Here is a 55,821-nt window from a genome sequence, read left to right on the forward strand (position 1 = left end):
AAAATCACAATTGCAAAAAGCCCAAGAAGCAAAAAATAACATTGATAATCAAAAACCTGAACAATTAAAAAAAGTTATTCAGGAATTAGCTAATGCTTTAACAGATGCTAATAATCAGTTGAATGAGCATACAAAAAATATTAGTAGTGAAAAACAACAAATTAATGACGGTATTAAACAAGCGGAATTAATCAAACAACAATTAGCTAACAACAGCGACTCTACAGAGTTAAAAACAAAAATTGACGCGGCTATTAATGCAACTAAAACCATTCTGGATAATCCAAAATCATCTGTTGATGAATTAAAAAATGCCAATCAAACCCTAAAAATGGCTAACATAACAAATAGTGCTGCAAAGAAAGCTTTAGAACAAACTAAAGAAACCGCTCTTGATGAATTAAAAAAAGAAATCACTGCAGCCGACACAGCACTAGATGATTTGAATAATAAACAAAACCCCACTGTTCTAAGGAAAGTACTGCGGAACGCTTTAGATGTCTTGGCTAATTCAGGTGTAATACCAGTAAGTGATGTAAAGCAAAAAACTAAGGAATTAAAATCTGCTATCGAAAATTTTAAATCCGAATCATCTAATTCGACAAACAATGATGACCAAACTTTATTAGATGAGTTAGAGGATTTGATTAAACGCGGGCATGCGTTATCTGATACCCTCAAACAAGTTGGATTAAATGACGATGAACTAAAACTGCGATTGCAAGAAGCAAAAAATAACATTGTTAACCAAAAACCTGAACAATTAAAAAAAGTTATTCAAGATTTGCGCGATGTTATTAGTGATACTTCCAATCGGATAAATGAATTTTTTTCGTCTGATAAAAATATTAGTAGTGAAAAACAACAAATTAATGACGGTATTAGACAAGCGGAATTAATCAAACAACAATTAGCTAACAACAGCGACTTTACAGAATTGAGAACAAAGATTGATCAAGATATTGCAACAGCTCAGACTACTTTGAACAACTCAAACTCTACGCTTGATGATTTGAAAAAAGCTAATCAAATATTAGAAGCAGCAAACAAAGCTAATATCGCTAAAAAAACTAATTTAGAAAACTCTAAACAAGCTGCTATTAACGCCCTTCAAACACAAATCACATTCGCTGATGAATCTATCAATAAACCATCGAATAAAAATAAGGATATTACATCTTTAACACAATCTATTATTGAAGCTTTAAAAACAATACTTAATAAGGATGATTTTGGACTTCAAGCAGTTAATGCCATGACAGATAAATTGCAAGCAGCAATACAAACATTTGAAGCACAAGAGGTTGTCGACCCAACTGCTAAATACAAAGAGTTATTAGGTGAAAAAATTAATAAATTAATATCTGATGCTGATGCTGTAGCTGCTGCAAATACTGCTAACAGAATTACAGATGATGAATTAGTTCAACAAATAGCTGCTGCTAAAAAAATGAAAGATAATCTCGAACATCAAACTGCAGACGAAATTGAAGCTCAAATTAACGCCTTATTAAATTCATTAAACGATGCTAATAAAAACTTAAATAAAATTCTAGATAAGAAGGAATTGTTAGCATCTGAATTGCAAAAAACAGAAGCATTATTGAAATCATTAAAACCAAACAGTGATTATGATCAAATCAAAGCAACAATCCAGGCTTCACTGACAACAGCTAAAACCATTTTTGATCAAGCCAACCCTACGCCTGAAAAATTACAAATAGCGCTGGATAACTTAAAAACAGCCAACACTGCAAATGCTGAAACTAAAAAAACTTTAGACCAAGAGCATTTGGATAAAGCACAAAAACATCAACAAATATATAATGCTGCAATCGACATTTTAACTGACCCTCAAATTCTTGATACTCCAGAACGGCAAGTACTGTTGGGTTTAAAAACAAGTGAATTAGATACTTACCTAAAACCCAATCAAGTCAACAAGGAAGTTTTACAAACTAGAGCACAAACGATTAGTGATGCAATTAAAAAAACAAAAATAGCATCTGCAAAACAATTAGGAAACAATTTAATTAGTGAATTAGGTAGTGATAGTAAGTATAACGACATTAAAGAAAAATTAACAGATGCTATTAATGAGTTAAATACTCTAGCGAATGATGCTGATGAACCAACTGTTTCAGCTGCCATTGAGAAATTTAATGCAGCAGTTAAACAGGCGGAAGATAGCAAAAAAGAGTTAGATCAACAAACAGATAACTCAGCATTAATAAATAACTTTAATAAACTCAAAGAAACTTCAAAAAATTATGCTCAAAATGACATCGCTGATGATAAGTATTCAGATATTAAAGACATTTTAAATGCTGCAATCACTAAAAATGATGCTGTAGTTAATCCGACTAATGGATCATCTCCAACTTCTATGGAAATCCAAAATGCTGAAAAAGATCTTGAAAGAGTTTTAGAGCAAACTAAATTAAAAAAACAAATTCGAGATTTACAATCAAGAAACAATGAGGTGTCTCCACCAAGAGAATATTTAGAATTTAATAAAACTAAACATGAGATTTTAGAAGATTATAAGAAATTCTTAGATGAAGCAAAAACTGTGTTTTTAGAAAAAACAGCTCAACTTTCAAATAAATATCAAACTGAAGTTATTCCCGGTGATACAGAAAATATTCCATACCCTAAATCTTATAAAGAGATGAATGATCCTACAAATAACGAAGAGACAAACAATAAAAAATATTTGAAATATATTAATGATGAGTTAGCATGGGTTGAAGAACAAAAAACAACCAACACTACAACGAATAAAGAATTAGTTCAAAAGATTAATCTTTTATTCAAAGAACGATACAGAACTTCGTTGCAAATGAATTTGGAGGATAAAATCGAGAACACTCGTCAACATCTACGAATGTTTGCATCAAGTTTACATAAAGATAGATATAAAAAAATATTAGAGCAATTAAAAGCTCATTTACGTCAAATTCCAGATGAAGAAACAAAAAAGCCTTTAATTTTCAAGGCTAACAGTACATTAGTGGAGCTAGAAGCCATTAATTTAAATTTATTGGAAATTTTAAATGCTGTACCGGGTGAAATCGCAAAAGCAGATCTAACCATTCAAATAAAAGATGATTTAAAGGACTTAATACCTTCAATTAGTGCTTTTTATGATCAATCTAAAGACGGCACCATTGATGTTACGCAAAACCCTTGAGTATCCTTTTTGCAAACAAATAAAATTAGTGAATTAGAACAAAAGGCAAACAAACTAAAAGAAGAAGTGCAAACGATTCCGAGCACAAATTTTATAGCTATTCGTGAAAAAGTTGATCAATTTGATAAAATAAAAGCACCATATATCAAAGCTTATTATGATGCTATGGATTATCAAGTTCAAAAACATATTCAAGACATCAAAACAAACAAAATAGGTGATATTAATATTGATGATTTATCAACTTTCTTTGATGCAATTCCTAAAACAGAAGAAGCAAATAAAAAATTAGCACCTCTAATTCAGACTATCAAACAAAACGTTGACACCATGAAAAAAGGTTTTAAGGATATTGAATTAATTCCTGAAGCAGTTGGACCGAATTTGCTACATGCTCAAAGTCAATCACGTTTAAATTTTGAAGCTTTATTAAATAGCAAGGATGTTAGTTTTTCGGTTCCTTCAGATAAAATACACAATACTATAAAAGAAGTACAAAAAGAATTAGAAAAGTATTTTAATGGTATATATAACACTTTTCATAAAAATGATGAAGAAATTGGTGAACATAATGCTAATGCATCATTAACTAAGTTTGTTGCAGCAATCCAAAAAGATAGAACTGTCGACACAACTCATCCTGATTTACAAAAGATATTTTCAGAAATATCAGAAAAAACTACTATGGATATCCCTCTAAATCAGCCTTTAAAAAATCAACTATCAATAATTGCTTCTGTAGTTGAACAAGATAAAATCTTCAAAGATCATTTTAATAATTATGCTAGAGAATATTTTATTAAACAAATGAATAATGATCAAATTAAAACCGAGTTGCAAAAAACCTTTGTTAAAAATAACATATCTTATTTATTAGGTACATATGATAGTGGTGCTGAAAATGGTGAGACATCTTGAGCTTATAATACAGAAGAAGAAACGCAATTTTCAAATTTTTTATACCAAGGGACCGAAGGTGAATATGGTCAATATGGCCAAGGGTTTGCAAAAACATCAATTAATTATCTTAATGATTTATCAATGATTCTAAATAATGTTAAAAAAATTCAGGAGCAATCAACAGCTGATGCAACAAGTGCTAAATATGCCTATGCTTTATTCATTTATTTACAAAATAAAGCTGATGCTTCTCAAAGTTATGACAAAATATTTTTGGTTCAAAAAAGACGATTGCCATTCAGTGTAAATGATAGGGAAAATGTCCCTGATTATTATATTTCAAATTTACTTGGTAATACTAACACAAGCTCGTATATCAATAATTACGGATTTTTCGAAATGTTAAATTACATGTTATTGGGGTTATCTTTAAAATACGAGGCAACTTATCAGACTAAACATCCTAAGGAACAATTAGACACTTCGTATCTAGATCAATCTAACAATTTAAAAGCTCAAGATTCATTAACTCCAATCCAACTAACACACAAGGTACTTGATATTTTTGGGGTTGATGTTTGAAGATATTGAGCTGGTTTCAAAGATTTCGATTCAGAAAAATTATATTTTAAACAACCACTAGAATGGTATAACAATAATGATATAGTCTACGAAGTGAATGTTGGGAAAATTTCAACGAAACAAGACAAGGAATTTCCCACACAAGGCGTTCAGATTTACAATTATAAAACTCAATCAAATCAAACAATAATGCCAGGCACTAAAGTTAATTCAAGTGTCTGAATGGAAAATAGTATAAAAGAGATCCTGAATGCTTATGAAAAACTATATTTAGCATACATGGATTTACTATCTAATGATCCAAATGGACGATACGCTCTTGTTAATAAAAAAATTCTAGGTTTTTCTTCTACAAAAGTTAGTGACCACAAAGAAATTGATTTAAGTAAATTAAGTGCTTACGATCAAGATCCGAAAATTGAATCAAACAACGGCGATGAATTTATTTATTTAAAATAAAACACAACAGACAACAAAAAAGGACTTTTGTCCTTTTTTTTGTTACTCTAAAATAACAGGGTTTGTTGCTCGACACTATTCACATCTTGTATATCAGAGAAGCTAACTCCGACCAATCTGATGTTTTGATCATTCCATATTTTATTAAAAAGTTTATTAAAATAATGTAATATAATTTCTCATTCATTTGTATAGTATGGGATTTGTACTTGGTGGCTGCGTTGCTGAAAATTTACATCCTTAATGTTAATGGAAATTTTTTTAATAACCATTCCCGATTTAACCACATCATCATATAAATTAGTTAATAGATTTATAGCGCTCTTTTTAATGAATGATTCTAAATCTGTTGGAGCAAAAGTCATACTTTTGGACATTGAGCGCTCGGAGGTTATAATGTTTTTCATTCTAATATTTGTTTTGCCTGACAAATTAGCTGTTAGAGTAAAAAAAGTGCTGCCCAAAATTAAATGAACCTTATTTTCGTTGTTTGGATCTAATAAATCAGCACAAGTCCGTATATTGTATTGATAGAGAAATTGTGATGTTTTTTTACCAATATAAGGAACTTGAGCTACATCTAAAGTATTTATAGTTTTTTGGATTTCTGTGGGGTGAATTAACACACTAATACCATTTGGTTTATTAATATCAGTGGCTATTTTAGCTAGTAAATAATTTATTGAACAACCAATTGACACTTGTAAACCTAATTCCTTATAAATCTTTTTTTGAATATCTAAAGCTAAAAATGTCGGGTTATTATGGTATTTTGATATTAAATCAGTAGCATCTATAAATAATTCATCAATTGAAGCAATATGAACTTTGTTTGTATAAGAATAGGCGATTTGATAAAAGCGTTTCGATAAAGCATCGTATAATTCAAAATCAGGTTTTAAAACTAACAAATCAGGATAAAGTTTTAAAGCTTCACTTAAACGCATAGCAGCATGAATACGGTATTTGCGTGCAGGATAATTAGCTGTCGAGATAATTTGATGGTTAGTTTTAATATTACAAACGACCGTTGGATGATCGGGATTTTTTTGCAAATGTAACAGTGATGCTTGGACAAAAAAAGCATCAATATCAATATGTAAAATAATTGACTTAGGCATAAGTAAAATAAATCATATATTCTTGGTTTTGCTTTTTGACGTCAAAAACATCCACAGGAACATGTGTTTTATATGTAAAACCGTGCTGAGCAGCTAATGTCTTTATCTTCTCGATAATTTTGTTGTGTAATACTCTATCTTTAAGTACACCTTTGCATGCGTGCATAATTTCTGGAGTAGCTTCGAATTGGGGTTTAATTAATCAAATTAAATCAAGACCAGCATGTCGTAAGTGTTTAATAGCTTCAAAAGCAAAGGATAAAGAAATGAATGATAAATCAGCTACGATTGTATCAACCTCGTGTCCGATAGGTAATTTATTTAAATCTTTAATATTTGTGTTTTCGAAGGCGATTACGCGTGAATCGTTTTTTATTTTTAAATCCAAAATATTTTTAGCTACATCGACACAATACACCTTAGTTGCTTGTGATTGTAAACAAACATCACTAAAACCACCCGTGGAAGATCCTAAATCCAAAATAATTTTATGAGCAAAATCATAATTAATAATTTGTTGAATTTTCAATAATTTATATGCTCCTTTAGAAACATAGGTTTTTTCAGCTCGACAAACAACAAGATCATTATCTTGTACTTGATAAGCAGGTTTAAGAATATTTTTGTTATTGACAAAAATAAACCCACGCTTAATTAAGTCTAGGGCTTGTGATCTTGTTTTACTGAAATGATTTGCTACTAAATATAAATCTAAACGCATATAGTTAATATTATATAAAATTTAGCTATTTATCTTATACTGAGATATCTCTTTGTAGTGTCTGTAATTCACTGAAAGCCACTTTGTAGTCTTGATAAGTGCTTTTCTCATTAATAGATGATTTAATTTTGAGCAGCCTATCTAGATTTTTTTGTTGATTTACAGATTTATCGTTTTGTACTTGTTTTTCTAATTCTGTAAGTAATTGTTCATAATCTGTTTTAATTTGATGGAAATCTAGCTTTTGCACCATAGGTACTGCGATACCTACAGTTACACCGATCCCTAAAATGACAGAAAAACCATACAAAAGAAATTTGTGTGGTCTAAATGTAAAATATTTTTTTAATAAAATATCAAAATGAAAAGTGTCTAAGTAATCAGTTTCGCTTTTTTCTAACAAGAAAATTTTTAATCGTCTAGTAATTTCGTCTATTATGACTTTTCTTCGTTGGAAGAAACGAAAAGGAAAAAGACAAATGAAGAAGTATTTCCATTGTAACCTTCTAAATCATTTGTCTTTGTGATTTTCTTTGAAAAATCGAGATATATATTGAGAATTATTCGTCATCATGCGCAGTCTTTAAATGTCTATCCTTATCATAATTAGGTGGTAGAGCAAAGTTTGTAATTAGCACTTTTGAATGCTCTTGATCCTTATTTCGAATTATGATAGTGTCAACACCAAATACATCGTGTAACAACTGTTCATCAATACAATTCAACACATCAGTATACCGGATCATTTTGCCGTCTTTAATAATCATAACTTTATCAGCGTATTTAATTCCAGTATTTATATCATGAATAACTAGTACAATGGTTTTATTAAGTTTATGGTGCAATTTATGTAACAACTCAATGATTTCCAATTGACTTCTAATGTCTAAGTGATTGGTTGGTTCGTCTAAAACAATCGTATCAGTATCTTGAGCCAAAGATAAAGCAATTAACGCTTTTTGTCTTTGACCTCCTGATAAATCGTCTAGTTCCTTGTGACGAAATTCAAAAATCCCAACATTTTTAAGAGCGGTTTCAATTATTTTTTGCTCTCGTTTTGGATTAGCGTTAACGCCGACAGCGTTAGATCATGGATAACGCCCCATTTTAACAAAATCGTAAATAGTAGTGTTTTCAGGGAAAACACTTAATTGAGGAACGTAAGCTAATTCAAGAGCTAATTTTTTAGAGTTATAAGCCTTAAACTCCTTATTCTTAATATTTCAAACAAGAGATTCTATTACATCCTTACGATCTTTTTTAAAAACATTAATTAGACGTTCGCATTGTAATTTAAATCATTGAAATACTAGAAATTCACGACGGATTAACTTGTTATTAAAAAGAATCTGTCCAGTACGTGGGACAAGGATTCTACACAACCCTTTGATAAGTGTTGATTTTCCAGATCCATTAGGTCCTAAAACCACCACAAAATCATTTTTCATAATTTGAGCTGTTAGATTTTTTACAATCATTTTTGATCCATACCCTAAGGAAACATTTCTTAAATCAAAGAGAACTTCGTTACGATTAACACTTTCTTTTTTCATTTTTTCTTGAAATGTTCGAACTTCTTCTAAATCTATAGTGTTAGTTTCGGGGTCGTATTGATCATTTTTAAGATTTAATTTGGTAGCTTTTTTAGACATAAAGAGTCCTTTCAAAAGAAAATAATTTATATTAACACATAAATTTTATATTATATGATTTGATTTTTCTTTAATATAGCACCTGCTATATCTTTATATTTTAAAAAATATATAACATTATTTTTATAAAAAAATCTTTTTTTATCAAATATATCACAAAAATCAATTCTTTGCTTTATTTTAGCATCTTTTTTTATCTCATACAGCATTAAAAAAATGTTCTTATAGTTAAAAAAATGTAAAATAAAATTGCAAATTACTTTATCTATTGAAAATGAGGTAAAAATATGAACTTATCACTAAGAGAAATTCAAAAGCTTATGATTACAGTGGCAGCAGATGTTGCTCGTCGTCGTCTAGCTCGTGGATTAAAATTAAATTATTCAGAAGCAGTAGCTTTAATTACGGATCACGTGGTGGAAGGTGCTCGTGATGGCGCACTTGTATCTGATTTGATGCAATCCGCTCGTGAAATATTACGAATAGAACAAGTTATGGAAGGTGTTGACTCAATGGTATCAATCATTCAAGTCGAAGTAACTTTCCCAGATGGAACTAAACTTGTGTCAATTCACGACCCAATTTATAAATAATAAATACTTAAATATAGAAAGAAAAAAGGAGATATAAATTATGTCTGGAGGATCTAACCAATACACACCTGGTAAATTAGTACCTGGTGCTGTTAAATTCGCAGAAGGCGACATCATCGTTAATGAAGGTCGTCAAGCTTACAAAATTATTGTTCAAAATACAGGTGATAGACCTATTCAAGTGGGTTCTCACTTCCACTTGTATGAAACAAACACTGCATTAATTTTCTATGATGAAAACGGAAATGAAGACAAAGAACGTAAAAGCGTTTATGGACGCCGTTTTGATATCTCTTCTGGAACTGCAATTCGTTTTGAACCAGGAGAAAAAAAAGAAGCATCAATCGTTGATTTCCAAGGTACACGTGAAGTGTATGGAGTTAATGGGTTAATTAATGGAAAATTAGATAAATAAGAGATTAGGAGAGTCTATTATGTTTAAAATTTCAAGAAAAAACTATTCTGATCTATTCGGAATTACAACTGGAGATAGTGTCCGTTTAGGTGATACTAACTTATTCATCCAAGTTGAAAAAGACTACACTACTTACGGAGAAGAATCTGTATTTGGTGGTGGTAAAACATTACGTGAAGGTATGGGGATGAACGCACAATTTACTCGTGACCACTCATACGTAAACGAAAAAACTGGTAAAAAAGTTGAAGTTATGGACTTAGTTATTACTAACGCTTTAATTGTTGACTATACTGGTATTTATAAAGCCGACATCGGTATTCGTGATGGTCTGATTGCTTCTATTGGTAAATCAGGAAACCCACACCTAACTTCTGATGTTGACATGGTTGTAGGTATCGCAACTGAAGCTTGTTCTGGAGAAGGTAAAATCTTCACTGCAGGTGGATTAGATACACACGTTCACTTCTTAGAACCTGAAATTGCTGAGGTAGCACTTGATGGTGGTATCACAACAATTATCGCTGGTGGTACAGGTATGAATGATGGTTCAAAAGCTACTACAGTTACACCTGGTAAATGATGAATTAAAACTCAATTACAAGGTGCTGATGGAATGCCAGTTAACGTTGGTTTCCTAGGTAAAGGACAAGGTTTAAATGAACCTATTCTAGAACAAATTGCAGCTGGTGCTTGTGGTCTTAAGATTCACGAAGACTGAGGTGCGACTGGCCATGCTATTGACTCTTCGTTAACAGTAGCAGATAAAACAGATATTGCTGTTTCAATCCATACAGATACACTTAACGAAAGCGGTTTCGTTGAACACACAATTGCTGCTATGAAAGGCCGTGTAATTCACGCTTACCATACAGAAGGTGCTGGTGGGGGACATGCTCCTGATATTTTAGAAACTGTTAAATACTCATTCTGTTTACCAGCTTCAACAAACCCTACACTTCCTTATACTGTAAATACAATTGCAGAACACTTAGATATGTTAATGGTATGCCACCACTTAAACCCTAAAGTTCCTGAAGACGTTGCATTTGCTGATTCACGTATTCGTGCACAAACTATTGCTGCAGAAGACTTATTACATGATATGGGTGCTATTTCTATTACATCTTCTGATACACTTGCAATGGGACGTATTGGAGAGGTTGCAACTAGAACGTTCCAAATCGCTGATAAAATGAAGGCTCAATTTGGAGCATTAAAAGGAGATAGTGAATTCTCTGATAATAACCGTGTAAAACGTTATATTTCTAAATATACAATTAACCCAGCAATTGCTCATGGTGTTTCTGACTATGTAGGATCAATCGAAGTTGGTAAACTAGCTGATATTGTTGCATGAGAACCTAAATTCTTTGGTGCAAAACCTTACTTTGTAACAAAAATGGGTAACATTGTTCGTTGTTTAGCTGGTGATCCAAACGCTTCTATTCCAACATGTGAACCTGTAATTATGCGTAACCAATTCGCATCTATTGGTACAGCTTTAAATAGATGTTCAGTTTCATTCGTTTCTAAATTATCTTTAGACAAAACACCATCTATTAAAGAAGAATATGGACTAACAAAAGATTGCTTACCAGTTCGTAACTGCCGTAATATTTCAAAAGCTTCAATGAAATGAAATGATGTAACTCCTAATTTAGATGTAGATGCACAAACTTTTGAAGCGACTGTTGATTTGGCAGACTTAGAAAATTGACTAGAAAAACCAGCAGCTGAAATTGCTAAAACTTTACGTCAAACTGAAAACGGTAAATATGTTTTAGATGCCGAACCTGAAACAGTTCTTCCATTAGCTCAAAGATACTTCTTATACTAATTTAATTCGTTTAATAAACATGCATAATTGAAAAATAGTTATATAATAAAGTTATGTAACTATTTTTTTAAAGAAATGAGGGTATCTATGACAACATTTAAGAAAGTTATTAACAATGTTCATACATTAATAAACACAATCGGATATGACATTGAAAACATTTATTTAACCAATGACGATGCATTAAAACGCGTAATCATTGCTAAGTCAGAATTAAATAATGAATATGGTATTAAATTAGAGGAAGGAAAAAAGCTAGTTGATGGAGATATTCTTTTAATGGACGAAGAGGCAAAAAAAATGATCGTCGTTCGTTTAGAAGAAGCGGATGTTTTAGAAATATCGCCAGCAACAGTTGGTCAAATGGCGTTTTTAGCTCATAATATTGGTAATCGTCATACACCAGCTCAATTTACAGAAACTTCAATGATCATTCCATATGATTATTTAATTGAAGAATTCCTACAAACTAGCAACGCAAAATATGAAAGAAAAAAAATTAAACTTAAAGAAGCCTTCAGACACTCAGACGCTGCACGTTAATGAGCCGTTGTTGCTTTTGGATTTGATGCAAATTACGAATGCGAACTTTCCAATCGGATCGTTTTCACATTCCTTTGGGATTGAAACATATATTCGTGATGAAATTGTGCACGACTCCAAAACTTTAGAAAAAGCTTTATTGCTTTATATGAACGAACAACTTTTATACGGTGATTTATTAGCTATTCGTGAAGTTTATAATTTGTTAAAAGCAGATAAAATTCAAGAGATTTGAGACATTGATCGAATCATTAGTTTTCAAGGTTTAGCACGAGAAACAAGAGATGGCCAACGTCGTATTGGTGTACAAATGGTGAAGATTTATAATGAACTTTATAACGATCCACTACTACTTGAATATCATCAAAAAATTAAAGCAAAAGAATGCTTTGGTAACCCAGCTATTTCATTTGCTTTACTAGCACATTATTTAAATATTGATTTAAGAACGGCATTGTACACGCACTTGTACTCTACAACAGCTGCTTTAACACAAAACTGTGTGCGAGCTATCCCGTTAGGTCAAGTACCCGGCCAAATTTTAGTGAATAAACTAAAACACACGTATTTTGACGACATTATTCATAAAGCTATGGGTTTAGATTTTGAAACCGATTTTTGTAAAAATATTCCAGGATTAGAAATCGCCCAAATGGAACACGAAGATGTCCCAGTTCGTTTGTTCATGTCATAATTATCAAATATTGTAAAGGAAAAAATATTATGAAAAAACCATTAGTTATTGGTGTAGGTGGTCCGGTTGGCGCTGGAAAAACTATGCTTATCGAAAGATTAACACGTAAATTAAAAGATAGCGGATATTCAATGGCTGCAATTACCAATGATATCTATACAAAAGAAGATGCTCGTATTCTATTAAATACTTCAGTTTTAGATGCAGACCGTATTATGGGTGTCGAAACAGGTGGATGTCCACATACAGCTATTCGTGAAGATGCTTCAATGAACTTTGCAGCAATTGAAGAAATGATGGAACGTCATGCAGACCTACAATTAATTTTCTTAGAATCAGGTGGCGATAATTTATCAGCTACTTTCTCTCCGGATTTAGTTGACTTCTCAATTTATATTATCGACGTTGCTCAGGGAGAAAAAATTCCTCGGAAAGGTGGCCAAGGGATGATTAAATCAGACTTATTCATTATTAATAAAGTCGATTTAGCGCCTTATGTTGGGGCTGATTTAAAAGTAATGGAATCTGATACTTTAAAATCTCGTGGCGAAAAAGACTTCTTCATGACTAACTTAAAAACTGATGAAGGTTTAAACGAAGTAGCTAAATGAGTCGAAAGTCGTCTGAAATTATTTTTAGAAGAACAAGTTGAGTAAAAGATGATTTTATCTAAAGAAAAAATCAAAGAATATTCAGCGTATATGTATATTCTAGTTAGTGCAGATGAACGATACCCAGGAAATTATGCCCATACCGTTCACTTTACTAATTTCTTTCGGACATCTAAACCGCTATATGTGGATGAAGATGATCCGACAAACCCATGCTTCCAATTAATTGCCATGGGTGGAGGATATATCGCTGGAGAAGTATATCGTAGTGATTTTGAGGTAGCTAAAGATGCGAGGTGTATTATTACCACTCAATCATCAACAAAAGCCTACCGAACAGTTAACGGAAAAGCTTCCCAACAATACACAAACATTCATTTGGAAGAGAATGCGATTTTAGAATATTTATCAGATAACGTAATTGTTTATGAAAACGGTAAATTTGAACAATTTAATAACTTCCACATGGACAAAACAGCTACTTTAATTTATACTGAATGTTTTGGACCAGGATGATCACCGTATGGTATCCCGTATTTATATGAAAAAATGTATCTAAATACAAAAATTTATTATGATGGTAAATTGATTTTATATGACAATTTAAAATTCGAACCGTTCCAAAATGATGAATCAGCCTTTGGTATTATGAGTGGATATTTATATTGTGGGACGATGTTAGTCATAAACTTAAATGTAACTGAAGAGGATGTGTTAGCAGTGCGTCAAGCAATTAAAGAAGCATATCCTGATATGGACTATGAATTTGGTGTATCAGGTCTTGATATCCCTGGTTTAGGGGTACGTACGCTAGCTAATACGCACTATGATGTGGAAAAGATTAACGCTGTTGCACATGCTTATTTCCGAAAAAAACTATGAAACAAGAGACCGCTTAATTTAAGAAAACCTTAGGATAAAACAAAAAAACAAGCTTGGCTTGTTTTTTTATTTTTAGCAAAAACTTTATAAGATTCGTTTAATTTAAATGGTGATAACGATGATTAATACAAAAAAACTTTTTTTCTTATTATTAAAATGGCTGGTTCAACAAAAAATTTGATGAAAAATTAATCATTTAAAAATTCATAAATTTGTCTTTTTTTATATGCTATTTGCGTGATTATTAAATATTGATTATGACTTTTCTTATTCGCAGCCTTATACCAATGGACCGGTATTTACTCAAATATATGGAGACTACACTTATCGATACGACCTTTTAAATGAACACTTAAAACAAGATATTAAAATAAAAAACGTAAATGAACATTGTGCGCAAAAATCCTTATTTTTAATCATGACCCACACTTGTGCGGAGTTATCAAAGATCACTCATAATTTCCCTTTTTGAAACAAATGACAGCAAACATCTTCAAAAGATGGGAAACCAAACAGCTTTCTTATTGATTTTTTAGACAACACTGATAAACAAATGATAGGTTTTTTATATACTTGTTGCCAAGAGTATAGAAGAGTTAAAATTATTTGCATCCATGAAAATTATTTTGTCACATCAAATAATTTTGTCGGAAATTTTAAAACAGATGAAATAGAGATTTTACAAAAGCTAAGTCACAAGAAGATTTTGGTTAATCCAGTTTATATTGAACGCAGTGATTCAGGGGTCTTAATAATTGATTAATAAACGCGATGTCATTACTTTATTCATCCCTTTTCCTTGTATTAACTCGCAGTTAGCTAAAAAAAGTCATATGTACATTTGTCTTTACAAAAAAATTAATAAAAAAGAAATGTTAAAAGTACAAACCGCCAAACCTCTTTTGATTAATACACTTGCAAACTATTGTTTGGTGTATCCGGATTTACAGCATAATCCCTTTAAGAAAGTGTCGCTCGTTGATTTAGACAAAGTGTTTAGCATACATTATGTTAAGATCCCAAGAATACTATGTACAACCATACGATCAAACATTAGCGTTTCGTTATATGAACATTTAAAATCCAAATTAACGTTACATCCTTATAAACAATATGTTTTAGATCCTTTAGTCATTATCTTATGTAATCACGCTCTAATGGTTATTAATCACTAGCGGTCTTTTTTCTGGTTATAATTATATATGATTAAAAAAGTTAAAAAGGATATTGTATGGTTAAGAAAATTAAAGAATATTTTGAATCACATAAACTAACTCTGTCGACATGTGAATCAGCTACCTGCGGCGCTCTTGCATCTATGTTAGCAGAGGAGGCAGGAATTTCTAGTTTTTATAAAGGTGGAATTGTAAGTTATGCAAAAGAAACTAAAATTAATCTGGTTGGCGTTGATTTAAAGATTATTGAAGATAAAGGAACAATCAGCGCTGAAACAGCTAAAGAATTAGCTCGTAAAACTAATCAATTATTAAACACGCATGTTTGTTTGTCAGTCACTGGCAATGCCGGTCCGAGCGGCGATGAGAATAAAGAAGTGGGTTTATTTTATGTTGGAGTAGCTGTAAATGATTTTTGTTTTGCTAAAGAAATGCAAATTAGTGATAAAGGTCGTTTAAAAAACCGTATTGAAATGGCTTTTGACGCTTTGGCTTATTTGTCTAAAATTCTAGAAAAATAAAGAGTAAAATTCATCTTTCAAACGATTAATAAAATAAGGAGATGAAGATTATGAAAACAAAAAAAGAAATAAGTGAACAGAATGATTTAATGAGTTCGTTAGAAAATAAATTTGCTCGGTCATCATACTGTCTGGCTGATGAATTAAATGCCCAACCGATAACATCTATTTCAACTGGTTCATTACAGATTGACAATATTACGGGAGTAAATGGTATTCCAGTGGGTCGGATTACAGAAATTTTTGGGAACGAGTCCAGTGGGAAAACAACCATAGCTTTACAAACAGCTGCCGAGTGTCAAAAGAATGGCGGAAAGGTTGTATTTATCGACATGGAAGGTTCGTTTGATATTAATTATGCAAAGAAATTAGGAATAAACACTTCTGAATTATTAATCGCTCAGCCAACAACAGGAGAAATCGCTTTTGAAATGATTGAGACTTTATTAAAATCTAACAACATTAATTTGATTATTATAGACTCGGTAGCTGCTATGATTCCTGAAAATGAATTTTTAAATGATATGAATGAAACAGCTATGGGTGCTCATGCACGCTTAATGTCAAAAGGTTTGCGTAAAATCCAACCATTAATTAGTAAATCAAAAACAGCCATTATTTTCTTAAACCAATTACGAGAAAAAATAAATGTCTTCTTCGGTAATCCTGAAACAACTACTGGTGGTAAAGCACTACGCTTTTATGCTTCTTTACGAATCGAAACGCGAAAGGCAGATTTAATTAAGGACGGAATTAACAAAATTGGAATAAAAACAAAAATTACAGTTATTAAAAACAAATTAGCTGCACCTATGCAATCTTGTTATATTGATATATTTTTTGGTCAAGGATTTAATTATGCTAACGAAATTCTTGAATTTGCTATAGAGTACGGAGTTTTGAAAAAGAACGGATCATGGTTTTATTATGATGAAATGAAAATTGCTCAAGGACGCGAACAATTAAAAAAATATTGTGAAGAGAATTCTGAGTTTTTCACAAATATCCAAGGTAAGGTTCTTGATTTGATTCAATCAAGAACAAATAGTGATTTTATACAAGATAAACCAGTCATAGACCAGATAAATAGTTTATAAAAAAATAAATTACCAAGAATTCTAAAAAATTTTTACTAATAAGTCCATATAATTAATAAAGGTGATATATATGACTTATATAATTTTATTTTATATATTACTGGGTTTATTAATTTTTATCGCACTAATAACCACAGTTGTTATGTTAGTGTTTGCTAGAAAAAAACAACTGCAATTAAGATGAATTAAAAATACAGATATTAATTTATATGAACAAATTAAAGAATTCACTCAATTGAAAAATGACCATCAAATTTTAATGATGGAAAAAGAAAAATTAGAAAAAATAAATAGTGAACATTTAAAAACCATTGTTAATTTGCAAACCGCAAAAGAAGAGTGGTTGTTAAAGTCAACAAATTTTAGTGAACAAGACGCTAAAAATGAACTCATGAAATATATGCAAATAAAGCATAAAAAAGATTTAGCAAAAGATTATTTAAAACAAAAAAAAGAATTTGATGAATATTTTCAATTTTACGCTAGTAACATTCTTGTTGATACAATGCAGAATTTAGCGGAACCATTAATTGTTGAACGATCATTGTTTAACATCACAATGCAAGATGATAGTTTAAAAGGTAAAATTATCGGTCGAGATGGGCGAAATAAAGCTGTTTTCGAAAATATAGCAGGGGTAGATTTAATTGTTGATCGTCAACAGCCGATCATTGGTGTTTCCTCGCCAAATCCTATTCGTCGTGAAATCGCTTCACAAGCTATGCAACGACTAATCGATAGCAAAAATATAGATAGCAATAGAATTGAATTAATTTACGAAGAAGAGAAAAATAAGTTCGACCAAAATCTAATTACTATTGGGAAAGATGTTATTGAAAATAAATTAGGTTTTTATGATATGGATCCTAATTTATATCCATATATAGGACGCATGAAGTTTAGAACTTCTTATGGACAAAATATTTTAACCCATTCATTAGAATGTGCACAGTTAGCCGAAATGATAGCGACTGAATTAAACCTTGATCCAATTAAAGCAAAAAAAATGGCTTTTTTTCATGATTTAGGAAAAACAATAGATTTCGAAAGTGATTTGGACCATGTAGAAGCAGGGATTTTATTAGCGCGAAAATTTAATTTTGACGATGACTTAATTAATGGAATCGAATCTCACCATAACAAAGTAGCCCCATCGTCAATTTATAGCGCATTAGTAAAAGTAGTTGACACATTATCTGCTGCACGCCCAGGAGCACGAGTTAATTCATATGATGAGTATTTTAAACGAGTTCAGGAACTAGAACAACTATGCTATGATTTTGAAGGTGTTAAACAAGCTTATGTTATTCGTTCTGGACGACAATTAAGAGTCATGGTAGATGCTAATATTATTAATGATGACCAACTAAATTACCTAGGTTATCAGATTAAACAAAAAATAGAAAAGAATGATCTTTTGGGTAACTACAAAATTCAAATAGTTATGATTAAAGAAAAACGCGTTTTATTAGAAACTAACGTTTTAGGATAAAAAAACCAAGTCGATACGGACTTGGTTTTTTATTATCAACTATTCGGGGGTGTTAATTGACTCTTTTGGCTTTTGTTCAGAATTATTTTGTGTTGAATCTTGGTTGTCCTGTTTTTGATCTGAATCATTTGTTTTGGATCGAGAAATACCATAAACCGCAAATGCAATCCCTAATGAACCAATAACCCCACAAATAAGAATGATTTTAGCCTTCTTACTTAACTTGCTCATTTTGTATTTTTTTTAATTCTTTTAAAACCTCATTAACTAATTGATCAACTGTTAAATGTGCGTCTAAAACTAAATAATTAATTCCGAAATCCTTACATACATTAATCATGTAATCGGTATATTTATTTAATAGGTTTTTAAAATAATCTTCGTTTTTGGCAAAGTTATCAATTTCAACTGCCCGATTTCGTAGATAGATTCGTTCCTTAAATAATTCTCAATCACCATCTAAAATGATATATAGTTGTGGAACTCCTTGTTCGTATACTAATTCCTTACATACGCCATCTCACAAACTCGCATAATATTGAAAAACAGATGGTTTATTAATGTTTGAATGCGCAAACAATCAATCCTCAAAAATGCTACGATCGAAAATTGTTAAATTTTCATGATTACAATTATTTTTATAATTATCAAAACGATTTAAAACAAAGTAAAGTTGAAAAAGTGAACCAAAAAGAACATTATTTTCACGTTCATACATTTTTTGTAATAGAAGTTGAGTCAATTGATCTTGTTCATTTAATTCATAGATAACACGAGAATTATCAATAGCCTTGTGTAGTGCTTCTGCTAACGTTGATTTTCCAAAAGCGATCATACCTCCAATAGCAATAGCGTTTGCCAAACGATTCTTTTTAAAAGTTGGTGTTAGTTGTTTATTCATGTTTCTTCCCCCTGTAGTGTTTTAAATTATATACAATATTTTAAATTTAATCATTAGAAAACAAAAAATGATTTTTGGGTGTTGCATGTTTGTAACTTATAATTATATTATTAAACTGAAAGGATTACATATGACTAATCTATCTCTTTATCGGCGTTATCGCCCCCATTGTTTTCAAGAAGTTATTGGTCAAGAACACATTAAGACAATATTAATTAATTCCATCGGATTAAATAAAATAAATCATTCTTACATTTTTAGTGGACCACGAGGTATTGGTAAAACTAGTATTGCGCGCATTTTTGCCATGTCTATTAATTGTCTTCAACCCATTAATAATGATTGCTGTCAAAAATGCACAAATTGCACAGATCTATTAAACGACACAGCAGTTGACTTTATCGAACTAGATGCGGCGAGTAATAATGGTGTAGAGCAAGTTCGCTCAATAATTGAAAATGTTTATTATTTACCAAGTAAATTTAAAAAGAAAGTTTATGTTATTGATGAAGCACATATGCTTTCTAACCAAGCTTGAAATGCTTTTTTAAAAACCCTAGAAGAACCCCCAGCACACATTGTTTTTATTTTTGCGACAACCGAATTCCAAAAAATTCCTTTGACTATTATTAGTCGTAGTCAACGTTTTGATTATCAGGCGTTAAATAACAAACAATTAAAAACACTTCTTCAGGATGTTATAAAAAAAGAAAAAATTGAAATGACCGAGGACGCGCAGAATATTTTAATTAATCTAGCACAATCTTCTGCACGAGATATGCTGAGTTTATTGGATCAACTAAATACATCAGATCAAAAAATTGATTTGCAAACCATCCAATCGGTTTTCAATTTAGTTGTTTATGACGATCAAATCAATTTTATTTATCTTGCATTACAAAGCAATTTTGCTGGTTTAAAGGATTTATTAAAGAAAATCATCGCGAATGGCCATAATGTTCAGGTATTCATTTATGATATTCTGCAAATATTATTTGCCTACAAATATGCTATTCTAACTGATAATACAGACGAAAACAGCTTGATTTTATTAAAGGATATGCAAAATTTAAAAAACCATGATCAAATAAGAATCGACCATCTAGTTCATTCGTTAATCCCTTTACACACTAATTTAAAAAATAGCATGGACCAAGAATTCGAGTGTTTAAAAGCTTTATATCCATTTATATTTTCGAAAGCACATAAAGGTAATAACAATATTTCAGAACCAGATTTGGACATTAATTTGCAAACAACATCCGAACAGCTAATTGAAAAAAAAATATCAAAAACAGTAAAACAAGATCTGAATGAGGACACACAAGCGCTTTTAAATGGTATGGAACCAACCTTAATGTTTAAAAAAAATAATCTAGAAAATAGTTTAAATTATAAAAATGCTAGTTTTGCAGATGTTTTCCAGACATACGACAAATCATTGCTAAAAATAAAGGATGATTTACAATTAGACAAGATTGATTGGTTTCAAAGAAAAGAAATCCCTTCTGATTTAACGAACAATCCAAACGTTGTTAAATCAGCTCAATCGACTCAAGAAAATAAAACTGTAGGAAAAACTAAAACACCGATTAATAGTACCTTAAAAGAGATTCAAGAAGAAAATGTACAAATGAGCATGCAAATTGTTCATAACGTATATACTGATAAACAAAAAACTATTGATGTAAATAATCTTTTAAAAGAATTAAAGCATAAATGAAACGAAATTGATTTAAACAACAATGGCTACTCCTTATCTGAAATGAAATGACTAAATTTAATTAAGGAAGTCAAATCTATTGGGGCTGTTTCAGAACATGGGATTATTTGCGTTTGCAATAAGACAGCCTTACCAAAAATATATAAAGTTTTCACAAATATTGATTTTATAAATTTTGTTTATAAAAATATTGTTCCTAAAAAACAGTATGCCTTTGTCTCAATAACTGATTTCCAAGGTATTATTGCTGAATATAAAAAACAAAGTAATAGTGAAAAATCACATATAATTAAAGATATTGAGAATGGTTTATGAACACAGCTTTATGAAGAATACGAACGCCAAGGACATGAAGTTTGTGATTTAATAGCTAATTTAGAAGAAATAAATGACTAATCAAAGGAGAGACAATATGAACTTTCAAAAAATGATGCAAGAAGCACAAAAACTACAAAATTCATTAAAGAAAAAACAAGCAGAATTAGAAGCTAAAGATTTTGATTTTGACTACAAAGGTCTAGTGGCAGTAAAGATTAAAGGTAATCTAGAAATTTTAGGAATCACCTTTAACCCAGATATCATTGACGCTGATGATGCAGACACCCTACAAGATGTTACTGTGAAAGCTATTAACGAAGCAGTAAAAACAGTCCAAGCAGCTAAAGAAGAAATTACTAATTCAATTATGCCAGGCGCTGCTGGTAAATTATTTTAATAAATGCAAAAACCAGCTGAATTTGAACTATTAGTTGACGCTTTGCGTTCTTTACCAGGGGTTGGGACGAAAAATGCTAAAAAATGAGCATTTTTTTTATTAAAACAAGATACAAAATATATTGATGATTTCATCAAACGAATAAAAAAAGCTCATAGTGACATTAAACACTGTTTAAATTGTGGCGTGATGTCAAATACGGCCGAGTGCTATATATGTACTAATCAATACCGTGACCACACAAAACTAATGGTCGTAACAACTAATGAAGATGTTGAACGAATTGAATCAGCTAATGTTTATAACGGATTATATTTTATTACTGGCGGCGAAATTTCTTTTCGCAAAAACGTAGTAATTGAGCATACTAATTTAAAACAACTAGCCAATTATGTTTCTACTAAACAATTTAAGGAAATAATAGTTGCTACAAGTTTTACACATGATGGTGAAGTAACAGCAGCATACATAGTTAATTTATTCAAAACTAATCCGGAAATAAATGTTTATCGAATTGGTTTCGGTCTACCATTAAATTCTAGCGTCGATTATGCTGATGACGAAACGTTAAAACAAGCAATTTACAACAAACGTATTTTAAAATAGGAGAATTATTATGTTAAATTCAATGATTAGTTCGCTCGTTGCTAAACGAATGGCGAAGAAATTAAAAAAGGAAACAATTCAACCCGAAGATTTAAAAGAGGTTCTTAGTGAAATTCGGATCGCTTTATTAGATGCTGACGTTAATTTAGCAGTTGTAAAAAAATTTATCAACGATATAAAAGAAGCGGCTGTAGGAGTTTATATTGAAAAAAACCAATCACCTGCGGATATTGTTTTAAAAATTATCAAAGATGAACTAGTGAAAATTCTAGGTGTTGAACACAAACCAGTTAATACCGCAAAAGCCCAATTAAAAATTATGATGGTAGGTTTACAAGGTTCAGGAAAAACAACAACTTGCGGGAAATTAGCTAATTATTTTCGTAATAAATTTAAAAAACGCCCGATATTAGTTGCTGCAGATATTTATCGTCCAGCCGCTATTGATCAATTAGAAACATTAGCCAACCAGACGCGTGTTAATTTTTTTGCAGACCGTGATAATAAAAAAGTGGACAACATTGTTAAACAAGCTATGCATACTGCAGAATCTAATGACAATAATTTAATTATTGTCGATACAGCGGGTCGATTACAAACTAATGATGAGTTAATGCAAGAGTTAGTTGATGTTAAACGTGCTTTTATGCCAGATGAAGTTTTATTAGTAGTTGATGCGATGGCAGGTCAAGACATTATCAACGTAGCAAGGGAGTTTCACAACCGATTAAATTTAACAGGGATTGTGGTTACAAAATTAGATTCAGATGCTCGTGCGGGAGCTGTTTTATCATTAACTTCGTTGTTGAATGTACCAATTAAATTTACTGGTACAGGAGAAAAACTAGGGTCAATTGATGATTTTTATCCAACACGTATGGCGGATAGAATACTTGGTTTAGGGGACATTATGACCCTAGCTGAAAAAGCAATGGATGTCGTGGATGAGAAAAAAGCTCGTGCATCATACAGTAGAATGGTTGCTGGGAAAATGGATTTCGAAGATTTGAAATTACAATTTGAACAAATGAGTAAAATCGGATCTTTAGGAGCAATTAAAAAAATGATTCCTGGTATGAGTAAGATTTCGGATGATGATACAGAAACGGCTAGTCAAAAAATCAAGGTTTGATCTTATCTTCTAGATAGCATGACTTTAAAAGAACGACGGAATCCAAAACTTTTCAAAAAAGAGCCAACACGGCGAATTCGTGTTTTAAAGGGATCAGGTCGATCTCCTGATGAATTTAACAAACTTTATAAACAGTGAGAAAATGCCCGTGAAAAAATGGCTGAAATAGGCAAAATGTTAAAGAGCGGGAAAAATCCGTTTGGTAAGGATGGAATAGGTGATCTATTCTAGAAACTAGGTGAGAAATATGGGACGATTAATTGCAGTTATTGAACGTGAAAATTGTATTGGCTGTCAAGCTTGTGCGACAGTTTGTCCAGTTGACGCGATTGAATTAGACCAAGATAATATTGCTTGAGCTAATGAAAAATGTATTAGTTGTGGTGCTTGCGCGAATGTTTGTCCAGCAATGTGTATTGAAATGGATGATATGCAGGTGTGATACAATAAACGTAAAAAATACTTTAACGAGTAGTTTTAAGGAGGTAAGTAATGAAAAAAAAGACACGTCTGATATGTGCTGTTTCCTTAGGATTAAGCGCTCTTAGTTTAATTAGTATTCCCGCAGTAGCGTGTAAAAGTGCGCAGAAAAATAATAATACTTCAGCGAACCGTTTTTCATATGATGATTATGTTATTGAAGCTCCAAATCGCTATGATGATTCACAATTCGCTTTTAATCAAGAAGATAGAGAAGCTCAACCTTATTTAAATCGGTATTTAGATAAAGCAACATTTTATAAAGAACAAAATAAGGATTTTTATCGTTATAACTTAATATATGACGGATCATTTGGTAACGAATTTAAACGAACAATTAATTTAAATGACCGGATTTTTGAAACGTGATACGAACGTTTAACAATTAATAGTATAAAAAAAGACATTCAAGCTTATATCTTTCAATTATTTAATCGTTATAACACATTGAAAGACGACTTTGTTTTTGGAGCATCTGAGATTCGGATTTCAGCAAAACGTGATCAGCAAACCCTAAATCCAAACCAAACTGTTATCTTATATGACGAAAAAACCGATATTAATGAGTTGAATAAAAACCTGAAATTTGATATTAGCTTTGATATTTACTTAACAAATCGCACGAATGGAGATTTAATTGTTAAGGATTTATTTAATAACGATGTATTAGCCATCCCTAAAAACTCTTCTTTAATTGTGCATTACAACGCACACGAAGCACGTTTATTCTTAGATTTTTATCGGGATCAAAAATATGAACAACTAAGTAATTTTGAAAACCAAGAATTAAAAAACAACTTTCGTTTAGGTTATAATTTTGAAAAAATGAAAATTACTTCTGAGTTAAAAGAAGTCCGCGAAGGAGCTAAAAAGGGTGAAGAAAATCTTGTGAAAACCTCAATTGGTCCATATGATTTTGAGTGAAATCACACAAATGTATATCCTCTATGGAACTCTTATGTTCTAAATAAATCTTTGAAAAATGTGACATACAAAAATAACATTTTTAACATGTACGAACAATTAAATAATGACTTAAAACCATTGAACGAAAACGATATCGTTAAGGATGTTGCAGATAATTTTTTACACCACCAAAACAAGGTTAAAACAACAGCCAATAATGTTTTTGATATTCTTGATGCAGTGTATAAAGATAAGCGTTTAATTGATTTATTGCGTAGCAATAGCGAAGCTTTTTATCAATTAGTTTTAAATTTCACAAACAGTCCAACAATAGCTAATATTGTGCGTGCTTTTGCTGAAAATCGTTCATTAGGTGTTGTTTTAGAAAACATTAAACCAGTCTTAAAATCTATATTAGACATTTTAATTAAAGATAACAATAGTATTAAAAAAATTATTTTCGAGAAATTCATGAGCATTAACTTTACCAACAATTTAATTGATGAAGTTGGTCAGTTTCAAACTTTAGTTAATTCTTTGGATTTAAAAGAAATTGTACCCTTTAAAAATTTAATTAATGCTGTTTTCCAAGAAGTTATTTTATCTGAAAAAAAAGCCAAAACAAAAAATAACGGCAGTTATGGAATTATTAATTTCTTTGATGATATAGTGAGTTTAATCTTATCAATTCCCGAGGATCAAATTCCAGAAGTTAATGTAGGAAATGAGCAAAATTTAGCAAAAATACTAAATAAAGTACGTGATTTATTGAATGTTTTTGTCCCTGTTGATAATAATTTAGAGGCTCCACGATATTTAATTTCTGAATTTAAAATTTTAGATTTAATCAGTTTAAACAAGGACCAAAAAGTTGACTATAAAATAGGATTAAAGAAAATTTTTGATTTACTTAAGATTTTTAATATATTCATCCCGCAAAATATCATGCAGGTTTTAGATGATTTTTTATTAAATAATCCCCAATGAACAAAAGCTAATGTGCAACAACTCTTACATGCAATTTTGTATTTGCAAACCGATCCTAACAATCCAGAAACTTCGGTTACTTTAAAAGAGTTTGTTAATAATTGGATTCAAATAGAATATGATCCGCAACAAATTACGATTAATTATGATGGTGAGAGTCAAACCATCAATAAATTACAAATGAATTATAAATACGTAATCAAGAAAAGTGTCTATTTTAATTTAGAAAACATTTACCGTTTACTCCCTAAAACACACCCTGATTATCAAAAAACATTTGATATTGTGCAAAATGAATTGCCCCGGCAAATCCAGTTAATTGCCGGTGATTATGTTAACCACCACATTAGCGTTAACCACCCGCAAAAAATAATCCCACTAATATACAAAGAATTAGAAACGAATAAATATAGTTTGGGCTATTATTTCTACCCTGAACACACCATTGATGTATCCTTGACTAAAACAATGTATAAATTTTTAGATAACAACCAATATAGTGATCGTGTCATTTTATCTAAACAATATTTATCACCACTTTTAAGTTTACTTTTTTATCACCAATGAAAGTTCATTCAACCATTCACAGTTTATTTGATTAACTCTTCATCAAGTTTAAAAGAGATTAATGAAGAACACCGAAACGAATGAATCGATTTTAATGAAAATGCCTATGATGAGGAATTTAGTTTTAATACAACATTATCTAAAAGCCTAAAAAAAGCAGATTTAAAAGCTGAATTGTTAGCATCGATTAGAACCGATATTCTAGACAAAATTAGTTTAACTGATGATTTGGATCGCACTTTAAATCTGTATAAAACTAACGACACATTAACACTTAACATCCAAAAGTTGGTTGACGCTGGTTTAGTTGAATTCGGGAGTAAAGTAGATTTAGTTAACGATGTTTGTATATCGGTAGTTCCTTTAGTAGTCGGTTTACCTGATGAACAAACGCACGCAGTAAAGACACCACTAACTTATCAAAATGTTTTATTTAAAAAAATTCTGATAACATTACATTTCAAAAAACCACTACTAGACAAATCTAATCCAGATAACCCAACACTTGTCTGAAGTAAAAGAATTATTATATAAGACTTATACATAAAAAAATCCTTGCCAAACCAGCAAGGATTTTTTGTTCTCTATGGCTAATTAAAAATTAGTGGCCGTGTTTGTGTGAATGAGTTGTTGAATGAGTGTGTTCGTGAGCGTGTTTAGCTTGTGAATCACAGCAATCATCTTTACCACAGCAATCATCTTTTTTAGGAGAATCACAGCAGTCTTCTTCACCGCAGCAACTGTCAGCTTTTTGTGAATCACAGCAATCATCTTTGCCACAACATTCATCTTCTTTGCTAACGTGAGCATGTTCGTGGCTGTGAGTCATGTCATGTGTATGCTCATGTTCGTGTTCTTCGCCTTCACTGTGGTGGTTAGTTTCGTGATCATGGTGATCATGTGCAAAGTGGTGGTCATGTTCATGTTCATGTCCATCGTGGTGATCTTCTTCGCCACAGCAATCATCTTCGCCACAACAATCTTCATCATCATTTGTGTAATCATTATCTTCGCTAAAATGAATATCTAAGAAAAATTCTGATAAATCAAGAACTGTTTCTTGTGAATTAACAAATGAGTCAAGGCGTTCTTGTAATTCTTTTTCTTTTAAAGAGAAAACAACAATTGTGTTTTGGAAATCTGAATATGATACATATAGTTCAGAACCTAAATCTGATGCGTCGTATTTAGCTTGGTCTTCTTGGTTTGCAATTTCAAGAAAAGTTTCAACATCTTCTGGTAATACGACAAAAGAACTAGCATTTGATAGAGAAACATAAGTTGAATTTAGTTTGATTAATTTAGTCATTAAAAAATATCTCCTTTTTAATTAAACTTTATATATTATTATTATAAACTATCCTAAGGTGAATATAATCACATAATCTCTGTAAAAAGAAGATTTATAGCATTATTTGTTCCAAAATATTTCATTTTTATCCAATTTAACCATTTTTATGTGCCGTTTTCTTGCATATCTTATTTATTTTTTTATAAAATGTGCCTAACTTTTAAATAATATATCGATGAAAGGGAGAATATGAAGACCAAAAAAAAGAAAATAATTTTATCTATTTTATTATCAGGTTCACTTTTAGGACTAAGTGCAGGATTCGTAACTGCCTGTCGTTTGAATGCTCCCGAACAAAAAGAGTTAACACCTAAAGAAACAGCTCATAAAACAGAAGATTTAAAACCAAAGAAACCAGAATTTCCTCTAACAATTGAAGTGGGAAACAATTTAGAATATGACTATCGTAATTTTCAGAATTGAAAAATTCCAGTAACGGTTAAATTTCAAGATTTTTTTGATTCCAAAGAAAACCCTATCACAGCAAAAATGGAAGTGGGAAAAACGCAGATTAACTGCCCAGTCATCGATGATTTTATTGTTGTACCCTTTGCTTCTTTAAAAATGAATACTAGGTATGAAAAGGTGAAAATTAGTTTTGTCAACCCATCTAATGAGTTAATAGCCCGCAGTGTTGTCACAAGTCTACAAACACCTAAAATAAACCTGTTTTTAAATTTTAAAGAAGCAAAGATTATTTTTGATGAAACAAGTGAAAAATGAAAGTTAATTAGCCAAATTAACTTCCCTTTTTTTAACTGAATAACTAAATTTAAAGTTAAATTGATTGATAAGCAAAACCCAGACAAAAAAATTGTTTCTTCCGAATCATTTGTACAAAAAAACAAATTAATCTTTAGTTTTGTTGAATCACTCTTGCAGAAGGATAAAGAATACATTTTAGATGATCTAATGATTTTAAATTTCGATGATAGTGAACAGACAGATTTCCTTTTTGAACAGTCATACCCACTAACCACTTATAGAAATGAACCCGAAAAAACAACCATTATTTTAAAAGAAGCCTTCTTTAATCATGATAGTATTAAAAAATCCACAACTTTAGAGTTGCAATTTGCCAACATAGCAGATAAATATTGTTTTCTAATCTTAGAAGCGTTTGATCCAATCTCACAAAAAACAACTAACTTAACAACAGAACCATTTCAAATCAAAACTGACGGTAGTGCATCATTGTTTTTTACATATCCTGAAAACTGAAAATACAAAATTAAAAATGTTAATTTTTTAAATGATCCAAAAGAAAAAAACGATCCAATATCTATTAAACAAAATAACAAATATTATATAATTCAAAACGGTCCTGATTTTAATAATCAATCTACGCTTCGAGTGCAAGAAAAAACATTTGCCTTTGATTTTGTTAACTGATCTAGCTTCCAAATGAATTTCAATAACAATATTGCCGTTCAGACGGAATTATCAGTAGAACAAGAGAAGTTGTTTGCTTATCAAGTTATTTATTTTGATAAGCAAAACCCTACTGTTGAATTAAAGTCAAACATTTATGCGCCATCTGATAAATCCTTAAAATTTATTCTTGATGAAACAATTAAAGGACATGAATATCAGATTTCAAAAGTGAATATTTACTTAAAAGAAAACTTAAATTACATTTGAAAAAGCATTGATGTAAATTATGGTTTCAATATTAATGATAACCTGTTGAATGAAGCACAACCATCTGCTAACATAGCTTATGTAAAAAATGTTTTACATCACGATGCCCGTTCGTTAATTAAATTTGTTCATGATAGAACATTTCGAATTATTTATCCTAGTGAATTTTATGAGCTTTATTCATCAATATGACCATATGAAAATTTAATAACACCAAAGGTTTTTACCGCAGGCACTGGTTGAGTTTTGGATAAAGATACATCCGATCCACAAGGATTAACTTATTATATAGCAACTAATTTACACGTCGTAGCTCAATTAAAATACCCGTTAATTGTAACTAATAATCAAAAATTGTTAACTATGAAAAATGTCAATGCCCGTTTGCTTAGTGAAGAAGACAAGAAGATACTAGGCGAACATTATGATGTTTACAATTTTTCGTACACAGATAACAAAAAAACTGCCTTCGGTGAAATCTATAATAACAAATTAGCTATATATGAACCAACGAATGAATTAAATTGAAATGATACACTGCAATTCCCTAACAATTCACTAGCGATGGATATTTTTCAAACGTATGCAAATGCTTATGCGAATGCAAAAGTTGTTACAAATGATACTTTTGATAATGCTGAAGAGACCCCTATTAGCCCGATAATTGATTATCAAATTTTAGATCCGTATATTTTTACTTATACTTACAAAGATTACCATAATAAACTAAACCAAAAAGATGATATTAAAGAAAAAAATATACCCAATGTGGGCGTAGATATGGCTATTATAAAAGTAAAACTCAACCCTAAACTACCCAAACCAAAGGCGTTTGTTGAATACGATCGTATACCTACAATGTTTGCAAGTTTAAAAACTGATGCTACCAATAATCATTCAGAAGAGATCGGATTATATGGTTTTTCAAGAATTGCAAAAGATGAAGGTCTTGACCAAGTTGCTAGTTATACTGGCATATCCAACCGTTATTACAACCCTGATTTATTTAAGTGAAACGAAGTTTTTGGCGAGTTTAGATTTGATTGAGCAGATAAAGAGTTTGTGCATAGTCCCAGCATACCAATTCGTGTTCCTTATAATATACACAATACCGAAGCTGAACGTAGAAACAAAAAGGAACTAATAGCTGCTATCGAAGAAAATAACTATTATTTTTATGTGGATAAAAACCAAATTAATTCCTATTTTCAACAAGGATCATCTGGATCTATGGTAGTAAATAAGAAAAAAGAATTGGTAGGAATTTTTTATGCTGCAGCACAAAATGAAGGCAAACCTTATTTTATATGACAAAATATAGATTATGATAAATATTATTCACCGTTAGCGTATTATTTAAAACATCGAACGAATGAGAACTCGTGATTAAAACAAAACCTTGATGATATTAGAAAAGCAGGATAAACATGGATAAATTAATAATCAAAAATGCCTATGCAAACAATTTAAAAAACCTGGATATTGTCCTTCCGAAAAACCAGCTAATTGTTATTACTGGTGTTTCTGGCTCGGGCAAATCTTCACTAGCTTTTGACACCATTTATACAGAAGGGAAGCGTCGTTATTTCGAATCGCTTTCCAGTTATGCGCGCCAATTTTTAGGTGGGAATGAAAAAGCCGATGTCGAAAGTATTGATGGATTATCACCAACTATAGCTGTAGATCAAAAAACAATTAGTCATAACCCCCGATCAACAGTTGGGACGAGTACTGAAATTTATGATTATCTAAGAGTTTTATACGCACGTGCGGGACAAGTGCATTGTTTAAATAATCATGGGATGATTTATGCACAAACTAAGAAGGAAATCATGGCATACGTTCAAACGTTTGACGTTGATGCTAAAATCGAAATCCTCGCTCCGATTGATTTACAGCATTATCGATCTCACAAAGAAGTTTTAAGTTATTTATTAGATGAGAATTTTGTACGGGTTTATTTAGATAATCAATTAACGTTAGTGAAAGACATTAACGTGCTGGACCCACAAACAAAATCTATTAACATTGTAATTGATAGAATCATCTTAGATAACGAAGAGCTGACAAAAAACCGTATTAGTGAATCCATTGATTTTGCCTTGAAGACAACCAATCAACGGGTAGTGATTAAAAATAACGATAATTATAAATTATTCTCAACAGTAGCGATTTGTCCAATTTGCTCTTTTAGCATGGGTAAAATTGAACCAAACCTTTTTTCTTTTAACTCTCCACATGGCGCATGTGAAACATGTAAAGGTTTAGGATATAATTTTGTTCCTGATGAAAACAAAATGATTCCTGATCCAAATCTAAGTATTAACCAAGGAGGTCTGGACTTTTTTAAAAACACAGTTAATACAGCAAATATGGATTGGCAACGATTTGCATGTTTAATTAAACATTATAAAATTGATAAAAGCGTGCCGATTAAAAATTTAAAGCCACAAGAGCGTAAATATTTATTGTACGGTTCTGATGAGCCTATTAACATTGATTTATTATCAGTTAATAATCGAGCACACACTAGTGTAGATTACGTTGAAGGCGTTTTGGAATTAATTAAACGCCGATACGAAGAAACTAATTCAGAACAAGCGCGTGAACACTATAACAAATATATGAGCGAGAAAACTTGTAAACAATGTCATGGTAAAAAACTGTGCAAACAAGCTCTAAGCGTAAAAATTAATAATTTCGATATTATTGATTTCACATATTTAAATGTAAATCAAGCAATTGACTTTTTCTTACAGTGGGAATTGGACAATGAACAAAAACAAATCGCCCTACCTTTAATTAAAGAAATAACCGACCGTTTAGGTTTTCTAAAAAATGTTGGATTAGACTATTTAGATTTGGCTCGGAGTTCTTCTAGTTTATCTGGGGGAGAATCGCAACGGATTCGATTAGCTACACAAATGGGTTCAAAACTAACAGGCATTTTATATGTTTTGGACGAACCATCGATTGGGTTGCACCAAAAGGATAATGACAAACTAATTGATACGTTAAAAGAAATGCGCGATCTAGGGAATACAGTAATTGTAGTTGAGCACGATTTGGACACAATTAAAGCGGCTGATTATGTCATTGATATGGGTCCTGGAGCGGGTGTACATGGGGGTTATGTTATCGCTCAAGGCACAGTAGAAGAGGTTCGAAAAAACCCTAATTCGATTACTGGTCAATATTTAAACAACACATTATCAATCCCTGTGCCCATCCAACGTCGCGGTGGTAATGGAAGCAAAATTATTTTAAAAAAAGCCAGCTCAAATAACTTAAAGGATGTTGATCTAACAATTCCTTTAGGAAAATTGATAGCTGTAACAGGTGTTTCAGGCTCTGGTAAATCAACCTTAATTATGGAAACTTTGGTGAAAGCTTTGGAATATCATAATTTCAATCCTTTTGTTACACCAGGAAAATATAAAAGTCTAGTGGGAAACAAGCATATTGATAAACTAGTATTAGTCAACCAGGATCCGATTGGTCGAACAACGCGAAGTAACCCAGCCACATATGTGGGGGTTTTTGATGACATTCGAACGGTTTTTGAAAACACAAAACTTGCTAAAGAAAAAGGATTTTTAAAAGGCCGTTTTTCGTTTAACGTACCAGGGGGACGTTGTGAAAAATGCATGGGTGACGGAACGATTCGTATTGCTATGCACTTTTTACCTGATGTCTACATTCAATGTGATGAGTGTGAAGGGCAAAGATATAATCAAGAAACATTAGATGTTAAATTTAAACAAAAATCGATTTATGATGTTTTACAAATGAGTGTCGAAGAGGCGTTGGAATTCTTTATAAACTTCCCGATTATTCATCGAAAACTACAATTATTATCTGATGTAGGTTTGGGTTATATCAATTTAGGAGCTAGCTCTACGAGTTTATCTGGGGGTGAGGCCCAAAGAATTAAATTAGCTAAATTTTTACAACGTAAACCAACTGGCAAAACCTTGTATGTTTTGGATGAACCTACAACGGGCTTACATTTGCATGACATTGCACAATTAGTCAAAATCTTTAACCGTATTGTGGATAATAATGATACGATTATTGTAATTGAACATAATTTAGACTTGATTAAAGTTTGTGACCATATCATTGATATGGGTCCTGATGGCGGAGATCAAGGGGGAACTATTGTAGCTACAGGCACACCTGAACAAATCGTAATCAATGCCCCTCATTCGTATACTGCTCAATACTTAAAACCATATTTAGAAAGAAAATAATACAAAATAATGACAAAAAAGAAAATTTTATGAACTTCAATCACCTTACTCCCTATAAGTAGTTTAATTGCGATTGCAGCGAGTTGTACACCGACAACAAAAAAACAATTAGACAATACTGATTCAAAACCAGATAAACAATCAGAGAACGTCGATATTAAAACAACGAAATTGGATAATGAAACTTTGTTAAACAACTTTATTGCACAAATAAGTGTTAAACGCCCCATGAGTAATATCCAAACAAACCTTACTTACAACATCAACAAAATTAAAAATGAAGAAACAAAAAAAGATCCTAATTTTTCAATAAATAACAAGAGTGTTTTTGAAACCAACCAACACGATATCTCTACTACAGATTTTAGTGCTTTTGTTAAAGGTTTAAATTTACAAAACGCAATGACCTTTTATACTGATGCTAAGACATTGGATATACCAAATGCACAGAATTTGCAAAAACCAAGTTTTGTGCCATTTAACTCCTTTATAGCTGATTATTTCTTTGACTCTAATTATGAACAAAGTGGTTTTTTAGACTATGATCAACAAAAAGGTCAAATTCGTTATTTTTCCTTAGTTGCTGATCCAATGAATACATCCGCTGTTTACCAAGCAATCCCTTCTTTTTTATCGGGTTTTAAAAAAACCTACGACCATTTCTTTATTTTTGACAAATCTCAATTTAATTGAACTGACGAACAAAAAAAATTAGCGACCTACCACGTTGTAGCTAAAAATGTAATGAACAACAAGTTATATGAAACAGATGCCACTTTTAATTACGCAAACGATAAACAATCCATTATTTATACTCGTTTAGATTTAAAAACAACCGACGTTGGGAATTATGTCATTGAACAAATTTATGACCCAATTAAACCCGGCGAAAACCTTTTGCTAGCAAAAAATATAGGATTTAGTATTTATGGCAAGAACAACCCGATTAAAGAAACAGCATCTATTAGATTTAATGCGTTTGTAGAACCTGTTCGTAGTCCATATACTGGGAAGGTTGAGTTGAAACGCAACTATACATTTGGTAATGTATTAGTAGATGAACAAGTCGCTAAAGATGATAAAACAAATCGAAAAGTTTCACCGCTCTATTTTGCTAAACCTCTTAGTGAAATTGATTTATATGAATTAGATCATATCTTTTTCCCTATTTTATACACCAATGAACCAATAGAAAACTTTGATATGCAATATGTGGTAGAAAAAGACTCTGAAGTTCCTCAACAGCTGAATTTTACAGTTAAATACATTCATAAAAAAAACAAAACCGTAGTTGAACCAGCAAATTCGATTGCCATTCGTTATACAAAAACTTATGACCCCGAGGTTTTAACAAGTGCATCTGTTGAATGTGATTTAAAAGCAGGTTCAAAAGAATCAATAGCGTTTATTAATAAATATGAGAAACAAGATTTAACTCAACTATCATCAGACCAACTCCTTGATATTGTTAATGAAGCATTTAGTATTTATTACACAGATATCGACTTAGAAAAATATAGTATTAAAACGATTGCCAAACTCCTGCCTAATAACCAGGTTGAACTATTTTTTTATGCAAGTTTTAAACAATCAAAAGAAAATATACAAACATCAAACCAGCCAAACATTTTAATTGGAAAGCAAAAAATCGCTTTATTTCAACATGCGAAGTAATCTCGTTTACTTAGGCTTGAATGTGTGTTATAAGTCTTTTAATGTATGTTATAATTAAAAGATTAATCAATACTTACTTGATCATTAAATAGAGGTTATATTTTGAAACAAATAGTAGACAAAAGAATTAAACAAGTTTTAATTACAGAAGAGGAAATTAATACCCGCATTCGCGATGCAGCAGAATGAATTAATACTAATTATGCTCATCAATCTCCAATCATGATTGGAATTTTAAAAGGTTGTATTCCTTTTCTTGGTAAATTACTTCCACATGTTAACGTGGATTTACGTTTAGATTTTATGGCCATTAGTAGTTTCCAAGGGAATATTGTTGCACAAACAGAACCAGAAATTATTACTGACTTAAAATTTAGTGTTCAAGGTGAAGACATTATTTTGGTTGAAGATATTGTTGACACTGGACGAACTATTAAAAAAGTTATTAATTTACTTTTGGCGCGTGGGGCTAATTCAGTAAAAGTTCTAACATTAGTAGATAAAAAAGAAGGTCGCAAAGTAGACTTAGTGGCAGATTTTGTTTGCTTTGATATTCCTCTTGTATTCATTGTTGGTTTTGGATTAGATTATAAAGAATTAATGCGAAACCTTCCATACATTGGAATTTTAAAAGAAGAAGTCTATTTAGAAGACATTGCACAACAAGCTAAGACAAATGAAGAAATGGGTGATAATTAGTGAATGTAAAACAAACTATTTGACAAAAAATGCGCCACTTTTTTGCAAATGACAGTACAGATGATAAACAGGATTTATCACAACCAAAAAAACCGAATTTATCGAGTGAAGACAAAAAGCGAAACAAACGAAAAACCATTATTATCGCCATCATTATTACATTATTAGTGGCTTTGGCAATTGGTTTAATTGTCTATTTTTCTTTACCTTCAAATGAAGTACCATTATTTGTTAAAAATGCAGTTCTAACAAACAATGGTGATCTAAAAATTTACGCTGATCCTTATGACTCAGGTCAGGCAACCATTTTAGCGCGCGAAGGGTTGCAAACTTATTTTATTTTTAAACCAGAGTATTTGGCAAACCCCAGCACTAAAATCTTTTTAGAAACTCCACTGACTTACCAAATTGCGTACCGCGACCCAACGAGTGGTTATATTTTTGAATTCCGTATAGCTATTGATAAAGAAAAAACCGACTACTTGTTAGGTTCCACTCATTTAAGCGAATTATTTGCCGGTCAAAATAATTGATTCCACCAATCACTACAACGTTTAGGTTATAGACCGCAAGGATTTGATGCGCGTGTTATCATTTCACCGATCATTTCAATCCTTCTAATGTTTATCTTTATTTATTTATTCTCTCGTATGGCTCGAGCGCAAAACGATGCGATTATGGGAGCAAATAAACAATCAGCGAAACTAACACGATCAAATGTTCGTTTTTATGATGTAGCTGGGATTGCTGAAGTAAAAAACGAATTAATTGAAATTGTTGATTTCCTAAAAAATCCTAAAAAATATGTAGCAGCAGGCGCAAGAATTCCAAAAGGTGTCATGTTATATGGGCCACCTGGAACGGGGAAAACATTAATTGCTAAAGCTGTAGCTGGCGAGGCTAACGTACCATTCTTTCAAACAACTGGTTCTTCTTTTGAAGATACTTTCGTTGGTGTGGGTGCGCGAAGAGTTCGTGAACTATTTGCTAAAGCTAAAAAAGTTGCTCCATCAATTATCTTTATTGATGAAATTGATTCAGTTGCTAAAAAACGTGGCAACTCATTAAACAATTTACAAGACCAAACAATCAACCAATTACTATCTGAATTAGATGGTTTCGAAACTTCTAGTGGGGTAATTGTAATGGCCGCAACTAACCGATTAGACACTCTAGATGAAGCGATACTAAGACCTGGTCGTTTCGATCGACACATTAGTGTTAACTTACCTGATTTAAATGAACGTCGTGATATTTTAAAAATCCACGCTAAAAACAAAAACATTTCTAAAAAAGTCGAATTACTTGAGGTTGCTCGAAGAACTCCTGGTTTCTCGGGTGCTCAATTAGAAAACGTGTTAAACGAGGCTGCTTTATTAGCCGTACGTGATAATTCATTAACAATAAAAATGACTCACTTAGATGAGGCCATTGACAGAGTTGTAGCTGGTCCAGCTCGTCCGCATAAGGTGATTGAGGATTATGAAAAGAAACAAATTGCCTACCATGAAGCGGGTCATGCTTTAGCTGGTCTTTATGCTCCGGGAACTGAAATTGTGCAAAAAATTACAATTATTCCGCGGGGTCAAGCATTAGGATACACATTACAGACTCCTGAAAAAGCAGAAAGTGTTTTACAAACAAAACAACAATTATTAAATCATATGCGTGTAGCTTTAGCGGGGCGAGCAGCTGAGGAAATTATTTTTGGTTTAGATCAAATTACAACAGGGGCTGCGAATGACTTTTATAAAGTAGCACGGATTGCTCGGGGGATTGTAGCACAATTCGGGATGACAGATTTCTCGTTAGCTCAATTAGTACCCACTGAAGGTGTTGATAACCCTTATCGTAATACATACTCAGAACAGACCGCTTATAAAATTGATCAAGAAGTTGAAAAATTAGTTCAACAAGAATATAAGAATGCAAAACAAGTAATTATGGAACATCGTGATGAATTAGAATTAATGGTGGAAACATTATTAGAACTAGAAACCATCTTAAGACCACAAATTGAATTCATTCATGAACATAAAAAATTACCTCCCGAAGTTTTAAAAGCCCGCGAAGAACGTTTAAAAAACGCTAGCAATTTAAACGATGCTGAGTAATTATCGTCATTAATAAAAGAAGGTGCCAGTGCACCTTCTTTTGTCTTATAATTAATATATTAATCAAGGAGTCAATATGCTAGATATTAATTTAATCCGTACGAACCACGAAGATGTTAAAAAAAGACTACAACACCGCAACTTTGACGTTCGCACAATTGATGAAATTTTAAAATTGGATGAACAAATCCGTAATTTAATTTTACGTAGCGAGAAATTGCAGGCTAAGAAAAACCAGGATAGTAAATTAGTGGGTGTTTTAGTAAAAACAGATCCAATAAAACACCAAGCATTAGTCCAAGAATTGGCGGCTTGCAAAGAGGAGATCGCTATTTTAACAGAAGAACTTAATGAATTAAAAACAGTCTTTAATGATTTAATGAATAAGGTGCCAAATATGTTCGACGATTCAGTGCCTTTAGGCGTTGATGAGAACGATAATGTAGAAGTCAAACGTTGATCATCTCCGCGTGTTTTTGAATTTACTCCTCTAGCACACTGGGATTTAGCTGTAAAAAACAAACTTATTGATTTTAACAAAGCTACTAAAATTACAGGATCACGCTTCATTATTTATACGAATCATGGAGCCAAATTATACCGTGCATTACAAATGTTTTGTTTAGATCACAACATTGCTCACGGATACACAGAAATTGCTTGTCCAGTTATTGTTAATCAACAATCATTATATGCCACAGGACAATTGCCTAAGTTTAAAGAAGATTTATTTGCTTTAGAAAATTCTGATTATTATTTATCACCTACAGCTGAGGTACAACTAACAAATCTTTTCCGCAACGAAATTATCATGCAAAACGAACTACCTTATTATTTTACAGGTTTAACTGCTTGTTTTAGAAGCGAAGCAGGATCAGCTGGTAAGGATGTGCGTGGAGTTATTCGCCAACACCAATTCATGAAAGTTGAAACAGTGAAGATTGTAGCCCCGGAAAATAGTATGCAAGAGTTAGAAGATTTAGTAAGGAACGCTGAACTAATCCTAGAAGCTTTAAAACTACCCTATCGTCGTTTATTACTTTGCAGTGGCGATATGGGATTTAGTAGTGCAAAAACATATGATTTAGAAGTTTGATTACCGTCGTATAATGCTTATAAAGAAATCTCTAGCTGTTCAAACTGTCGAGACTTCCAAGCACGCCGTGCGAAAATAAGATATAAAACAAAAACAGAAGACAAAGCCAGTTATGTACACACGCTGAACGGATCAGCTTTGGCAATTGATCGGTTATGAGCTGCAGTTGTAGAAAACTACCAAACACCAACAGGCGAAATTGACATTCCCGAAGCGCTAAAACCATACTATGCATAAAAAACACCGTGGTGTTTTTATATAAATAGACTTCAAGAAAATCAATTATTTCAATAAGTTAAAGAAAGCAAACAAAAAAACAACCAATTTTTGGTTGTTTTTTATTTAAAAGCAAATTATTTTTTATTGGCTTTTCATTTAGCATATTGTTCAAAACCAATAAATACACCCGCTTGTGTATCTTTTTGGTTTTCTGGATACATTCGGTCAATTGAACGGAAACGACGAGACGTAAATGCGAAACTTGAAAAAATAGGGTTATCTTTTTCTATTTGCGAACTTCAGTTATTTTTATTAATTAAACTGTTTGGAGATGTAAATGTAACATATCCTGATCCGATAGTGTTAATATTAAATTTATAAAAATCAGTTTCGTAAGTATTAACTACTCCCTTAATATGACCAGTTCCTGGGAATGATTCTTTATCACCAATAACTTTAATATTTTTTAATCAATCACCTGAAATCCGTTTTAAGTGTTCAATACTTGAAGCAATTCCACGGTCAGATGTTGAAATTTCTAATGTTGAAATATAATCTGGACGTAATCCTAATGAAATAGCTTGGTCTAATACGTGGAATGAAGATGCATAGAAATAAATGTCAGTTTTATCAGCTCGGTGACGTTTATATGGATCACGACCCTCTTTGAAGATTTTTTTACCATCACTTGTTGTCATTAAATCGTCTTCAGTGAAAAGAGGTGTAGGATTTGAATAAAGTTTGAATTTTTCTTTAGCTTTTAAACCATCTAATTCCTCTTTAGGCATTCCAAATCATTCAGAATACTTTTGCAGTAATCAGTGCATACCTGTTAAACCATAGCTTGCACTTCATGCTTCATTGCCTGAAAAGATAACGTTTTTTTCAGGATTTTCTTTAACAAAACGACGTAATGCAAAATCGGGTTTTGCAATTAATTGTTCTGAAAAAGTTTCTCCTTTTGGACCTTTGAATTTAGAGCTAACTCCCCGGTCGTTATAAATAAAAATTGCACGATCGAATGAATTTTCAAATGAATCAATTAATCCATTCAATGTTTTAATTTTCATTTCAGGAGTAGAACCTTTACTATAAACATTTGTTCCACCAATACTTCATTGATTATCAATTAATTCAAGAATACTATCGTTCTTAGGCACAGGAAACTTCATACCCAAACCTGGCTGTCTATCATAGTCAGGAGATGAAAATAAAAGAGGCAAGTCTAAAGGTTGGTACATGTAAATTTGGTTCATATTATTAACATCGAGTGTAGCAGCGCCAACACGAGAAAAGATACCAACCGTAGCATTTTGAGCGCGTAATTTTTTTCAGAACGGGGAATTTGCATACATTTTTATATCATGTTTCAAAGCGTTAATTTGTTTTTCTACTTCTTCTACGAAAGTTGGCTCGTGTTGACCACTTGCGATTAGAGGTTTAAAAGTAGATGATTTACTTAAATCAATAGCTGAATCTAAATCTTTGGCAAAATTGCGGATTTGTTCAAAAGGTGAGTTCCAATAAGTAGATCAATAATTTTCAGTCGAAACATGGTTAGTTGAATAATCGGTTTGATCTCCTCTTAGATTTAAGATTTTATCTAATCTTTCTAATTGTTCAGTTGTCAGTTTAGTTGATTGACTTCCAACACTACCAGATTGTGGCTTGTGACAACTTGTTGCCACTGCAGTAATTGACCCAATCGCAGCTAAAATTCCCAGCGATGAGAATAATAGTTTTTTGTTAAGTTTATTTTTTTTCATTAATGTTTTCCTTATAAAATATTTATTAAATCATCATTATAATAACACAAAAACAAAAAAGAGGCGTTGAATCAGCACCCCTTTAAACCATAATAAAAAAAGCAAGTTAATTCTTGCTTTTTTTATTTGATTTTAACAACAATGGGATCTTTAAATTGAATTGTTCATTGATTATAAATGTTGTCGCTATGCGTGTGTTGGAAAGAAATGGCTGTAATGCGAATTGCCTGTTTATTTGTTAAATAAGCCAAATCATTAATTCGAAAAGACATGGAATTTAAAACAAGATTATTGTCTATTTCTTTGATTGGCTCAGCATTGGTATATGCTCCGATGCCATCGATACGTAATTGAACTTTATCAACACCAAACTTCGTCATTTGATATAGCGAATCGTTAATTTCCAAACCATTAAAGATACCTGTTGTTTGACTGATAAACGGGTCATTATTAGCGAAATTAAGAACGCTGATATCGCCTTTTTTATTTTGCACCAAACTGGTTTCGTATTTATCTAATTGGTGGCTATGATCATGATGGTAATTATTTGTATCACTTAAAACTAATCAATCAAAGCACATTAAACTATTATTAGCATTTACATTTAAGACAGATCCATTAATAACTTGGTTATCTATTTTTTGAGTTTTAGTATATGGATTATCCGGGTTGTTAAAACGATAATCTGCAACTAAATTTAATGCTAAGGTCGAGTTTTGATACTCCTGTTCTTTTATATCTTTTTGTAGTTTGGCTAAGTAATTTTCCATTTCTTGTTTTACTGTGTGTTTAATACTATCATCACTAGCCTCTTTGTATTTTTTTTGCAAAGAGTATATCTCTTGATTTATTTGATTAATTTCAGCTTCTGATTTATATTTTTTATCTTGAATTCGCTTAACTAATCTCGCAAAATGTTGGTCTACTTGAGTTGCGAAATTATCGGTTTGCTTACAGGCAAAAGCAGCTAACGGAATGGTTAGGATGGGCAAAGTAGCTAAACTTAAATATGTAATGACTTTAGTTTTTCTTTTGAATTTCATATTATCACCTTTATTTTTCTTGTACAAATTGATCTCAATAATCACCTCAGTTATAAGCGTCATTGATTTCAGTTTGATATTGATCTTTTAAATCTTTGGAAATAAGATTTAAAAGATTTTCTAATGTAGCATCTAAAATTTGGTTATAACCAATCGGAGACCGGATTCCTTCTGTTCACAAAGTATAATCTTCAATAAAAATGTTTCGCGACAAAATTTTTGGGTCTTCAACGGTTTTTTCTTGGACATCATTAGTTAGCATAGCATTAATATAAGTGTTTGTAGTGTGATTAGCAAACAGGTTTTTTTTATCCTTTGATAGATTAAAAATCACATCAAAATTATTATTGAATTTTGAGAAATTACCAGCTTCTAAACTGTCTGTCCCTAAATTTCACCACCATCCGTGGTCATCCATATTTAAAATAGAGTTTGTAATAGACTCTTTTGCTTTTTTGACTGCCTCACTACCATCGTCATATAAACAGTGCATATCACCATTGTCATGAATATGACAACCTTTAGGGATTTTATTGGCTACTGGTTGCAACAATGCTTGATATGCATTACCTTTCAAATGAGGTCTTGGACCTTTAAAACCTAGATCATAATATAAAAATCCATATTTAGAAATAGTTTGTAATGTACTTGTCCCGTTTCGCTCAAAAGTGGTCAATAAACCAATTGCTAATGACTTATCATTATTAAAATTATAAGTACTAGGGTCATAACGAGCATCCACTAAATTTAATTTTTGAAACAAATGACGCATTTTAGTTAAACGGTCATATAAATTGCCTGCAATGTGATCGGCATTTTTTAAAGCGTTTTTCATTAAATTTAAACGCACAGGATCATTAGCAAATAATTTAGCAGCTTCAGGAGAGTGTGCATAAGCCACGGTCCAATAAGCAATATCATATAAATACAACATCGCTTCACGCATGGAACCTAAATAAATTTGAGCTCCTCCATCTAAACGCAAGTTTTGTTCATAAACAGGGTGGTGGTGCAGGACTGATTGACTTTTTTTGTCCTCATCATTATTTAGCTCGCACAACGGGAGTGGATCATTCAAATTATAACTACACAAATCAGGGCGATAGTTTAATTTTTTAACACCTGCTTTTTTCTCTTTTTCAGATAGAATTAAATTATTTATCAAGAAGAAAATTTTTGAATTTAAGGAGTTTTGGTTGCGTCAATCACTAGCTGGAGCAAAAATAGGCACAGCATTTTGGTTGATTACAATTTGGTTATCACTTGTTTTTTCATATCCAATAATGAATTTAGCAAAATTAGAATTTCAAAAATCAAAACCTAGATTAGCATAATCATGTAAATAACGTTCATTAATTTGTTGGGCATGATGGGCATAATTATACAAAGGATATAACTCCCCTTTTTGTTTATCGTGGTACTGCAAGCCTAACTTTAAATTTTGACGCAGTTCACTATCGGGTTTGATGTTGAAGTTATTGATTTGTTCTGGTGAAAGTGTTAAAAATAGGTCGCGACTAGCCTTGAAATCAGTCGGATAAGCATGTGTGTTTTTAGTGATTGGTCCGCCCTGCAATTCTAATGTTTTAGCACCTGGCTGAAAATGTGAACTATCAAATAAATAACGCTCATATAAGACCATTGATCCTTTATTAAAATACCAATATTCTTCTGATCGTCCTTCGTTATACGCATTACCACTAAAACTAAATCAAGAAGGGTCATAGTTTTGAATTTGTGCTTCTAAATTAGCTAATTTAGAGGTGAGTTTTTGTGCAAAGTCTGGTTTGCTTTTAATATATGATTGAAAGGTTTGAGACTGTAAGGCATTCATGTAATCAAACGGCGATTTTTTCTTTCAAAACAATTGAGTTGGATAAAAATCAGGAGCAATTCCCAAAGCCAAAAGGTTGTCGGCTTGCGAAACATAAGTGGGGAAAATTTTATAAAGTTTAGCTTCTTGCTTGCACGATGTGCTAAGGATTGTGACGACACTAGCTAAAACCCCGAAAGCAGATAATCCTGTAAAAATCCTTCATTTTTTTGATAAACGTTTCATATTGCGCTTACTCACCTCTGTTTCTAATGATAATATAATATATTTTTAAAAGTAAAAGGAAATAGATTTTATTCTTTAGTTTTTATTAAAAACCCAAAAAACATACACATTAAAGAAAAAAACCTTTTGCGATAAAACAAAAGGTTTTTTAAAAGTGAGAAGAATTGAATTATTTAGCTTGAGCGTTAATTACCGTTGTTTGTTTAACAGATTCTTCACTTGAATTAGATTCGTTTGTATTTCTGTTTGGACGGAAATTATTACGTGGGTTGTAGTGTCGGACATAGTTACGATTGAACATTCCACGAGCACGATTTTTGTTGTTTGAACGAGTTTCAGGAAGAATGATTTCTTCATCCTTACGGTTAACAACTTTTGTTGGTTCGTTTCTAATTTCAGCAATAGCATCAGCTAAAACACCAAGAATTAAAGCAATTGATTTAATTGCATAGTTATTAATTGGAATAATATAATCAATTAAAGTTGGGTCAGCGTTTGTATTAGCTAAAGCGATAACAGGAATTTTTAATTTACGAGCTTCACGCACTGCGTTAATATCGTTTACAGGATCAACGATAACAATAACATCAGGCAGAGCACGCATGTTTTTAATTCCACCATAGAACTTAGCTAATTTATCAGTTTCTTTTTGAATTTCTAGTTGCTCTTTCTTTGTGTATTTGCTAATATCATCATTTTCAATACGTGATAAATTACGGTTGTATTTACGAATTGAATTGTTAATATTATTGAAGTTAGTTAATGTTCCACCCAATCAACGTTGAGTAACGTAGAAAGAATCAGTTCTCTCAGCTTCAGCTTGAACGATATCTTTTACAATTTTTCCACGTGTTCCAACGAACATTGCCTTTCCGCCGTTTGAAACGATTTCTTGCAGAAATTTATAAGCACGATCTAAAAAAACGATAGTTTTTAAAACGTCAATAACGTGATTTTTAGAACGTTTAACGTGAATGTAACCTTGCATTTTTGGATTTCATTTACGTGGGTGTAGCCCAATGTGAGCACCCGCCTCAGTTAATTTATCAACTGAAACCAGTTGTTTTAAGTTTTTTATAGTTGAATTTGCGTTGACTTTCGACTGAATAGCATCAGCAGGTGTAGTAGGTTTTTTTTCTACTTTCGCATTTTCAGTTGAATTTTGTTCAACTGATTCAACTTTGTTAGTCAAATTTTCCATTTGGAAGCACCTTTCGTGTATTAATTAATAATTTTGTTATTTTTATTACAATAACTAATAAATTATATAACAAAAGAATGCGAAAAACAAGAAAATAAAAACAAACCAAGACAGTTTGTTTTTTATTTTATTTTTTTCTCAGATATAAAGTTTTATTTTTTATTTTTTCAAGCAATGTATTCTTCATATCCTTCAAGAGCACCTGCAGGCTGATCTTTTTCATTTTGTGGATAAACTCTATCAATTTCACGGAAACGACGAGATGTAAAGGCAATACTTGATAATAAATCTTCATATTCTTTACCTCAGTTTTTTGAATTTAAAATATTCCCTGACTTAGATCAACCAGAAAAACCAGCACCTAACGTATTAATATTTAAATTGTAAAAGAATTTCAGGTGAGTATTTGATAAATCACGAATGTGTTCAGAACCAGGGACACTAGCTGTTCCGATAGTAGGTATTTTGTTAATTAAATCCGCACCATACAATTCTTTTAAATATTCAATACTTGATAACTTACCTTTATCAGATGTTGAAATTGTTAAAATTGAGAAGTAGTTAGGGTAAATACCAAGTGATAACGTTTGGTCTAACACGTGGAATGACGAAGCGTAGTAATTAATATCTGTTTTGTTAGCACGATGTTTTTTATATGGACTCTTACCTTCTTTAAACACCTTATAAACTGTTTCTGACTTAGGATCTTTATAATCCATTAAATCTTCATCAGCGAATAATTTGACTGGTGTCTTGTTAATTTTGAATTTTTCTTTAGCTTTTAAAGCTTCCAATTCTTCTTTAGGCATTCCAAATAATTCTGAGTATTTTTGTAATAATCAGTGTGTACCAGCGATTCCATAAGTCGAACTTCATCCATCATTACCCATAAAAACCATGTGATTTTTATTCGAGTTTTTAATTAAACGTAAAGGAGTAAAACCAGGATTATTTACAAGGTGATCACGATAAGTTTCGCCGTTCGGACCTTTATAAGATTGAGCGGCTCCTTTGTCGTTATAAACATATATTAAATAATCAAATTTTCCACCGAAACCATCTAATAAGTCGTTTACGACTTTTGTTTTAGCAGCTGCATCACTAGAGCCGTGGACAATTGCAGCACCAAATGATCATTGACTGTCTAATAGTTCTGCTCCTCTTTCGCTCGGAACTGGGAATTTAAGGCCTAATCCAGGTAAATCTTCAAAATCAGGGGAAGTATATAGTAGTGGGTTATCATCGGGTTGGTAAATACTAATAACATTCATATTTTCGACGTCTAAATCAGAAGGTCCAACACGAGATGTTAATCCCACAGTTGCTTTCTGCTCACGTAATTTCTTTCAGAATGGGGAATTCGCATACATTTTAATATCGTGTTTTAAATTTGCGATTTGTTTTTCTGCTTCCTCTGCAAATGTTTTTGAATACTTACCTGCATCAATTAGAGGTTTAAAAGTTGATGATTTTGTTAGATCAATTGCTTCATCTAAACCTTTAGCTAAATTTCGAAGTTGTTCAAATGGAGAATTTCAAAAGCGAGCAAAATAATATGCATCTATAGGACCAGAATTTCCATATTTTTTTTGCGCCCCTTTTTTAGCTAAAATATCGCTTATAATTTCATTTTTAGTTTTAGTTTTACAGCTGGCTGTGATGGCAGCAATTCCCCCAAGTGCAGCAATAGCCCCAAAACCTAATAAAGAAAAACCAAGCATTTTCTTGTTAATTTTTTTCATGAATAATCACTCTTTCTATTGATCAACACAGTTAAAAACACTAAAAGTTGATCTTTTTTTCTTTTTTCACTATGATTGTACCAAATATTGCAAAAAGCAACCATACATCAGCACCCAAAAATATCAAAAAAATAAAAAAGAAAAAAATCGCAGTTGTTATCTACGATTTTTTGGACAGTTGAAACCGCTGTTTATGTGTTAATTTTAAAGGCGCTTCTCCTATAAAAATAGAAACTTCTACAGTTAAATCAAGATTTTCGGGATCATTGGTCTCATATATTTGTAAATCAGTTACCTTAATTATTAATTGATTAAAAGGAGGTTGATTTTTATAAGTTTGAATCTTCGTAAGAGTAGGGTTATCCACATTTAAAATCAGAGCTTCGTCTCCTAGTTTTTTAATTTCGTGAGCTGAGGCATTTTTATATTCAGGTTTAAGTTGAACACCAAAGAAATCAAGTTGTAATTCTTTGTTTTTGGTTAGCGCTTCTTTTAAATACTTTTGATAACGCAGTTTTGTGTTGTATCTATTTAATTCGTCAGCCGAAATATATTCTTGGATATGTTCCACAATTTTTTCTTGGTTTTGATAAGTAATTTTAATCTCAAAAAACAAAATATTATCACCCAATAAGCGTGGTTTATTAATGACTTCATAACTTAATTCATCGGGATTAATTTCATCTTTTGTTTGAAAATTAGGTTTAAGAATTTTAAAGATAGTGTAATCTTGCGGATCTTTTTCATTGCGTGCAAAGCTTTTTAATGCTTGCTCTGCCGTAATAGATCTAGTACCGTAATTCTCGTTGATTTTAATAATTGGTTTGTTAATCTTACGCAAAACAACTTCACTAATTTCCTTTTTAGCACAAGCAAAAGCTATTAAGGGCAATGTGCTACATAAACCCAAAGAAAAAGCTAATCCAGAAAAAATATGTCATTTTTTTTGTTTCTTCATAATTTAGAGTACCGCCACGACAATCTGTTGTTTACTAATATTGATTTTATCAATTTTTACCTTGATTTTCATATTAATAGATAAATCAGACGCATTTACAACAAGTTTGTTAGGAGCAAAAACACTCTTAGGAAGACCAATATCAATAAAAAGACCAAAATCAGTGACGTTCGTAATAATTCCATCATATATCTCGTTAATCTGTAAATCATCAATTTTTTTTAATTGGTTTCAAAATAATAAAGATCCATAATCATCCCGAACATCATATGTTGGGTTATTTAAGGCTTCAAGAATGTAATTAATTGTTCAATGTGAAAGGTTGAATTCAAGACTTAACTGATTTATTAAATCGGTATCGAGCTTCAAATTAACGCTTTGATTCAGCACATCATCGGCCGTAATATTTAATTTATGCATTAGTTGCTTAGCTGTATCATAATCATCCGGATGAATAATGGTACTATCAAGCACCTCGGGTGAATTATGTACACGTAAAAAACCGATTGCTTGCATATAAACTTGTGGTGTTACATAGGGAATTTTTTTAATTTCTTCGCGCGACTTGATTGTTTTATTAGATTCTAAATATTTCATAATACTATTAGCTGCGCGTTTATTTAAACCAGATATTCTCGCTAATAAGTATTTATTGGAAAGATTAATATCCACACCAACCTGATTTACACAATATGATACACAAAAATCTAATTCCTCATTTAACATTTTAGTATCTAAATCATGTTGGTATTGTCCAACACCAATGTTTTCAGGATCAATTTTAATTAACTCGCTTAATGGATCTAAAACACGTCGAGCAATACTAATAGCTGAACGCACATTAACAGGAAAATTACTCAACTCCTCATTAGCGATTTCATTAACTGAATATGCTGATGCTCCGTCTTCATTAACACTTACAAAAGGGATTTTTAACTCTCTATTTTTTAAAAATTGATTAACTCAAATTAAAGTTTCGGTTGATGCAGTTTTATTCCCAATTGCAATTAAACCGACATTATTTTTAGTTAATAAATCATATAAGAGATCCTCGGATTGATGAACTTTTTTAAAAGGTTCGTGCGGATAGATCGTTTGTGTTGCTAAAACGTTATTAAATGGATCTATGACTGCTATTTTACAACCGTGTGCGAATCCAGGATCGATGCTTAAAATAGTTTGGGGCAATACAGGTTTAGTTAATAATAAGTGTTTTAGATTATTACTAAAAACTTTAATACTTTGCTCCTGTGCCTTGTTAGTTAATTCCTTGTGCACACTATTAATAACAGCAGGAAAGACTAAACGTTTTAACCCGTCTTTAGCGGCTTTGGCTATATAGGGTGCGCAATCAGTATCCCTTTTTTTATGATATTTATTAGCAACAAAATTAATAATATAATCTTCATCGAAAACAAATTTTAACGATAAAATTTTAGCTTCAACCGCTCGGTTAATTGCCATAATTTGATAAGCCTTTAAAAAGCTTATCTTGTTCTTTCAATCATAGTATAAATGATATTTTTCTTCTTCATCAAGTTCTTGCTTAGATATTTTAGTTTGAACATAACCATAATTTCACAAACTCTTAAGAGCCATTTGTGAACCAATTGGATCTTGGGCAATGATTGAGGCTACAATATCACAGGCTTTGTCGATAGCTATTTCCACTGTTGGTAATTGTTCGTTTAAAAAATCAACAGCAACCTGTTTAACATTAGTTTTATAATCATTTTTTAAAATCAAATGAGCCAAAGGTTCTAAACCTAATTCAATCGCTTTTTTAGCTTTTGTAACTCGGTTACTCATGTACGGTTCATACAACGTTTCTAATTCGCTTAGTGTTTGAGCATTTTGAATAGCTGCGAGCAATTCATTTGTTAATAAATCCTTAGATTCTAAAGTTTGAATAATGAAAGATCGGCGTTTATCTAATTTGATTAAATAATTGTATCGATCCGCAATCTTTTTAATCAAATGTTCATCCATGTTATTTGTTTTTGCTTTTTGATAACGAGCGATATAGGCGATGGTGTTTTCTTGTTTTAATAATTCTAATACATTACGAATATAAACCTCGTTAATGTTGTTTTCGTTGCTCATTGAGCGGATAATATTTTCGTATGTTTGCATCTAAATACCTTATTATTCTTCTTATTTTGTTATCATTTATAATTATATTTAATTGTATGTTAATTGGTGAGTTATGAAAAAACAATTTAAAAAAAGAATATGACAATGAGCTATTTTATCTTTTAGTTTTGGAGCTAGCGCAATCGCTGCGACAGGCTGTAGTTTTTTGCGTCGCATCCCAGGATTAAATTTTTTGCAAAAAGCTTATGCTATAAAAATGCTACCAGCTAATGAATACGAAACACTACCTTCTACAATGACGGATGAAATGATTTTGAAGAGTTTTGTTTTTGTATTCAAAGACACAAAAGAAGAGGTTATTTTAGAACAAAAAAACTTACACATTAAGAATAAAATCCCTAATGATAAGCAAGGTTCTTTAGATTTAGTTTTATATGATGAAAAATTAAACAAACACTTTAACGTGTCGATTAAAAACGTTTTTATTAACGATAAAATTTATAATGAAATTGCAAATCTTCTCGAACCAACACCACAAGTATATAGTTTAGACGAAATGTTAAATTTGCATGGTTCACCGTTTGAAATTATTAACGAAAACCCTTATTACCGGGAATATTTAAAAAAGGCTAATAATTATTTTAACCAAATTACAAGAGATGACGAAGTTGTTAAATTTTATTTAAATAAGACGGGCTTTCTTGGTTTTAATACAAATGAAGCGACCAGACTAGATTTACTGAAAACAACAAGAACCAGCCAATCATTAAAATACCAAGTTTCTTTTTTGAATTACATTGCGCGCGACGAACTTTTGAAAGCAAATGAAATTGAGACAGATTGGGATGTTGATATAGATATCATTAATCAATTAATCAAAAATAATCCATATGGCTATTTACCAAGTAGTTTTCTACAGTTTTTTAATTGATTAACACCAAGTGAATATACACGTTTAATACAAAGAAAAAATATATGAGCAACAGATGTGCAAGTAGAAGGGATTAGTTTCCGTTCATCTGACCGACATGGCGAATTAGAATTGTATATTTTGCTATCAAATAACAAATATATTTATAAAAAAATTACGCATCATAATAGTTTATTAAAAACAAATGAGGATTATTACCAATATATTTTTGATCGAACAATTAGTTTGAATATGCTACAAACGAATGAGAAAAATGATCTTAACATCATTAGCGGAACGGGTTTTATTTTGGATCGAGTCATAACAGATGACCCTGATACATATACATTTTTAGTTGCTACAAATAACCATGTGTTAAACTTACGCTCTTATAATGACAAAGAAGAGCCTATTAAATGGTTTAACCAAGAAACCTACAATCAATTTTTAGAAGATCATAAAACCGATATTTCTAATGAGGCTTACGAAGATAAAGATCGTTATAAATATCTTTTATGGGGAAAGACACCAGAGAAATCAGCTATTTCCAATAGTTTTTCATCAATTAATGGTGTTGGTTTTTCTCGATTGTCCAAAGTTTTAAATTATACAGAAAACAATTATCTCACACCCTTCTTTTTTATGCCACAATTAACTGGACATGATTTGATTTTTAAAACTCATGAAAATGAAATTAAAAACTTACATCAATTACAAAATGGAACAATTGATTTTGTCGTAATCAAAATGCAGGTTAACAAAGAAGATGTAACTAAACAACTTCCAGAATTAAGTAAAATTATAGGAACTGATCGAGAAGAACAGTGATATGTTAAATATCAACCAAAATACCGATACCATCCACAAATAACAACCTTCTCAGCTGGATATGTTGGAGCTTCTGACCACTCTACTGGACTAAGTTTATGAAAAGGTTCAAAAGGTGTTGGTAACTTAGTTATTGGGAGTGAACACACTATTCACAAGACAAATATATTAACAAACGGTAAACAGCCTTTAGGTCCAGACGACTATCGTTATAATATAGGTAGTCAGATTTATACATCTGATGAACTAGGTAGCTTAGCAGGAGGATCAAGTGGTTCAATGATGATTGATGCCAATTTTAATTTAATTGGGATTCATTATGCAGGATTGCAAGAAGGAAATATAACTAATCGTAGTAATGCTATTATCGGTAATCTTTTTTACTCATATAGTCCAGATTTACAGGGAGATACCGATGCTATTGCAGCATTAAGAACTTATTTAAAAGCACAGGATATTTACACAATTAAATATAATCCATCCAACAAATAACGGAGGTAAGAATGAATTTTCAAAAAATGTATGATGTAATAGTAGTGGGAGCTGGCCATGCTGGTTTAGAGGCTTGTTTTGCAACAGCTAAATCTAATTTGCGCACTTGCTTAATTACCCTGAATAAAAAAAGCATTGGTCTAATGCCATGCAATCCATCGATCGGAGGTCCTGCCAAAGGAATTGTAACTCGAGAAATTGATGCATTAGGAGGGATGCAAGCAAAAGCAGCAGATGCTTGTGCGATGCAGATGAAAATTTTAAATTCATCAAAAGGTCCTGGTGTATGAGCAATTCGTTCACAAACCGATAAAGTAGCTTATCATAATTGATTTGTTAAAGCGGTTGAGCAACAAGATAATTTAGATTTATACGAAGCTGAAGTAACTGATTTAATTATCGAAGATGACCAAATAAAAGGTGTGATTATTAATCAAAAAGAAAAACTTTATGCCTCTGTAGTTATTTTAACAACAGGAACTTATTTACAATCAGTAACCCATAAAGGAGCATTGAAAATTAATGAAGGTCCAGATGGTTTAAATAATGCTCAATCTTTATCATCAGCTTTAGCAAAACTAGGTTTTGAGCTAATTCGCTTAAAAACAGGTACACCTCCCCGGATCAAAAAAGATTCTATTAATTACGAAAATATGATTTACGAACCTGGTACTAATGATTTAATTGCGTTTAGTCATTACCAACCTATATATAAACCTTTTGATGAACAACTCCCATGCTATATTATTCATACTAGTCAGCCTCTGCATGATTTAATTAATGCTCATTTAAAAGATTCTGCCATGTATGGTGGAATGATTGATGGCGTCGGACCTCGTTATTGCCCTTCAATTGAAGATAAAATTGTTAAGTTTGCAAATAAACCACGACACCAAATCTTTGTTGAGCCAGAATCATATTCGCTCGATTCCATTTATTTAGGCGGTTTTTCTACATCGATGCCAATTGATGTCCAAGAAAAAATGATTCGTATGCTACCAGGATTAGAAAAATGTGAAATTCTAAAATACGCCTACGCGATTGAATATGATGCAATTGACCCAACACAACTTTATCCTACGCTCGAATCAAAAAAAATTAAAAATTTATATTTTGCCGGTCAAATCAACGGGACAAGTGGTTATGAAGAAGCCGCTGCCCAGGGTTTAATGGCAGCAATTAATGTAATTTTAAAATTCCAAAACAAGCCACCTCTAATTTTAAAAAGAACAGAGGCCTATATTGGTGTTATGATAGATGATATTGTAACTAAAGGTATTATAGAGCCGTATAGATTATTAACATCGCGCGCTGAACATCGTTTATCATTACGTAATGATAATGCAGATGATCGCTTAATTCAATATGGATATGATATTGGATTGGTATCACAAGCAATGTATGATGATTATTTGCAATCACAAGAAAACTTCGGTGCAGTTATTACATGGCTGAAAAAGACAACAATAGGACAAATTTCAGCACTAAAAAACACCACAACAAAAACTAATGTTAGTTTGTTTGATTATTTGAAAAGACCAGAAATTAAATTAGCAGATTTATTAGTTTATGAAAAAGAATTCGCCAATTTTGATAATCAATTAATTTCTAAAATTCAAATCGCTGTCAAATACGAAGGTTATATTAAGAATCAAGAAGAACATTTGCGCCAATTGCATAGTTTGGATGAATTCAAATTAGATCCCTCAATTGAATACCACAAAATTCCCAATATTTCACTAGAAACAAGGGATAAATTAGCTAAAATCCGCCCATTAGACTTACAACAAGCATCACGAATTTCAGGTGTTAACTTAGTTGATATCGCAATGATTAAATATTATTTGGAGCACAAAAAAGATGAATAAAGAAATGTTTGTGAAGGAAATTAAAGAACTTTTTCCACACTTAAACAAAGAACAAATTGGTTTAATTATTAATTATAAAAATTTAGTTCAAGAATATAATCAGTACTTTAATTTAACACGATTAGATGATGAATCAAAAATATATCAAGAATTTTTATGGGATTCTCTTTTGCCTTATAGTGACCAAAGTATTATGCCAATTGATGCACACAAGCGACTAATTGATATAGGGTCAGGTTCTGGTATCCCAGGAATTTTAATTGCGATAGTTTTTACATCCTATCAAGTTGTTTTGTTAGAAGCTAATGCTAAAAAATGTACTTTTTTAACAAAAGTTATTAAGCAACTACAATTAAGAAATGTTGAAATTTGGAATATGCGAGCAGAAGAAATGACGCTAGCGATGCGCGAATCCTTTGATATTGCAACTGCTCGCGCTGTGGCTAGCTTATATAAAATATTAGAAATATCAACACCTTTTGTCAAAGTAAATGGCATTTTAATTGAACCGAAAGGTTTAGCTTACGAAGCTGAAGTCAGTGAAGCATTAAATACAATTAAGTTGCTTAATTTAACATTACTAAAAAACAATTCATATGTTTCAAATACTAAAACAAATAATGTTTTAGTATATCAAAAAAACAAACCTACAAATAAACGATACCCACGGAAATGATCTCAGATTGTAGTTAAACCTTTATAAATGAGTGTAGTTGTTTTAAAAAGTCGGTTTCTCAAATAATCCTATCTTTTATGAACTATATAATGAAAACGGCGTTAAAATTTGGAAGTGTAAGAAAAATGGGGGTAAGCCAAACGGCTTACCCTTTCTTCATCTCTTTAAAAATTTTTTGAACCGTAGGAAACTTGGGGGTATATTATACAACACCTTTTTTGTTTCATCATAAAAATAAGAATAATCCACAGTGTAATCAATATTTTCTTTTAATATCTCCCCATTAAACATTACTTTGGGCTTAGCTTCGGTTTGCATACCATATCTATATTTAGGTTTATCAAAAGAAACTGATGCGTTTGTGATATCGCTTAATAAATTCTTTGAATCTGTATTTTTATAGTTGTTACGAGTAAATACTTTAATTCTTGCAACACCACCAAAAAGTTTTTGACTAATCACCCATTGATTATCACGATTCACGTAACTTAAATCAAGATTAGAAAACTCTTCATCTGAAAATTTTATTTTTGCATCATTTTTATCATTTTTTACAGATGCAACAATCGAAAACCTTTGATGAGGAGCTAATTTAATTTCTTTATCTAGCTCTATTGTTCTTAACCCAC

At 31.5% G+C, this 55,821-nt stretch carries 43 protein-coding genes; 28 read left to right on the top strand and 15 right to left on the bottom strand.

Translation table 4 applies throughout. The features are described from left to right. On the top strand, nt 1–5,134 hold a 5,134-nt coding region (locus OF365_RS02305; protein WP_263818000.1), incomplete at its 5' end, for a coiled-coil domain-containing protein. 47 nt (nt 5,135–5,181) lie between these two features. Here OF365_RS02305 and OF365_RS02310 read toward each other — a convergent pair. The 4 genes from OF365_RS02310 to OF365_RS02325 form a co-directional block, all read right to left on the bottom strand. Continuing rightward, nucleotides 5,182–6,255 (bottom strand): Y-family DNA polymerase, encoded by a 1,074-nt coding sequence (locus OF365_RS02310; protein WP_263818001.1) that lies wholly within the window; start codon nt 6,253–6,255, stop codon nt 5,182–5,184. Next, nucleotides 6,248–6,976 (bottom strand): TlyA family RNA methyltransferase, encoded by a 729-nt coding sequence (locus OF365_RS02315; protein WP_263818002.1) that lies wholly within the window; start codon nt 6,974–6,976, stop codon nt 6,248–6,250. The genes OF365_RS02310 and OF365_RS02315 overlap by 8 nt, the downstream gene beginning before the upstream one ends. A 34-nt stretch (nt 6,977–7,010) precedes the next feature. Beyond that, nucleotides 7,011–7,379, bottom strand: coding sequence for a hypothetical protein (locus OF365_RS02320; protein WP_263818003.1), 369 nt, complete (start codon nt 7,377–7,379; stop codon nt 7,011–7,013). A 157-nt stretch (nt 7,380–7,536) separates the two neighbouring features. Further along, nucleotides 7,537–8,628 carry an ABC transporter ATP-binding protein gene (locus OF365_RS02325; RefSeq protein ID WP_263818004.1) on the bottom strand — a complete coding sequence of 364 codons (1,092 nt, stop codon included), beginning with the start codon at nt 8,626–8,628 and terminating at the stop codon, nt 7,537–7,539. Between the two features lie 287 nt (nt 8,629–8,915). Between OF365_RS02325 and OF365_RS02330 the strand changes: the two genes are divergently transcribed. From OF365_RS02330 to OF365_RS02385, 12 genes are all read left to right on the top strand, one after another. Further along, the gene (locus OF365_RS02330) at nt 8,916–9,221 is read left to right on the top strand and encodes an urease subunit gamma (RefSeq protein ID WP_263818005.1); all 306 of its coding nucleotides are present in this window, start codon (nt 8,916–8,918) and stop codon (nt 9,219–9,221) included. 40 nt (nt 9,222–9,261) lie between these two features. After that, nucleotides 9,262–9,636, top strand: a complete 375-nt coding sequence (gene ureB / locus OF365_RS02335; RefSeq protein ID WP_263818006.1) for an urease subunit beta — start codon at nt 9,262–9,264, stop codon at nt 9,634–9,636. A 19-nt stretch (nt 9,637–9,655) separates the two neighbouring features. After that, the gene (ureC, locus tag OF365_RS02340) at nt 9,656–11,476 is read left to right on the top strand and encodes an urease subunit alpha (protein ID WP_263818007.1); all 1,821 of its coding nucleotides are present in this window, start codon (nt 9,656–9,658) and stop codon (nt 11,474–11,476) included. A gap of 87 nt (nt 11,477–11,563) precedes the next feature. Next, nucleotides 11,564–12,019: an urease accessory protein UreE gene (gene ureE / locus OF365_RS02345; RefSeq protein ID WP_263818008.1), complete on the top strand. Its 456-nt coding sequence runs from the start codon at nt 11,564–11,566 to the stop codon at nt 12,017–12,019. 25 nt (nt 12,020–12,044) lie between these two features. Beyond that, nucleotides 12,045–12,713, top strand: a complete 669-nt coding sequence (locus tag OF365_RS02350) for an urease accessory protein UreF (protein ID WP_263818041.1) — start codon at nt 12,045–12,047, stop codon at nt 12,711–12,713. A 29-nt stretch (nt 12,714–12,742) separates the two neighbouring features. Further along, nucleotides 12,743–13,369 carry an urease accessory protein UreG gene (ureG, locus tag OF365_RS02355; RefSeq protein WP_263818009.1) on the top strand — a complete coding sequence of 209 codons (627 nt, stop codon included), beginning with the start codon at nt 12,743–12,745 and terminating at the stop codon, nt 13,367–13,369. Nucleotides 13,370–13,372: 3 nt separating this feature from the next. Continuing rightward, the gene (locus OF365_RS02360; RefSeq protein WP_263818010.1) at nt 13,373–14,239 is read left to right on the top strand and encodes an urease accessory protein UreD; all 867 of its coding nucleotides are present in this window, start codon (nt 13,373–13,375) and stop codon (nt 14,237–14,239) included. Between the two features lie 85 nt (nt 14,240–14,324). Next, on the top strand, nt 14,325–14,969 hold the full coding sequence (locus OF365_RS02365) for a hypothetical protein (RefSeq protein ID WP_263818011.1): 645 nt from the start codon (nt 14,325–14,327) through the stop codon (nt 14,967–14,969). Then, complete coding sequence (locus OF365_RS02370; protein WP_263818012.1) at nt 14,962–15,381, top strand: hypothetical protein; 420 nt, start codon at nt 14,962–14,964, stop codon at nt 15,379–15,381. Before OF365_RS02365 ends, OF365_RS02370 begins: the two co-directional genes overlap by 8 nt. 56 nt (nt 15,382–15,437) lie before the next feature. Further along, the gene (locus OF365_RS02375; protein ID WP_263818013.1) at nt 15,438–15,902 is read left to right on the top strand and encodes a CinA family protein; all 465 of its coding nucleotides are present in this window, start codon (nt 15,438–15,440) and stop codon (nt 15,900–15,902) included. 50 nt (nt 15,903–15,952) lie between these two features. Continuing rightward, a complete protein-coding gene (recA, locus tag OF365_RS02380; RefSeq protein WP_263818014.1) occupies nt 15,953–16,999 on the top strand; it encodes a recombinase RecA in 1,047 nt (348 codons plus the stop codon). 70 nt (nt 17,000–17,069) lie between these two features. Continuing rightward, nucleotides 17,070–18,491, top strand: a complete 1,422-nt coding sequence (locus tag OF365_RS02385; protein ID WP_263818015.1) for an HDIG domain-containing metalloprotein — start codon at nt 17,070–17,072, stop codon at nt 18,489–18,491. Between the two features lie 39 nt (nt 18,492–18,530). On the opposite strand, the gene OF365_RS02390 is transcribed toward OF365_RS02385, so the two are convergent. After that, on the bottom strand, nt 18,531–18,722 hold the full coding sequence (locus tag OF365_RS02390) for a hypothetical protein (RefSeq protein WP_263818016.1): 192 nt from the start codon (nt 18,720–18,722) through the stop codon (nt 18,531–18,533). Further along, nucleotides 18,706–19,392 (bottom strand): deoxynucleoside kinase, encoded by a 687-nt coding sequence (locus tag OF365_RS02395; RefSeq protein WP_263818017.1) that lies wholly within the window; start codon nt 19,390–19,392, stop codon nt 18,706–18,708. Before OF365_RS02395 ends, OF365_RS02390 begins: the two co-directional genes overlap by 17 nt. 130 nt (nt 19,393–19,522) lie before the next feature. Here OF365_RS02395 and dnaX point away from each other — a divergent pair, with 130 nt between their 5' ends. From dnaX to OF365_RS02425, 6 genes are read left to right on the top strand one after another with little or no spacing between them, the layout of a single operon-like run. Further along, nucleotides 19,523–21,511 carry a DNA polymerase III subunit gamma/tau gene (dnaX, locus tag OF365_RS02400; protein WP_263818018.1) on the top strand — a complete coding sequence of 663 codons (1,989 nt, stop codon included), beginning with the start codon at nt 19,523–19,525 and terminating at the stop codon, nt 21,509–21,511. Between the two features lie 16 nt (nt 21,512–21,527). Next, nucleotides 21,528–21,830 (top strand): YbaB/EbfC family nucleoid-associated protein, encoded by a 303-nt coding sequence (locus OF365_RS02405; protein WP_263818019.1) that lies wholly within the window; start codon nt 21,528–21,530, stop codon nt 21,828–21,830. Between the two features lie 3 nt (nt 21,831–21,833). After that, entirely contained in the window at nt 21,834–22,436 is a 603-nt protein-coding gene (recR, locus tag OF365_RS02410) for a recombination mediator RecR (RefSeq protein ID WP_263818020.1), read from the top strand. Between the two features lie 10 nt (nt 22,437–22,446). After that, nucleotides 22,447–23,799, top strand: a complete 1,353-nt coding sequence (gene ffh / locus OF365_RS02415) for a signal recognition particle protein (protein ID WP_263818021.1) — start codon at nt 22,447–22,449, stop codon at nt 23,797–23,799. A 16-nt stretch (nt 23,800–23,815) separates the two neighbouring features. After that, a complete protein-coding gene (locus tag OF365_RS02420) occupies nt 23,816–24,043 on the top strand; it encodes a 4Fe-4S binding protein (protein ID WP_263818022.1) in 228 nt (75 codons plus the stop codon). 17 nt (nt 24,044–24,060) lie between these two features. Further along, nucleotides 24,061–27,042 (top strand): hypothetical protein, encoded by a 2,982-nt coding sequence (locus tag OF365_RS02425; RefSeq protein ID WP_263818023.1) that lies wholly within the window; start codon nt 24,061–24,063, stop codon nt 27,040–27,042. Nucleotides 27,043–27,109: 67 nt separating this feature from the next. On the opposite strand, the gene OF365_RS02430 is transcribed toward OF365_RS02425, so the two are convergent. Continuing rightward, the gene (locus tag OF365_RS02430) at nt 27,110–27,817 is read right to left on the bottom strand and encodes a hypothetical protein (protein WP_263818024.1); all 708 of its coding nucleotides are present in this window, start codon (nt 27,815–27,817) and stop codon (nt 27,110–27,112) included. Between the two features lie 231 nt (nt 27,818–28,048). On the opposite strand from OF365_RS02430, the gene OF365_RS02435 reads away from it, so the two are divergent. The 6 genes from OF365_RS02435 to serS all read left to right on the top strand — a co-directional run bounded on the left by OF365_RS02435 (nt 28,049) and on the right by serS (nt 39,573). Then, nucleotides 28,049–30,925: a DUF31 family protein gene (locus OF365_RS02435; protein WP_263818025.1), complete on the top strand. Its 2,877-nt coding sequence runs from the start codon at nt 28,049–28,051 to the stop codon at nt 30,923–30,925. A 2-nt stretch (nt 30,926–30,927) separates the two neighbouring features. Next, nucleotides 30,928–33,753 carry an excinuclease ABC subunit UvrA gene (gene uvrA / locus OF365_RS02440; RefSeq protein ID WP_263818026.1) on the top strand — a complete coding sequence of 942 codons (2,826 nt, stop codon included), beginning with the start codon at nt 30,928–30,930 and terminating at the stop codon, nt 33,751–33,753. A 9-nt stretch (nt 33,754–33,762) separates the two neighbouring features. Further along, nucleotides 33,763–35,427: a hypothetical protein gene (locus tag OF365_RS02445; protein WP_263818027.1), complete on the top strand. Its 1,665-nt coding sequence runs from the start codon at nt 33,763–33,765 to the stop codon at nt 35,425–35,427. Nucleotides 35,428–35,529: 102 nt separating this feature from the next. Beyond that, nucleotides 35,530–36,126: a hypoxanthine phosphoribosyltransferase gene (gene hpt / locus OF365_RS02450; protein ID WP_263818028.1), complete on the top strand. Its 597-nt coding sequence runs from the start codon at nt 35,530–35,532 to the stop codon at nt 36,124–36,126. A 29-nt stretch (nt 36,127–36,155) separates the two neighbouring features. Further along, a complete protein-coding gene (gene ftsH / locus OF365_RS02455; protein WP_334307601.1) occupies nt 36,156–38,240 on the top strand; it encodes an ATP-dependent zinc metalloprotease FtsH in 2,085 nt (694 codons plus the stop codon). A 76-nt stretch (nt 38,241–38,316) separates the two neighbouring features. Beyond that, nucleotides 38,317–39,573, top strand: a complete 1,257-nt coding sequence (serS, locus tag OF365_RS02460) for a serine--tRNA ligase (RefSeq protein WP_263818030.1) — start codon at nt 38,317–38,319, stop codon at nt 39,571–39,573. A gap of 116 nt (nt 39,574–39,689) precedes the next feature. Here serS and OF365_RS02465 read toward each other — a convergent pair whose 3' ends face one another. The 7 genes from OF365_RS02465 to OF365_RS02495 form a co-directional block, all read right to left on the bottom strand. Beyond that, nucleotides 39,690–41,321, bottom strand: a complete 1,632-nt coding sequence (locus tag OF365_RS02465; protein WP_263818031.1) for a Vmc-like lipoprotein signal peptide domain-containing protein — start codon at nt 41,319–41,321, stop codon at nt 39,690–39,692. A 122-nt stretch (nt 41,322–41,443) separates the two neighbouring features. After that, nucleotides 41,444–42,364, bottom strand: coding sequence for a coiled-coil domain-containing protein (locus tag OF365_RS02470; RefSeq protein ID WP_263818032.1), 921 nt, complete (start codon nt 42,362–42,364; stop codon nt 41,444–41,446). A gap of 10 nt (nt 42,365–42,374) precedes the next feature. Beyond that, nucleotides 42,375–44,423, bottom strand: coding sequence for an iron ABC transporter substrate-binding protein (locus tag OF365_RS02475; RefSeq protein WP_263818033.1), 2,049 nt, complete (start codon nt 44,421–44,423; stop codon nt 42,375–42,377). Nucleotides 44,424–44,592: 169 nt separating this feature from the next. Further along, nucleotides 44,593–45,624, bottom strand: coding sequence for a 30S ribosomal protein S2 (rpsB, locus tag OF365_RS02480; RefSeq protein WP_263818034.1), 1,032 nt, complete (start codon nt 45,622–45,624; stop codon nt 44,593–44,595). A gap of 152 nt (nt 45,625–45,776) precedes the next feature. Further along, complete coding sequence (locus OF365_RS02485) at nt 45,777–47,366, bottom strand: hypothetical protein (RefSeq protein WP_263818035.1); 1,590 nt, start codon at nt 47,364–47,366, stop codon at nt 45,777–45,779. A gap of 160 nt (nt 47,367–47,526) precedes the next feature. Next, nucleotides 47,527–48,324 carry a hypothetical protein gene (locus tag OF365_RS02490; RefSeq protein ID WP_263818036.1) on the bottom strand — a complete coding sequence of 266 codons (798 nt, stop codon included), beginning with the start codon at nt 48,322–48,324 and terminating at the stop codon, nt 47,527–47,529. Nucleotides 48,325–48,327: 3 nt separating this feature from the next. Then, nucleotides 48,328–50,457 (bottom strand): Tex-like N-terminal domain-containing protein, encoded by a 2,130-nt coding sequence (locus OF365_RS02495; RefSeq protein ID WP_263818037.1) that lies wholly within the window; start codon nt 50,455–50,457, stop codon nt 48,328–48,330. 73 nt (nt 50,458–50,530) lie between these two features. On the opposite strand from OF365_RS02495, the gene OF365_RS02500 reads away from it, so the two are divergent. Genes OF365_RS02500 through rsmG form a run of 3 tightly spaced genes read left to right on the top strand, consistent with a single transcriptional unit; the run spans nt 50,531 to nt 55,219 of the window. Further along, the gene (locus OF365_RS02500) at nt 50,531–52,648 is read left to right on the top strand and encodes a DUF31 family protein (RefSeq protein ID WP_263818038.1); all 2,118 of its coding nucleotides are present in this window, start codon (nt 50,531–50,533) and stop codon (nt 52,646–52,648) included. Between the two features lie 11 nt (nt 52,649–52,659). Next, nucleotides 52,660–54,516 carry a tRNA uridine-5-carboxymethylaminomethyl(34) synthesis enzyme MnmG gene (mnmG, locus tag OF365_RS02505; protein WP_465245900.1) on the top strand — a complete coding sequence of 619 codons (1,857 nt, stop codon included), beginning with the start codon at nt 52,660–52,662 and terminating at the stop codon, nt 54,514–54,516. Beyond that, on the top strand, nt 54,509–55,219 hold the full coding sequence (gene rsmG / locus OF365_RS02510) for a 16S rRNA (guanine(527)-N(7))-methyltransferase RsmG (protein ID WP_263818039.1): 711 nt from the start codon (nt 54,509–54,511) through the stop codon (nt 55,217–55,219). The genes mnmG and rsmG overlap by 8 nt, the downstream gene beginning before the upstream one ends. Before the next feature lie 48 nt (nt 55,220–55,267). Here rsmG and OF365_RS02515 read toward each other — a convergent pair. Further along, on the bottom strand, nt 55,268–55,821 hold a 554-nt coding region (locus OF365_RS02515; protein ID WP_263818040.1), incomplete at its 5' end, for a hypothetical protein.

The organism is Ureaplasma zalophigenitalium (assembly GCF_025780055.1).
Taxonomy (GTDB): Bacteria; Bacillota_I; Bacilli_A; order Mycoplasmatales; family Mycoplasmoidaceae; genus Ureaplasma; species Ureaplasma zalophigenitalium.